This is a genomic window from Pseudomonas sp. NBRC 111133, from assembly GCF_001320605.1.
Lineage (GTDB): Bacteria > Pseudomonadota > Gammaproteobacteria > Pseudomonadales > Pseudomonadaceae > Aquipseudomonas > Aquipseudomonas monteilii.
The window spans coordinates 55,456-103,127 of record NZ_BCBJ01000086.1 but is presented as its reverse complement, the minus strand read 5'-3'; the positions used below and the strand labels follow the sequence as shown (position 1 = coordinate 103,127).

The 47,672-nt window shown below is 61.2% G+C and carries 42 protein-coding genes and 7 pseudogenes (1 of these 49 running past the window's edge); 30 read left to right on the top strand and 19 right to left on the bottom strand.

What is annotated here, in order from left to right; translation table 11 throughout:
* Nucleotides 1-229: 229 nt before the first annotated feature.
* Nucleotides 230-409, bottom strand: a pseudogene (locus APH36_RS31075) (substrate-binding domain-containing protein); the annotation flags it as partial.
* 299 nt (nt 410-708) lie between these two features.
* Here APH36_RS31075 and APH36_RS20805 point away from each other — a divergent pair.
* Together APH36_RS20805 and APH36_RS20800 are read left to right on the top strand one after the other, a co-directional pair.
* A complete protein-coding gene (locus APH36_RS20805) occupies nt 709-1,953 on the top strand; it encodes an MFS transporter (RefSeq protein ID WP_177337119.1) in 1,245 nt (414 codons plus the stop codon).
* Nucleotides 1,954-1,960: 7 nt separating this feature from the next.
* Nucleotides 1,961-3,214 (top strand): arsenic transporter, encoded by a 1,254-nt coding sequence (locus APH36_RS20800; protein ID WP_060500104.1) that lies wholly within the window; start codon nt 1,961-1,963, stop codon nt 3,212-3,214.
* A gap of 297 nt (nt 3,215-3,511) precedes the next feature.
* Here the strand turns inward: APH36_RS20800 and APH36_RS20795 are convergent, their stop codons facing one another.
* The gene (locus APH36_RS20795; protein ID WP_060500103.1) at nt 3,512-3,898 is read right to left on the bottom strand and encodes a MerR family transcriptional regulator; all 387 of its coding nucleotides are present in this window, start codon (nt 3,896-3,898) and stop codon (nt 3,512-3,514) included.
* A 124-nt stretch (nt 3,899-4,022) separates the two neighbouring features.
* Between APH36_RS20795 and APH36_RS20790 the strand changes: the two are divergent.
* From APH36_RS20790 to APH36_RS20780, 3 genes and pseudogenes are all read left to right on the top strand, one after another.
* Nucleotides 4,023-4,571 (top strand): annotated as a pseudogene (locus tag APH36_RS20790) (NAD-dependent dehydratase); the annotation flags it as partial.
* 160 nt (nt 4,572-4,731) lie between these two features.
* Nucleotides 4,732-6,243, top strand: a pseudogene (locus APH36_RS20785) (diguanylate cyclase domain-containing protein).
* Nucleotides 6,244-6,266: 23 nt separating this feature from the next.
* Nucleotides 6,267-7,166 carry a DMT family transporter gene (locus APH36_RS20780; protein WP_060500102.1) on the top strand — a complete coding sequence of 300 codons (900 nt, stop codon included), beginning with the start codon at nt 6,267-6,269 and terminating at the stop codon, nt 7,164-7,166.
* Nucleotides 7,167-7,228: 62 nt separating this feature from the next.
* On the opposite strand, the gene APH36_RS20775 is transcribed toward APH36_RS20780, so the two are convergent.
* The 4 genes from APH36_RS20775 to APH36_RS20760 form a co-directional block, all read right to left on the bottom strand.
* Entirely contained in the window at nt 7,229-8,482 is a 1,254-nt protein-coding gene (locus APH36_RS20775; RefSeq protein ID WP_060500101.1) for an OprD family porin, read from the bottom strand.
* A gap of 58 nt (nt 8,483-8,540) precedes the next feature.
* A complete protein-coding gene (locus APH36_RS20770; protein WP_060500100.1) occupies nt 8,541-9,845 on the bottom strand; it encodes a CitMHS family transporter in 1,305 nt (434 codons plus the stop codon).
* Nucleotides 9,846-9,968: 123 nt separating this feature from the next.
* Nucleotides 9,969-11,282 (bottom strand): C4-dicarboxylate transporter DctA, encoded by a 1,314-nt coding sequence (gene dctA / locus APH36_RS20765; protein ID WP_060500099.1) that lies wholly within the window; start codon nt 11,280-11,282, stop codon nt 9,969-9,971.
* Between the two features lie 73 nt (nt 11,283-11,355).
* Nucleotides 11,356-12,435, bottom strand: a complete 1,080-nt coding sequence (locus APH36_RS20760) for a 4-oxalomesaconate tautomerase (RefSeq protein WP_015270082.1) — start codon at nt 12,433-12,435, stop codon at nt 11,356-11,358.
* A 147-nt stretch (nt 12,436-12,582) separates the two neighbouring features.
* Here APH36_RS20760 and APH36_RS20755 point away from each other — a divergent pair, with 147 nt between their 5' ends.
* Nucleotides 12,583-13,476, top strand: coding sequence for a LysR family transcriptional regulator (locus APH36_RS20755; RefSeq protein ID WP_013972231.1), 894 nt, complete (start codon nt 12,583-12,585; stop codon nt 13,474-13,476).
* 60 nt (nt 13,477-13,536) lie between these two features.
* On the opposite strand, the gene tcuB is transcribed toward APH36_RS20755, so the two are convergent.
* From tcuB to APH36_RS20735, 4 genes and pseudogenes are all read right to left on the bottom strand, one after another.
* The gene (gene tcuB / locus APH36_RS20750) at nt 13,537-14,718 is read right to left on the bottom strand and encodes a tricarballylate utilization 4Fe-4S protein TcuB (protein WP_060500098.1); all 1,182 of its coding nucleotides are present in this window, start codon (nt 14,716-14,718) and stop codon (nt 13,537-13,539) included.
* On the bottom strand, nt 14,699-16,153 hold the full coding sequence (gene tcuA / locus APH36_RS20745) for an FAD-dependent tricarballylate dehydrogenase TcuA (protein ID WP_060500097.1): 1,455 nt from the start codon (nt 16,151-16,153) through the stop codon (nt 14,699-14,701). Before tcuA ends, tcuB begins: the two co-directional genes overlap by 20 nt.
* Before the next feature lie 148 nt (nt 16,154-16,301).
* Nucleotides 16,302-17,222 carry a LysR family transcriptional regulator gene (locus tag APH36_RS20740; protein WP_013972228.1) on the bottom strand — a complete coding sequence of 307 codons (921 nt, stop codon included), beginning with the start codon at nt 17,220-17,222 and terminating at the stop codon, nt 16,302-16,304.
* Nucleotides 17,223-17,329: 107 nt separating this feature from the next.
* Nucleotides 17,330-17,533: pseudogene (locus tag APH36_RS20735) on the bottom strand (hypothetical protein); the annotation flags it as partial.
* A gap of 196 nt (nt 17,534-17,729) precedes the next feature.
* On the opposite strand from APH36_RS20735, the gene APH36_RS20730 reads away from it, so the two are divergent.
* Together APH36_RS20730 and APH36_RS32780 are read left to right on the top strand one after the other, a co-directional pair.
* Nucleotides 17,730-18,587 (top strand): glucose 1-dehydrogenase, encoded by an 858-nt coding sequence (locus APH36_RS20730; RefSeq protein WP_060500096.1) that lies wholly within the window; start codon nt 17,730-17,732, stop codon nt 18,585-18,587.
* A 142-nt stretch (nt 18,588-18,729) separates the two neighbouring features.
* Nucleotides 18,730-18,978, top strand: a pseudogene (locus tag APH36_RS32780) (hypothetical protein); the annotation flags it as partial.
* Nucleotides 18,979-19,074: 96 nt separating this feature from the next.
* Here APH36_RS32780 and APH36_RS31070 read toward each other — a convergent pair.
* Both APH36_RS31070 and APH36_RS20715 read right to left on the bottom strand, forming a co-directional pair.
* Nucleotides 19,075-19,224, bottom strand: a pseudogene (locus APH36_RS31070) (aldehyde dehydrogenase); the annotation flags it as partial.
* Between the two features lie 182 nt (nt 19,225-19,406).
* Nucleotides 19,407-21,006, bottom strand: a pseudogene (locus APH36_RS20715) (histidine kinase famiy protein).
* A gap of 186 nt (nt 21,007-21,192) precedes the next feature.
* On the opposite strand from APH36_RS20715, the gene APH36_RS20710 reads away from it, so the two are divergent.
* From APH36_RS20710 to APH36_RS20670, 10 genes are all read left to right on the top strand, one after another.
* On the top strand, nt 21,193-21,981 hold the full coding sequence (locus APH36_RS20710) for an alpha/beta fold hydrolase (protein ID WP_256219299.1): 789 nt from the start codon (nt 21,193-21,195) through the stop codon (nt 21,979-21,981).
* The gene (locus APH36_RS20705) at nt 21,974-23,152 is read left to right on the top strand and encodes a PAS domain-containing sensor histidine kinase (RefSeq protein WP_060500093.1); all 1,179 of its coding nucleotides are present in this window, start codon (nt 21,974-21,976) and stop codon (nt 23,150-23,152) included. Before APH36_RS20710 ends, APH36_RS20705 begins: the two co-directional genes overlap by 8 nt.
* A 159-nt stretch (nt 23,153-23,311) precedes the next feature.
* Nucleotides 23,312-24,253 (top strand): chromate resistance protein ChrB domain-containing protein, encoded by a 942-nt coding sequence (locus tag APH36_RS20700; RefSeq protein WP_156342175.1) that lies wholly within the window; start codon nt 23,312-23,314, stop codon nt 24,251-24,253.
* On the top strand, nt 24,246-25,616 hold the full coding sequence (gene chrA, locus APH36_RS20695; RefSeq protein ID WP_060500092.1) for a chromate efflux transporter: 1,371 nt from the start codon (nt 24,246-24,248) through the stop codon (nt 25,614-25,616). The genes APH36_RS20700 and chrA overlap by 8 nt, the downstream gene beginning before the upstream one ends.
* Nucleotides 25,617-26,463: 847 nt before the next feature.
* Nucleotides 26,464-26,814, top strand: coding sequence for a hypothetical protein (locus tag APH36_RS31060; protein WP_082426429.1), 351 nt, complete (start codon nt 26,464-26,466; stop codon nt 26,812-26,814).
* Nucleotides 26,815-26,897: 83 nt separating this feature from the next.
* Nucleotides 26,898-27,278, top strand: coding sequence for a hypothetical protein (locus tag APH36_RS20690; protein WP_060500091.1), 381 nt, complete (start codon nt 26,898-26,900; stop codon nt 27,276-27,278).
* A gap of 174 nt (nt 27,279-27,452) precedes the next feature.
* Nucleotides 27,453-29,240 (top strand): thiamine pyrophosphate-requiring protein, encoded by a 1,788-nt coding sequence (locus APH36_RS20685; RefSeq protein ID WP_060500090.1) that lies wholly within the window; start codon nt 27,453-27,455, stop codon nt 29,238-29,240.
* 98 nt (nt 29,241-29,338) lie between these two features.
* Complete coding sequence (locus APH36_RS20680; RefSeq protein WP_060500089.1) at nt 29,339-29,866, top strand: (2Fe-2S)-binding protein; 528 nt, start codon at nt 29,339-29,341, stop codon at nt 29,864-29,866.
* On the top strand, nt 29,863-30,864 hold the full coding sequence (locus tag APH36_RS20675) for a xanthine dehydrogenase family protein subunit M (RefSeq protein WP_060500088.1): 1,002 nt from the start codon (nt 29,863-29,865) through the stop codon (nt 30,862-30,864). The genes APH36_RS20680 and APH36_RS20675 overlap by 4 nt, the downstream gene beginning before the upstream one ends.
* A complete protein-coding gene (locus APH36_RS20670; protein ID WP_060500087.1) occupies nt 30,861-33,059 on the top strand; it encodes a xanthine dehydrogenase family protein molybdopterin-binding subunit in 2,199 nt (732 codons plus the stop codon). Before APH36_RS20675 ends, APH36_RS20670 begins: the two co-directional genes overlap by 4 nt.
* A gap of 15 nt (nt 33,060-33,074) precedes the next feature.
* Here APH36_RS20670 and APH36_RS20665 read toward each other — a convergent pair whose 3' ends face one another.
* Nucleotides 33,075-33,464 carry an NUDIX hydrolase gene (locus tag APH36_RS20665; RefSeq protein WP_060500086.1) on the bottom strand — a complete coding sequence of 130 codons (390 nt, stop codon included), beginning with the start codon at nt 33,462-33,464 and terminating at the stop codon, nt 33,075-33,077.
* Between the two features lie 303 nt (nt 33,465-33,767).
* Between APH36_RS20665 and APH36_RS20660 the strand changes: the two genes are divergently transcribed.
* The 4 genes from APH36_RS20660 (at nt 33,768) to APH36_RS20645 (ending at nt 36,342) form a co-directional block, all read left to right on the top strand.
* A complete protein-coding gene (locus APH36_RS20660) occupies nt 33,768-34,970 on the top strand; it encodes a zinc-dependent alcohol dehydrogenase (RefSeq protein WP_060500085.1) in 1,203 nt (400 codons plus the stop codon).
* A 13-nt stretch (nt 34,971-34,983) separates the two neighbouring features.
* Nucleotides 34,984-35,217: a PLDc N-terminal domain-containing protein gene (locus APH36_RS20655; RefSeq protein WP_016486342.1), complete on the top strand. Its 234-nt coding sequence runs from the start codon at nt 34,984-34,986 to the stop codon at nt 35,215-35,217.
* A 333-nt stretch (nt 35,218-35,550) separates the two neighbouring features.
* Nucleotides 35,551-36,015: a hemerythrin domain-containing protein gene (locus APH36_RS20650; protein ID WP_060500084.1), complete on the top strand. Its 465-nt coding sequence runs from the start codon at nt 35,551-35,553 to the stop codon at nt 36,013-36,015.
* 78 nt (nt 36,016-36,093) lie between these two features.
* The gene (locus APH36_RS20645; protein WP_060500083.1) at nt 36,094-36,342 is read left to right on the top strand and encodes a hypothetical protein; all 249 of its coding nucleotides are present in this window, start codon (nt 36,094-36,096) and stop codon (nt 36,340-36,342) included.
* Between the two features lie 46 nt (nt 36,343-36,388).
* Here APH36_RS20645 and xth read toward each other — a convergent pair whose 3' ends face one another.
* Entirely contained in the window at nt 36,389-37,186 is a 798-nt protein-coding gene (xth, locus tag APH36_RS20640) for an exodeoxyribonuclease III (RefSeq protein ID WP_060500082.1), read from the bottom strand.
* The gene (locus APH36_RS20635; RefSeq protein ID WP_016486338.1) at nt 37,183-37,425 is read right to left on the bottom strand and encodes a hypothetical protein; all 243 of its coding nucleotides are present in this window, start codon (nt 37,423-37,425) and stop codon (nt 37,183-37,185) included. Before APH36_RS20635 ends, xth begins: the two co-directional genes overlap by 4 nt.
* A 166-nt stretch (nt 37,426-37,591) precedes the next feature.
* On the opposite strand from APH36_RS20635, the gene APH36_RS20630 reads away from it, so the two are divergent.
* The gene (locus tag APH36_RS20630) at nt 37,592-38,131 is read left to right on the top strand and encodes a type 1 glutamine amidotransferase domain-containing protein (RefSeq protein WP_060500081.1); all 540 of its coding nucleotides are present in this window, start codon (nt 37,592-37,594) and stop codon (nt 38,129-38,131) included.
* 153 nt (nt 38,132-38,284) lie between these two features.
* Here APH36_RS20630 and APH36_RS32775 read toward each other — a convergent pair whose 3' ends face one another.
* Together APH36_RS32775 and APH36_RS20620 are read right to left on the bottom strand one after the other, a co-directional pair.
* On the bottom strand, nt 38,285-38,449 hold the full coding sequence (locus tag APH36_RS32775) for a DUF6021 family protein (RefSeq protein ID WP_220460308.1): 165 nt from the start codon (nt 38,447-38,449) through the stop codon (nt 38,285-38,287).
* A gap of 91 nt (nt 38,450-38,540) precedes the next feature.
* Nucleotides 38,541-38,921, bottom strand: coding sequence for a low affinity iron permease family protein (locus APH36_RS20620; RefSeq protein WP_060500079.1), 381 nt, complete (start codon nt 38,919-38,921; stop codon nt 38,541-38,543).
* 165 nt (nt 38,922-39,086) lie between these two features.
* On the opposite strand from APH36_RS20620, the gene APH36_RS20615 reads away from it, so the two are divergent.
* From APH36_RS20615 to APH36_RS20595, 5 genes are read left to right on the top strand one after another with little or no spacing between them, the layout of a single operon-like run.
* Nucleotides 39,087-40,007 (top strand): DUF72 domain-containing protein, encoded by a 921-nt coding sequence (locus APH36_RS20615; RefSeq protein WP_060500078.1) that lies wholly within the window; start codon nt 39,087-39,089, stop codon nt 40,005-40,007.
* Nucleotides 40,004-40,777, top strand: a complete 774-nt coding sequence (locus tag APH36_RS20610; protein WP_060500077.1) for an endonuclease/exonuclease/phosphatase family protein — start codon at nt 40,004-40,006, stop codon at nt 40,775-40,777. Before APH36_RS20615 ends, APH36_RS20610 begins: the two co-directional genes overlap by 4 nt.
* Entirely contained in the window at nt 40,774-41,976 is a 1,203-nt protein-coding gene (gene clsB / locus APH36_RS20605) for a cardiolipin synthase ClsB (protein WP_060500076.1), read from the top strand. The genes APH36_RS20610 and clsB overlap by 4 nt, the downstream gene beginning before the upstream one ends.
* Nucleotides 41,976-42,935: a lysylphosphatidylglycerol synthase domain-containing protein gene (locus APH36_RS20600; protein WP_060500107.1), complete on the top strand. Its 960-nt coding sequence runs from the start codon at nt 41,976-41,978 to the stop codon at nt 42,933-42,935. Before clsB ends, APH36_RS20600 begins: the two co-directional genes overlap by 1 nt.
* A 27-nt stretch (nt 42,936-42,962) precedes the next feature.
* Entirely contained in the window at nt 42,963-43,391 is a 429-nt protein-coding gene (locus tag APH36_RS20595; RefSeq protein WP_060500075.1) for a hypothetical protein, read from the top strand.
* A 97-nt stretch (nt 43,392-43,488) separates the two neighbouring features.
* On the opposite strand, the gene APH36_RS31055 is transcribed toward APH36_RS20595, so the two are convergent.
* Entirely contained in the window at nt 43,489-43,719 is a 231-nt protein-coding gene (locus tag APH36_RS31055) for a metallothionein (RefSeq protein WP_082426428.1), read from the bottom strand.
* Nucleotides 43,716-44,177: a hypothetical protein gene (locus APH36_RS20590; RefSeq protein ID WP_060500074.1), complete on the bottom strand. Its 462-nt coding sequence runs from the start codon at nt 44,175-44,177 to the stop codon at nt 43,716-43,718. Before APH36_RS20590 ends, APH36_RS31055 begins: the two co-directional genes overlap by 4 nt.
* 154 nt (nt 44,178-44,331) lie before the next feature.
* Here APH36_RS20590 and ligD point away from each other — a divergent pair, with 154 nt between their 5' ends.
* On the top strand, nt 44,332-46,797 hold the full coding sequence (gene ligD / locus APH36_RS20585) for a DNA ligase D (RefSeq protein WP_060500073.1): 2,466 nt from the start codon (nt 44,332-44,334) through the stop codon (nt 46,795-46,797).
* Nucleotides 46,797-47,672 carry the 5' portion of a hypothetical protein gene (locus APH36_RS20580; protein WP_060500072.1) on the top strand. It continues 147 nt past the right edge of the window, so only the first 876 of its 1,023 coding nucleotides appear in the window; it begins with the start codon at nt 46,797-46,799; the stop codon falls past the right edge of the window. Before ligD ends, APH36_RS20580 begins: the two co-directional genes overlap by 1 nt.

The window sequence follows — 47,672 nt, the reverse complement described above, 5'->3', positions numbered from 1 at the left end:
AAAGGGCAGTTGGACGGAGGGCTATTTCAGCACAGGTCAGATGGCCTGTGCTGACTTGATCGGAGAATCCCTAAGGGCGAATTCTGGCAGTGCTGAATGGCTGCAATGGGTCGGTAGGTGCCCTTCGCAAGCGATCGCTTTGGACCCAAAGCAGACACTCGCAGAGCGAGGGCTGCGCCAAGACCGGCGTGTCGTGCCGCAGCCCCTGTGTCGATGTCGGCGCTCGCAGTCAGCTTGCTGCATGGGGGAGCGGCGTCAAGCCACTGTCTTTGATCGCTGCGTCGGTTTCAGGCGATGCCAGATAGTCTAGGAGCGCCTGGGCTGCGGCATGATGTTGGCTCTTACTGACAACAGCGCCCGAATACATGGTCACTTTCTGCGCTTCAGCTGGGATCAGACCGACGGTGTCGGAGCGGGGCTCATACTTGTGATTAATCAAGATTAAGAACGTTTTACTTTTCTACCCGCAAATGGCATCTACAGTATGATCATTGGGCTCGTCAAAGGCGGGTCGACACCTTGTATCTCTCCACCCCTCCTCGTCTGGATTCCTTTCATTTAGCACTAGCGTCACAGAGGGCGTCGGAGCTGCGCAAATCGAGCGTCCCAGCGAGCTGGTTCGGCGTCAGCCCCCGTAGAGGCCGCAGATGAGCGGCATCATCATTGGCTGCCCATCGCGCTCCCCATTGTTTGTTAGAGACTGCATCCTTGGAACACTCAAGCCGCCCTGCTTCAAACGACCGCGCCCTTGACTGGCTGAACTTCTTCCTGGCTGACGTGCGTGACGGCCTCGGCCCCTACCTCGCCATCTACCTACTTGCCGTGCATCAGTGGCAGCCGGCGAGCATTGGCTTGGTAATGAGCCTGGCAGGCATTGCGGCACTGGTGGCGCAAACGCCGGCTGGAGCCTTGATTGACCGCGCGACGGCTAAGCGTGCGGTGGTGGTGACCGCCGCCGTGCTGGTGACCGGCAGCTGCCTGCTGCTGCCGTGGATTTCGTCGTTCGGCGGAGTGGCCTTAACCCAGACGGTCGGTGCAATAGCCGGTTCACTGTTCGCTCCGGCGATTGCCGCTATCTCGCTGGGCATCGCAGGCCCCAAGGCCTTCACTCGAAGGGTGGGTCGCAACGAGACTTTCAACCATGCGGGCAACGCCTTCTCAGCCTTACTGGCCGGTGGCTCGGCGTACCTGTTCGGCCCGGTGGTCGTGTTCTATCTCATGGCGGTCATGACCGTAGCCAGCATTGTGGCAGTGGGTCGTGTGCCGGCAGCAGCCATCGACCACCAGTTGGCTCGCGGCCTTGCCCATGGTCCGGGCTGTGATGAGAGCGTTGCCAAGCTAAAGGTCCTTTTGCACAACCGCACTCTCTTGGTATTCGCTGTGTGCTGCGGTTTGTTCCACTTGGCCAACGCGGCGATGCTTCCGCTGGTCAGCCAGAAGCTGGCGCAAGTCGACCTGCGCTTGGCCACACCGCTCACATCCGCCTGCATCGTCGCTGCGCAGTTGGTGATGGTGCCAATGGCGCTGCTGGTGGGAGCAAAGGCCGAGATCTGGGGGCGCAGGCCGTTCCTGCTGGCCGGCTTCTTCATTTTAGCGCTTCGTGGAGCCCTGTATGTGGCGTCCGACAACCCATTCTGGCTGATTGGGGTGCAATTGCTCGACGGAATCGGCGCTGGCATCTTCGGTGCGTTGTTCCCGATCGTAGTCAAGGATTTGACCGAAGGCACTGGCCGTTTCAATGTCAGCCTCGGCGCGCTAGCGGCGGTGTGCGGGCTGGGTGCTGCGCTCAGCCCTGGCATTGCTGGGCTAGTTGTTGAAGCAGCCGGCTACGATGCTGCATTCTTGACCTTGGCTGGCATTGCCTCGGTCGCATTCGTACTAGTGCTGATGGCGCTGCCCGAGACTCACCTTCGCGTCACGCCATCGCTCCTGCCGACCCCTGCCGAGAACTAAACGCCTCATGCCTCTCAGCGAAAACGCTTCGATTATCTGGGCGGTCGCCGCTCTGGCCACCTGTGGAGTCATCCTGCGCCCTTGGCGGATCCCGGAATTCGTCTGGGCCATGGGCGGCGCGCTGCTGCTGGTTGGCCTGGGCCTGATCACACCGCGCAACGCTCTATTAGCAGTGGCCGAAGGCGGCGATGTATACCTGTTCCTGGTAGGCATGATGGTGCTGGCCGAGCTTGCTCGCCAGGAAGGGCTTTTCGACTGGCTGGCCCGCTATGCGGTCCGCCACGCACGGGGTTCGGGGCAACGGCTGTTCGACCTCGTTTTTCTGGTAGGCACCCTGGTCACCGTATTCCTGTCCAACGATGCCACCGCGGTTGTGCTGACCCCGGCGGTGTATGCGGCGTGCAAGGCTGCCAAGGCCGAACCTTTACCCTACCTGTTCATCTGCGCCTTCACCGCCAACGCCGCCAGTTTCGTGCTGCCGATTTCCAACCCAGCCAACCTGGTGGTCTTCGGCAGCCAGATGCCCCCGCTACAGGACTGGCTGAGACAGTTCAGCCTGCCGTCGCTTGCGGCGATCGTTTTGACCTATCTGGTGCTGCGACTCGCCCAACGCCGGCAGATCCGCCGACCGCTGACCATGAATGTGGATACCCAACCGTTGTCTCCCGGCGCCCGTCTGTGCGCGCTGGGCATCGGACTCACCGCTACTTTGCTGCTCGGCGCATCAGCGTTGGACTGGGCACTAGGCCCGCCGACGTTCTGTGCCGGCGTGGCGACCACCGCGCTGATCCACTTACGCCAGCGGCGCAGCCCGATGCGGGTACTGCGCCATGTGGCGTGGGGCGTGCTGCCGCTGGTGGCGGGCTTGTTCATACTGGTTGAAGCTGTCACCCAGACCGGCCTGATCGTGCGACTTGCCCAGGCGCTGGCCATCCTGGCCGCAGAGTCACCGATCGGGGCCAGTTGGATGGGCGGCGTGGGCGTGGCCATTGCCAGCAACCTGATGAACAATTTACCGGCTGGGCTGATAGCCGGGTCCATGAATTCTTTAGTGACGCTGCCCCAGCAGGCGACCGCTGCGCTGCTAATTGGTGTCGACCTAGGGCCGAACCTGTCGATTACCGGTTCACTGGCCACTCTTTTGTGGCTGGTGGCGATCCGTCGCGAAGGCGAGCATGTCAGCGCCTGGAGCTTTTTGCGCCTAGGGCTGCTTGTGATGCCCCCAGCACTGGCAGCAGCACTACTGGCACTTTGTGTGTGAAGCTGTGCGTACCCGCTTACAGCGAGGGGTCACTTAATACGCCCCTGCCCTGGCTCCAGCTGGCTCCGAATCCGAACGACCTCGCCATGATTAACGTTGTCCTTACCGGGTAAGATCCCTGTAAGAAATCTCGCACGCCAGCCCCGCTATTCGGCCTCTTTCATATGCTTTCGCCAGTTCTCGATTCGTATCGACGGACCGCTACGGCAGTTCGGAGAGCACATGGCGGCGCGGCGGGCTGCTTCGGCGCTGTCGATAGCGGCAGTATCCACAGACCAGCTACCGCGTTGCGGTATGCTAAATCGCAGGAAGGTGAGCAATGGTCAGCCCGTTGGCAACGGCACTGGCTTCAAGCTTTGCGCGCTCCGCGCCCAGAAGGGCATAGGCGGCTTGCAGCGTGGTGATCTTCGCTTGAATGTCGGCCATCTTGCTGGCCACCAACATCGCGCCTTGCGCACAATCGATCGTATTGCCCCGCTTGGCCGCAAGGATGTCGCCGATCTCGGCGAGCGAAAAACCGCCGCTCTGGGCACTTTGAATAAAGGCCAGATCAACAACGGTCTGATCGCTGTAGCTGCGGTAGTTGTTGGCTTGGCGATGGGCCACGATAAGCCCGAGTTGCTCGTAATAGCGCAATGTATGGCGGCCGACTCCACTCCGGCGCTCCAACTCTCCAACATTCACAGTAAAAACTCCTTGACTGTAGAGTACGCTCTACACCTTAGCCTGCGCCGATCATTCAAACAAGGATTCAGGTATGAGCGTGGAGTGCTTCGTCACAGGCGGCAGTGGGTTTGTGGGTCAAAATCTCGTTCATCCTGCTACGGTGTGTGGTCACAGCGAGAGTGGGCACATCCCTAAAGGACAACCTCTGTTAGATCTCATTCGAAATCTGGCACTGGGCCGGTTCAAGGCTGTCCCGGGTTCCGCCAGGCACTGGTGGCCATTGGTCAGCGTCGATTACCTGGTAAAGATGATGACCTGCGTGGCGTTCGACCCGTCAATGGCCAACCGGCAGGTGTTGGCGCTGTATGAGCACACGCCAAGCCTGCAGGGTATGCTCGAGCAATTGGCACAAACGCTGAATATAAGGGCTCCCCGCCGCCATGTACCTATAGGATTGCTGAAGTGGCTATTGGCGATTCCCGGACTGGCCACCCGATTATCGATCAGCGCCGAGTCACTGAACTTCGTCCAGACGCAGCGCTTCGACATGAGTGACAGCCAGCAACTGAAACACAAGTATCAACTGGCACATCCCGACATGGCGCGAGCGCTGGAAAAGACCGTGCGGTACGTCCAGGATCACTTGTCCAGTCGTCATGTTCACACGTCTGCAAATCCTGCCGGAAGATAACAAACAGATTCTGCTAGAACGCGTAATTCTGGCGAACACTCCGGCAACTACGGTGTTATATTGTTGAAGATGAACCGGCTGGTTACTTCCTGACCGCCTGGTTAGTTAAAGTGTGTCGACGCTCAATTTGCTCTTTAGGGAAAAAGGTGTGTGAATTGACGTGAAGCGTGACATCCACCTCGTTGTGCTACTGCTATCGGTCATCGGTTGCTCTCTCGCCTCGTTAACGCTGTGGAAGGTCATGGCCTCTCGAGAGCGCGCCCTGGAAGACGTCAATATCCACGGCCTTAACCTGACACAGGCACTGTCCACCTATTCGGAAGGTATCGTCCGCCAGAGCTCGATGCAGTTGCTTGGCCTGGTCGAGCGCCTGGAAACCGAGGGCGCCGGACCTGCGCAGATCGAACGTCTGGATCAACTGGTCAAGCGCCAGCAACCATTAATGCCGCCGATGAGCGGCATTATGATCTACTCCAAGGACGGGCGCTGGCTGATGTCGTCCAACCAGCCGCCCCCCGTCGGTGTCAACAGCAGCGACCGAGCCTTTTTCATCCACCACCGTGATGACCCGTCCCGCGACCCCTTCATCGGCTTGCCAATCCGAAGCCGCGTCACCCAGGAATGGGTGATCACCATCAGCCGGCGATTCAACGATGACCGCGGAGCATTCGCCGGTGTTGTTGCCATGACGCTTGGCGTGGAGAACTTCCTGCAGCTTTTCGGCAAGCTGGACGTTGGCCATGACGGTGCCATCGGGCTGGCCTTTACCGATGGCTCCATGCTGGTGCGCTATCCGTTTCGGGAACAGGACATGGGGCGCAACTTTTCGAAGTCGCCAATCTTCGCCGATTACCTCATCGAACAGTCAGCCGGCACCGCCTCCTTCACCTCCAGCCTGGACGGCGTAGAGCGCCTCTATGCGTTTCGCAAGAGTGACAAGCTACCCCTGGTGACAACGGTCGCGCTGGGCAAGCAGGAAGCACTTGCAGCCTGGCGCCTCGAGGCGCTGCTGTCGTCGATGGTGGTCGCTGCGCTGCTCGCACTGACCGGAACCATTGGCTGGCTGCTGATTCGAGCCATGAGCCGGCGAAGCGCGGTCGAAAACGAACTGCGACTGACCCAACAGCAGTTGCTTGAGAGCAACCAACAGCTCGAACGCCAAGCGATGCATGATGCGCTGACGGGGCTTGCCAACAGGCGCTGCTTTGACGAAGCGCTGACCCAGGAGATCCGCATGGCCCATTGAGATGGGACCACGCTGGCTCTGCTGATGATCGACATCGATCATTTCAAGCGCTACAACGACACCTATGGGCATCCGGCTGGCGATGCCTGCCTGCAGCAGATGGCTCACCTGCTCTCCTCCTGCATCCGCCGCCCTCGCGACCTGCTGGCACGCTACGGGGGTGAGGAAATGGCTGTGATCCTGCCCGATACCGACAACGATGGAGCAACCGTCGTTGCCAGGCTGATGCTCGAGCGCCTGGCCTTGCAACATATCCCTCACGAAGGCAGCCCTTTCGGACAAGTAACCGCCAGTATCGGCATCGCCTGCTCCGATGGAGCAGCCCTCGACATCGCGCCGTCACTGATTGAACGCGCCGACCAGGCGCTCTATATCGCCAAGCAAGCGGGCCGCAATCGCCTGCATATCGACGGGGCGAATGTATGAACCCAGTGACAAGGAAAGTATTGATGCAATCTCATTTCGGCAAAGGCGTCCTCTTCGCACTCTGCGCCGCAGCACTGAATGCAACGATCGGCGTACTCAGCAAGGTGTTAATGAACAGTGGATTCAGCTCCAGTAGCATCGCCCTGATAAAAACCGTACTTGGCTGCCTGCTGCTGTCAGCCTTGCTCGTGTTCCTCAAGCGGCCCCTGCATACGGCCAAGTGGCTCCCTGCGGCTGTTTGCGCCTTTCTCGGCATTTTTGTGCTGTTCCACTTTGAAACCTCAGCCTATAGCCATTACGCCGCGGCAGGTGTCGTGGTGATCCTGATGGCGAGCGCCTCCATTTCTTCGATACTGCTGGCACGGATAGTCCTCAAGGACCCAATCACCGCCAACGCCACAGTAGGCGCCGGATTGACGATAGCCGGTATTGCCGTAATCTTTGGAGCCGATCTGGAACAAGGCTTCACGCTGCAGGGCGCAGTGCTCGCTTCGATCGGAGGCTGCGGTTATGGCGCTTTTTCAGTTGCCATGAAGCGCATGGGCGTTTCCGGGGGGCTGCATTTCACTCGCCAACTGTTGTTTTTCGGCAGTCTTTACCTGCTGATGCCGGCTGCGACCGATGGGTTCATCATCGGAGAGCTTTCGTTGGCGGCGGTCATGGCATTGCTGGCTCTGGCTGCGTTGCCGACCATCCTCGGCTTCTTCTGTACCACCAAGGCCATCGAGTATCTGAAGCCATCGCAAGTCCAGGCACTGGAACTGACTGAACCGCTGTTTGCCGCGCTGCTGGCGTTCGTGATCCTCAATGAGGTACCTCGAGACACCTTGTACCTTGGGGCCGGGTTGATTCTCAGCGGACTGTGTTTCTCCAACGAGCTGATCCGGTTAGGCAAGAAAGCGCCACAGCCGTCCGGAGCGTGATTCGTTTTTCTGCCTGCACCTGGCGAGCAAGCGCTCCAAGAGCGCATGCTCGCGCTGCCGCATTACCAAACCGCTATATCGTAGGTCAGATAGATCCGGTTGCTGTCGCGACCTCGGGAAAAGTCAGAACGGTAGACATAGTTGCGAAGTTTCACGCCCAACCCTTTCACCGGTCCGGATTGCACCACGTAGGCAAGCTCCACGTCACGCTCCCACTCGCTTAGCCCGGCATCAGCAGAGCGACCGTTGTCGCCGCTCAGGTAGCGCGCCATGAACGTGAGCCCGGGGACACCGGCCGCGGCAAAGTTGTAGGCATAGCTCGCCATCCAGGTTTTCTCTTCCTCCTCGATGAATTTGCCGATACCCACGTTGCTGAACGAGTAGACCGTCGCACCGCTGATGTACGGCAGCCCGGCCTCGCCGTCGAGCACCTGGTAACCGGCACCGACCGTGTGCCCAGTGTGTGTGTAGGACAGCTGCCCGCTGAACATGTCATTGTCGATCTCGCCACCGTGAGCGGCTCCGCTGTCGCGGCTCTTGAAATAGCGCAAGTCGGTGGTGAACACCCCGCCGGCCAACGGCAGGTCATGGATCAGGCCGACATAGTCCTGGCGGTAGAAGTGTTCGAGCTGGCCGTGGAAGTAACTCAAGCGCAGCTGCTTGCTGACGGCATAGTCGGCACCGGCAAAGTTGAAGTCGCCAGACTCCCCGCCGCTGTAGCCATCCAGGAACAGTCCAGTACTGTCGGAGGAATCTCGCTGTTTGAAGCGGTCCAGGTGGCCGGCAGTCAAGGTCAGACCATCGACATCGGTACTGGTCAGCTGCGTACCTTGGTAGGTCTGCGGCAACAACCGCGCATCGTTGTAGACCAGCACCGGCGTCTTGGGCAGCAAGGTGCCATGCTTGACCACGGTCTGCCCCAGTCGCGCCTTGGCCGTCACCCCGGCACTGGCGAACTCGTCAGCAGCACGGCCATCGTCATGGACCGGCAGCAAGCCGGTACCGCTGCGGCCGCGGCCCGAATCAAGCCGTACGCCTACAAGCCCCAGGGCATCGAGCCCCAGGCCCAGCGGGCCTTGAGTGAACCCCGATTGGTAGTCCAGCAAAAAACCCTGTGCCCACTCCACCCGCTCGCTCTTGGCAGTTGCAGCAGCGCGGGCGCTCATGCCTTGTTCGTCGCGGAAGTTCTCGTTGAAGTAAACGTTGCGCAGCTGCAGCTTGAGCTTGCCGTCGTCGATGAATCCGGCAGCGCCGGCCACAGGCAGCCAGCCGCAGAGCAGGCCACAGGTGGCCCGGCGGAAAACAGTTCGGGACATGTTCGATACTCTGTTGTTGTTCTTGGATGAGGTGGGCGCCAGCGGCGCCCAAAGCAGATCAGACGAAGAAGGACAAGGCACCTGTGACCAAGGCCAGCGCGGTGATGACCAGCGATGTCAGCACCGCCCATTTCACGGTGGCCTTCTGGAAGTCGCCGATGTCACGATCGACCATGCCCACCAGCAGCAAGGTCGAGGCCACCAGCGGGCTCATCAGGTGCACTGGCTGCCCCAGCACCGAGGCGCGGGCGATTTCAACCGGGTCGATGCCGTAGGCGGCCGCAGCGTTGGCAAGGATCGGCACCACGCCAAAGTAGTAAGCGTCGTTGGACAGTACGAAGGTCAGCGGCATGCTGGTCAGCGCCACTACCAGCGGGAACCAGTGGCTCCACGCGTCGGGAATCCAGTCGACCAGGGTCTGAGCCAGCGCATCGACCATCTTGGTACCCGAGAAGATCCCCGCGAAGATGCCTGCGGCGAACACCAGCAGCACCACGGTCATGGCGTTGCCCGAATGGGCAAGGATGCGCTCCTTCTGCAGTTCCAGCTGCGGGTAGTTGATCATCAGGGCCGCGACGAAACCGATCATGAACAACAGTGCCGCGTGCATGACACCCATCACCAGAGCCGTCATCACGGCAATCACCAGCACCAGGTTCACATACGCCAGGCGTGGGCGCTTATGTGGGCTCTCGCCGAGGATTTCCTTGATGTAGCAGTTGCCGCCACCCGACTCCAGGGCGATGTTGCCGATGCGTCGGCGCTCGGCGCGGCCCAGCAGGAACGCGGTGAACACCACCCAGGCCGCACCGCCGATCACGGTGGGCAGCATCGGGATGAAATACTCGGTCGCATCCAGCCCGAGCGCGGCAATGGCCCGGGTGGCCGGCCCACCCCAAGGGCTCATGCCACTCATGATGCTCAGCGACAACATGGATACCGTGGCCAGGATCATCGGGTTCATGCCGATGCGCTTGTACAGCGGCAGCATGGCCGCACAGGTAATCATGTAGGTGGTGGTGCCATCACCGTCGAGCGCCACCAGCAGCGAGAGCAGCGCGGTACCGATGGCGATCTTGACCGGGTCGCCATTGACGCGCTTGAGGATCTTGCGGATCAGCGGGTCGAACAGGCCGGCATCGATCATCAGGCCGAAGAACAGGATGGCAAACAACAACAGGGCCGCCGAGGGCGCCACCATTTTCAAGCCATCGAGCATCATCTTGCCCAGCTCGGGGGCGAAGCCGCCGATCACAGCAAAGACAATGGGTACCACGGTGAGCGCAACGATTGGCGACAGGCGTTTGCTCATGATCAGGTAGGTGAAGGTCACCACCATGATCAGGCCCAGGAGTGCGAGCATGGTCTTTTCTCTTGTTTTTATTCTATTGCGGCCATCGGCAAAGCAGACGGCCCCCTACCCCACTCGGCATCGCAAGGATGCTGAGTGGGATTCTAAGTCAACTATGGAAGGTGAAGAGGCTTTTCAACCGTGATGTCGAGGCTCGGCAGACCAGTCGGCCTGCGCAATATCCGCCTCGTCCGGTGCAGCCGGAATGCCGTTCAGGCGGCGCAGCAAGGTATCCCGCTCACAGGCATTCTCCGACAGCGAGATGACCACCGTGGCCACGGCATTGCTGGCCAGGCTGGTCAGGGCACGCGCCTCGGACATGAAGCGATCGATGCCGATCAGCAAGGCAAGCCCTGCCAGCGGGATGTCGTGAATGACGGTCAAGGTCGAAGCCAGCGCAACGAAACCACTACCGGTCACACCCGCCGCGCCTTTTGACGACAACAGCATGATCGCCAGCATCGTCACCGTCTGGCCAAGGCTCAGATCGATGTTGCAAGCTTGAGCGATGAAGACCGCCGCCAACGACAGGTAGATGGCAGTACCGTCTAGGTTGAAGGAGTAACCGGTTGGCAGTACCAGCCCGACCACACCTTTCTTGCAGCCCAGTTTCTCCAGCTTTTCCAGCATGCGCGGCAGTACAGGCTCGGTGGACGAGGTGCCGAGCACCACCAGAAACTCCTCGCGGAAATAGCGCAGCAGCTTCCACAAGCTGAAGCCATGGGCACGGCAGATGCCGCCAAGCACCACCAGCACGAAAAACGCACAGGCGATGTAGAGCGTACCTACCAGCTTGGCCAGTGCCCCCAGGGACGTCACGCCATACTGCCCGACGGTGAAGGCCAGGGCACCGAAGGCGCCAACCGGTGCGAAACGCATCAGGTAGCCAAAGATGCGAAACACCATGGTCGAGGCAGACTCCAGCACATCGAGTACCGGCTTGCCCTTCTCGCCCATCGAAGACAAGGCGAAGCCGCTGAGCACCGCGATGAACAGCACCGGCAACACTTCACCCTTGTTGAACGCCCCGATGAACGTGTCGGGAATGATGTGCATGAAGAAGTCGACCACGCTGAGCTTCGCCGCAGATGCGGCGTACTGGCCGAGCCCCGCAGTGCTGAGCGTGGCAGGGTCGATGTTCATGCCGACACCAGGGCGGAACAGGTATACCGCTGCCAGGCCGATCATCAGGCTGATGACAGTCAATACCAGGAACAGCAGCAAGGTCTTGCTCATCAAACGCCCGAGGGAGCGCTTGTCGGTCATCCCGGCGATACCGGTGACGATGGTGCAGAAGACCACCGGCGCGATCATCATCTTGATCAGCTTGATGAACGCATCACCCAGAGGCTTGAGCGCAACAGCCTGTTGCGCCCAGAAGTGACCGACCACCACGCCAAGCAGGACGGCGCAGAGGATCTGGAAGTACAGCGATTTGGCGAGTCTCATGAGGCATCACCCATTGTTGAAATTGTGCGGATGCGCTTGTTGCGAATGTACAGGTCTGGACTACCGCCTGGGCCTACCCCGCCAACCTGCGGAATGTAGGCGCGTAAACGAAGCCTGAGAACAACCGCCGGGCAGTTCGCACCACAGAGGCCTGAATCGTCTTGCCATCGGCGCCACTGCGCGACAGAGCGACATCGATACCGCCGCTTGGATGTTCCAGACGCACTTCAGTCAACTGCACGGCGCCCTCGCCCAGCAGATCGCCGATCACCGTACCTGGGCTGACGCAGGCAGTCGCCAGCCCTATCGCTCCGGTGATGGCCAAGGCGCGGTGGCAGTTGTGCGGCATAAAGTAGCGAACCTGCAACGTGCCGTCATAACGGGGCTTGGACACCAGCACAGGCTTGGGGATGACCATGCCGCTGACATCACCCAGGCCCATGGCCTTGCCGGCCTTCAGGCGCAACGCCTCGAGGCGCTCGAGCAGTTCGCCGTTGGCGTCGAGTTCGGCCGGGGATTCCGAGCCGGTGACGCCCAGCTGGCTGGCCTCCACGACCATCATCGGCATGGCCATGTCGATGCAGGTGACCGCAACGCCGTCGATCACATCCTTGGCCTTGCCAGTCGGGAACAGTTTGCCGGTCTTGCTGCCGACCGCATCGAGGAAGGTCAGGTGTACCGGGGCGGCAGTGCCCGGTACGCCATCGATCGCCGTGCGGCCTTCATAGCGCACGATGCCGCCGGGGGTTTCCACCAGCGAATTGACGAAAGTGCCGGTGTTTAGGTTGCGAATACGCACCAGCGTCTTGCCGTCCTGGCCTTTGACAAGACCTTGCTCGATGGCGAACGGGCCAACGGCGCACAGCATGTTGCCGCAGTTGGGCGCGGTATCGACCCGGCGCTGGGCGACCATGACCTGCACGAACAGGTAGTCGACGTCGGCGTCGGCATGCAGCGAGGGGCTGACAATCGCTACCTTGCTGGTCTGCGGGCTACCGCCACCGATGCCGTCGATTTCCAGTTCATGCCCGGAACCCATCAGGTTGATCAGCAATTCGTCGCGTTCGACCACATTGGCAGGAAGGTCCCATGCATGGAAAAAGGGGCCCTTGGAGGTGCCACCGCGCATGAGTACGCAAGGAATTCGTTGCATGATTTCGCACTCTTGTTGATCAATGGACATCATTGATGCTGTGGGCAAAAGATTGACAGGGATGGATAAATCAATCCAATGCAAATATTGTAGTTATTGTTCCGATTTGAGCATCAATACCGAACCCAATGCCAAGAGCGATCCGAGATGGAATATGAGCTGCAAGACATACGATCTTTCGTGAAAATCGCCGAACTCGGCAGCTTCCACGAGGCCGCAGAAGCGCTGCACCTGTCCCAGCCCGCCTTGAGCCGACGGATTAAGAAGCTCGAGGAAGGCTTGGGCACTTCGTTGCTGGAACGCACTACCCGTCGCGTCAGCCTGACCAGTGTCGGCCGTGACTTCCTGCCGAAGGCCAGACGCCTGCTGGATGACTTTGAGGACTCGATTCTGAGCATTCGCGAACTCGCCGAACGACAGACCGGCCAGGTCACCCTCGCCTGCATCCCGACCGCGGCGTTCTATTTCCTGCCGTCGGTGATCCGCGACTACAACGAGCAATACCCCAAGATCCGCATTCGTCTGCTGGACCTCAGCGCCAACGACGGGCTTGAGGCCGTGCTGCGGGGTGAAGCAGATTTCGGCATCAACATGATGAGCGGCCAGCACCCGGACATCGAGTTCGTGTCCCTGGTACAGGAACATTTCGTCCTGGCCTGCCGCAGGGACCACAAGCTGGCGAACCGCGAGGCCGTCACCTGGACAGAACTGGCCGACTACCGCCTGATCGGCGTAGGCCGGCTGAGCGGTAACCGGATGCTGCTGGACCACGCCCTGTCCGGTCTCAACCTGCGGCCCAAGTGGTTCTATGAGGTTCAGCACCTGTCTACCTCGCTGGGCATGGTCGAGGCCGGGCTGGGCGTGTCGGCCATGCCCAGCCTGGCCATGCCCAGCGCCGACCACCCGACGCTGGTCAGCGTGCCGCTGATCGAACCCCAGGTCACCCGCACCCTGGGATTGGTCTATCGCCGAGGGGCATCGCTGTCGCCAGCTGCGGAGAAGTTCGTGTCGATCTTGCTGGATAAGTGGCCCAACCGGTGAGCGAAACGCCTTGCGTTTCGCGCGGAGCGGCACAGGGGAAAAACCGGCTGCGCCCATGGTTCACTCCCCTCCCAGGCCCAGTTCGTTGGGCCGGCGTTTCTCGATCGCGAACTTCAGCAGTGCCGCGCTGCGGAACAGGCCATGAGCGAACTTGCCGTAGGGCAGCGTGACGAATAGCGCCATCACAGTGCCCAAATGGATCGCCAGCAGGATCGCCATCGCTGCGGTATCACGCAGCCCCAGCAACGCAAGGCCAGTGGTGCCGACCAGCAGCAGAAGCAGGATGAACGCCCGATCCATGGGCCGCTGGGCAACATCGCCCTGCTCTGGCGCCCTGCGCAGGTTCAGCGCCAACAGCCCGGCCGGCCCGACGATCAAGCCAATACCGCCGAGTGTTCCGAGCAACACCGGTGCACTCAGCAGCGGGTACGGCGCCTGCTGGCCCAGCAGGTAGTGATAACCGGTGGCGACCACCGTGGCGGCCAAGCACAACATGAAGCCGTAGAAGGTGATGTGATGGAAGCGCCGGCGCCAGAGCGTGTAGCGATCATCGGCATTGTTGCAACCTTGGCCATGTCCGCCGTCTAGGTATTTCAGGGTCAACGCTGCGCTTGATGCCTCGAGCACTGCCCCTTTGGCCGGTTGCCCCAGCGCCTCGGCAGGCGAGACCGAGCGCCAGAAACGTCGTACTGCCACCGCCAGGGCCACACCTGCAGCTGCAAAGACACTGCCGAACATCAGCGCCAGAGCGTTGTGCGGAAAGACCGCATAGAAGTTCCCCGCCAACCGCCCGGGCAGCAGCGTGCCGTTGACGTACAAGGTCAGCAGCAAGAACAGCGACAAGGCGACGGCCAAAGCAGTGGCGATATAGGTGCCGTTGTACCGATACAGCCGCCCGAAGAGGGCCGGCCAGGCGTACTCGGCGTATGTCTGCCCGCGCACCTTGGCCATCGCCTGGGGCACGTTCACCGCGAATTCGTGGGGCTGCGCGTACTGGCAGGCATGCAGGCAGGCGCCGCAGTTGTGGCATAGGTTGGCCAGATAATGGATATCAGCCTTGCCGAACTCCAGCCTGCGGGTCATCGCCGGGAAAACGGCGCAAAAGCCCTCGCAGTAACGGCAGGCATTGCAGATCCGCATTTGCCGGTCCACTTCCTGCTCCTCGACGTTCAACACCGGGATCAGTTCGAGGGCCGGCCCGGCGGTGTCAGGCTGGCGTGGCTCAGGCAGTTGCGCAGTCATGGCTGTTCTCTTTTTCTGGATGTTCGTAACCCGCCGCTGCAGCAGCGCTGGTCCCGGCGATACGGCCGAAGGCGGTGCCGATGGACATGCCGACGCCTGCGGTGTAGCCCTTGCCCAGCACATTGCCCGCCATCATTTCACCGGCAACGAACAGGTTCGGGCTGGGACGCCCGTCGAAATGGACGGCGGCGGTTTCATCGGTGCGCAGCCCCAGGTAGGTGAAAGTCACGCCAGGGCGCAGCGGGTAGCCGTAGTAAGGCGGCGTATCAATCGGGCGCGCCCAGTGGCTCTTCGCCGGCTCCAGGCCTGCGGTGTGGCAGTCGTCCAGCCGGGTGTGGTCGAAAGTGCCCTCCTGGCAGGCTCGGTTGTAGGCATGCACGGTTTCGAGGAAGGTCTGCACAGGCAAACCGAGCAGGCTGGCCAACGCCTCCAGGCTATCGGCAGTGGCGCCTGGAAAAACCGGTGGCATGAACCGCCCGAGGGCTTTCTGGTCGATGATAGAGAACCCCACCTGCCCAGGCTGATGCGCCACCAAGCGCCCCCAAATGGCATAGCGCTTGGGCCAGAAGTCCTCGCCTTCATCGTAGAAGCGCTGGCCATCGCGGTTGACCACCACGCCCAGCGACACACAATCGATGCGCGTGCAAATGCCGCCGTCGTACAACGGCGCACGAGCATCGATCGCCACCATGTGCGCCTGGGTCGGGTCGCCAATCGTGTCGGCGCCCTGTTCGATCATGCGGCGCAACAGCACCCCGTCATTGAAGCGCGTGCCACGGATCAGGAAATTGTCCGAAGGCCACTCGCCTCGCTCGTTCTGCCCCCACGCCTCGCGCAACCACTCACGGTTGGACTCGAAGCCGCCGGCGGCAAGCACACAGGTACGCGCCTCGATGCGCTCGGCAGGCAGGTGTCGCCCCTGAACCTCACGCGCCGGCACATGGGCCGCGACGAAGCGTCCGCCCTGCAGTTCGATGTCGGCTACTGGCGTGTCGTAGCGTATCTGTACGCCAAGGTTTTCGGCGCTGCGAAAGTAGGCATTGACCAGTGCCTTGCCGCCGCCCATGAAGAAGGCGTTGGTCCTTGCTGTGTGCAGCGCACCCGACAATGAGGGCTGAAAATGCACGCCATGGCGGCGCATCCACCCGCGACAACTGGAGGACGCGCGAATCACCAGCCGCGCAAGCTTTTCGTCGGTCTGGCCACCGGTAACCTTCAGCAGGTCCTGCCAGAATTCTTCTTCCGGGTACGCCTCGACCAGCACATCCTGCGGTCCATCATGCATGCACCTCAGGTTGCGCGTGTGTTGTGAGTTGCCACCACGCCAGGCGCGGGGTGCGGCCTCGAGCAGTAGCACGCTGGCTCCGGCCTCTCGCGCCATCAGCGCGGCACAGAGGGCGGCATTGCCCCCTCCGATGACTAGCACATCGATCATTTCGCCTCCAGATCACGAAGAGCCGAATGTTCGGCTGCTCCTCGTGACCGGGGACTTTAATGAGCGCCGGCAGACCGCGAAACGCGATGGTCGAGGGGGGGCATTCAGTTTTTCTAAAGGGTCGGAACAAGCGCACCCGGCGCCTGGGTCAAAGCAGCCGTGCGCCTGGCCATCGGCCCTGCTCCACCAGCTCCCGGGCAACGTCCTGCAGTACGATCCGCGTAGCCAGCGCCGCCGGTGAGAGCTCGTCATCAGTCAGGCTGACAATCACATTGCGACGCTGCGCCAGGGCTTCGTCGACAGCAAACACGCGCAGGCCCGCCTGATGCGCCCGGGCCACTGTCGCGCCAGGTTGGATGGTGGCGGCATGGCCCGCACACACGCAATCCATCAACAGCGACAGGCCATCGACTTCCATGACGATGCTGGCCTCCAGCCCTGCCCGCTCGAAAATCGAGCGCAACGTCGTGCGCAATCCATGCTGGTTACTGGGCATCACCAACGGCAACGTCGCGATCTGTTGCAACGTGAGCGACTCGCCCCAGCCGTCCTTGACCAGCGGTGCGGGAACCAGCACGAACAGCCGTTCCGTCAGCAGCCCCCGCACCTCCAGGCGCGGCCCCGTCTCTGCCTGGAACAGCACCGCCAGGTCAAGGTGCCTGGCATTGAGCTGGTTCATCAGATAACCAGACAGCATCTCCACCAGGTGCAGACGGATATCGGGATAGCGCTCTCGCATCCTGTCGATCAAAGCAAGGCCAAGAATCGAAGCCGTGGTCGGAGCCAGCCCCACGCTGGCATAGCCGCTCATGCGGCCACTTTGAGCTGCCAGCACAGCATGTTCCGCCTGACGAAGCGCAAGACGCGCATGGTATTCGAAGGCCAGTCCGGCCGCGGTCGGCGCTACGCCGGTGCTCGAACGCGTCAAAAGCCGGGTACTCACCTCGCTCTCCAGCTTCGACAGTTGCTGGCTCAGTGCGGAGGCGCCGACCCCGAGCTCGACCGCCGCCCGGCCAAGACTGCCGTACTCCAGAACACTCAGGAAATAGCGAAGCTGACGTAACTCCATGCGAATCTCTTTCAACGATGGGGGGAGCCTTGACCATGTTAGACTTATTTGCACTCAATCGTCCCTGCTACCGCTCTCAGCCTCCAGACGAAGATCGCGCCACTCTTGAGGTTCCCCATGGAGGAGACGAAGGCAATGACCAGAAACGACTGCGTCGCCAGGTAAGCATCCGTGCGGTTGGCCAGGATGCTGGTTTCGTACTGGATTTCACGCCGGTAAAAATCCAGACGCTCCTTGGGAGGGCCGAACATCCTGGCATTGTGTTCGCTGATCTCGTGCTCAGGGGTTGCTGGCGTAATGATTCGAGGCACTCGCTACTCCGGAAATTGGGCTCCGAGCTACGGGATGAGCCTGGAGCTGAGTTCGGTAGCGCAGGCAATGGGGCTTGGAATTCAATTGGACTGATAGCCCGCACCGCTCGTCGTACCAACCGCAGATTGAAACCAACATGCGGAGGCCAGGCCTTTCGAACCGGTATGAACGTTCTCAACTGCAGGAGCCTCTACCATGCTAGACTTCCCTACCCCGCCCTTCCCTTCGCAGCCTCAAAATGTCCCCGGCTCACAGCGCAAGATGGAGCCCTACCCGGATTGTGGTGAGCAGTCGTATACCGGCCACAATCGACTCGAAGGCAAGATTGCACTCATCACCGGAGCAGACAGCGGCATCGGGCGGGCAGTAGCGATTGCCTACGCCCGTGAAGGCGCCGACGTCGCCATCGCTTATCTGAATGAGCATGAAGACGCGCAAGAAACCGCGCGCTGGGTCGAGGCCGCAGACCGTCAATGCCTGCTGTTGCCCGGAGACCTGGCGCAAAAACAGCACTGCTACGACATCGTCGAAAAGACCGTCAGCCAGTTCGGGCGCATCGACATCCTGGTCAACAACGCGGCGTTCCAGATGGCCCACGAAACCCTGGAAGAGATCGACGATGATGAATGGGTGAAGACCTTCGATACCAATATCACCGCCATCTTCCGTATTTGCCAGGCGGCACTGCCTTCCATGACCAAGGGCAGTTCGATCATCAATACCAGCTCGGTCAATTCCGACGATCCATCTCCCAGCCTGCTGGCCTATGCCGCGACCAAAGGGGCCATTGCCAACTTCACCGCTGGTTTGGCTCAGTTGCTAGGCAAGAAAGGCATCAGGGTAAACAGCGTCGCGCCAGGCCCTATCTGGACGCCTTTGATTCCGGCAACCATGCCAGACGAGGCAGTCAAGAACTTTGGTTCCAGCTACCCGATGGGGCGCCCCGGTCAACCGGTGGAGGTCGCGCCGATCTACGTGCTGCTGGGCTCGGACGAGGCCAGTTACATCAGTGGCTCACGTTACGCAGTGACCGGTGGCAAACCGATCCTATAGCCAAAAGAGGCTCGCCGTGCTGGCGAGCCTCCCCTTTTACGTGGCAGTTTCAGCGTTTGTGCTTTTGCCGGCGAACCCGTTGCCGTTTTCACGCGCACTCAACGTTTCTTCGGCGAGCGGTCTGAGGTCATGCGCCAAGGCGCCCTGTCAGCCGGTGGAGCTGCAACTCGAGGGACCATTGCTCCGTGACGCCAGTATCGAGACGTTACAACCGGAGCCGCAACGGGCGATGTCGCATGGCCAGGCCATGCTGTTCCAGCTGGGTACCCAGCACGATGGGGTCGCCACCCTGTACCTGACCCTTCGCAGTGAGCACGTGGGGACGCTGGAGTGCAGCGTCAGGGCTGGCCCTGAAAGCGCCGTTCACTTCTCCACATTCCTTTACCCCTAGGAGTGCGTCATGGACTCGATCCTCCGCGCAGCCGGAATGTACGTCGCCCTCATGCTGCTGTTTCGCATAGCCGGGCGGCGCTCGCTGGCCGATTTGACGACCTTCGACTTCGTGTTGCTGCTGATCATGGTTGTCGATGTTGGTCGTCGTGATGCGTACCAGCACATCCGTAGGCTCTTCGATTTTTGCATCCGGCACATCCTTGACCGCTACGTCACGTGGGCCGTTGTACACAATTGCTTTCATGTTGAACTCCCTGAAAGTGAGGGGCGACAGAAAAGTTGCCCTACCCTGTTCAGGCGTTCACTCAGGTTTGAGTGTTCAATGCGTCACGTCTTGAGCCGGATCAGTGGCGCTAATCAACGTTGCTACGGGCGTTGCAAACACGCCTAGACTGTCAAGCCCAGAGGCAGGACAGCTTCGCAACCTCACCCCACGCCGGTCGGGCCATCGAGGACTTGCCTCACCCTGCGCGCAAGGTCGTGGGGTTGGCAGGGTTTGGAAATGACCTCAAACTCGGAACCGCCGATATCCGTGCGCTCTATCGAGTTTTCCGCGTAGCCGGTTGTCAGCAATACCTTGATCTGCGGTTGCAGGCGGCGCACTTCTCGCGAAAGCATGACCCCATTCATCCCGCCCGGCATGATCAGGTCGGTGAACAATAGATCGTAGCGCTCCCCTGCCTGTATCAGCTTCAAGGCCTCACGCGCGTTAAGCACCATGTCCGCGGCGTAGCCGTAATCCTCAAGCACCATCTTGGCCAGCTCCGCCACATCCGGCCGGTCTTCGACGATGAGGATACGCTCGGTGCCGGCGCTGCGCTCAGCCACCTTCACGGGCTTCTGCTGGACGATACTGGCATCGTCTACCGGGAAGTACAGGCGTAACGTCGTGCCCTCGCCTTCTTCGGTATAGATCCGCGCAGCCCCGCCGGACTGCTTGGCAAAGCCGTACACCATCGACAAGCCCAGCCCGGCGCCCTTGCCCTCCTCTTTGGTGGTGAAGAAAGGGTCCATCACCCGATCGCGGATGCTGGCCGGCATGCCGATACCATTGTCGGTGACCGACAAGCTCACATAGTCTCCTGGCAACAGGCCATCGAAGGACAGGTTGATGTCCGTGACCTGGACGTTGCGCGTCTCAATGAACACATGCGGGCGCTTGCGGCCGATGAGCGCGTCACGCGCATTCATGAAGATATTGAGCAACGCCACTTCCGCCTGTGTTGCATCGATGCGGCAGTTTCGCAGACTGGTCTCCAGGTCGAACTCCACTGCCACCTCAGCACCGAAGGTGCGCTCCATCATCGGCCGCACATCATCGACCAGGTGATTAAGATTAAGCACTCGCCCATGCAGTTTCTGCTTGCGGGCGAAGGCGAGCAACTGCTTGGTCAGGGTACTGGCGCGCTCAACCGCCGTCTGGGCGTGGCCGACACTGCGCCGGACCCGGTTGAGATCGACCTGGGACTTATCGGCTTCATTGGCGATCAAACCCAGGTACCCGCCCATCACCTGCAGCAGATTGTTGAAATCGTGGGCAATGCCCCCCGTCAATTGCCCCAGCGCTTCCATCTTCTGCGCCTGGCGCAGTGCCTCTTCTGCGTCCCGCCGACGGCTGACGTCCAATTGTGAGGCAAAGTAGTAAACAAGGTCGCCGCGCTCGTTGAAAATGGGGGATATGAACAGGGCATTCCAGAATGCTTGAGCCGTCCTTGCGGTAATTGAGAATTTCAGTGGCAATATCGACACGCTGTGCGATGGAATCGCGTAAGGTGTCGACGATCGAAGCATCGGTCTCAGGGCCCTGCAGAAACCGACAATTGCGGCCGATAATTTCTTCCAGGCCATAGCCCGTCATCTCCAGGAATGCCCGATTGGCGAAGATGATAGGGTTGTCGTCACGGTTGGGGTCGGTGACGATCATGGGCATGCGAGTAGTTTCCACGGCTGCGAAGAACATGTCGTGCGGCAGCTGAGTGATGTCGCCTGATGCCTGGTTACTAACGCGCGCCTTTTTGCTGGTCACGCAGACCTCCTTGATCACTGGGGTGCCGACCGGTCGGGACAACGATGAAGGACAAGTTGCTTGTCCATCACCGCTGCGCTTGAAACTATGATCGGTGCAATACTGTCGACTCGCGGTCGCTTCGCTTAGTTTCATCCTCTGGCATTTGCAATCGATCTTTTGCATGGCAGGCTGCTGCGCACCAACGTGAACCTTTCAGGCAGCGGCAGTGCAACCCTGATCTTCTCCCACGGTTTTGGCTGCGACCAATCCATGTGGAATTACCTGCTGCCTCATTTTCAAACGCGTTTCCGGCAGGTTACATACGATCTGGTGGGTGCTGGCCGCTCGGACCTCACCGCTTATGATCGCGAAAAGTACGACACACTCGCAGGTGACGCCGAGGATCTGAACGAGGTCATTAGCGCGTTCGCTGAAGGCCCCGTCATTCTGGTGGGGCACTCGGTCAGCGCGATGATCGGCGTGCTGGCCGACCGTTTGTGCCCTGGGCGCATCGCTGCACATGTGATGATCGGCCCCTCGCCGTGTTATATCGACTCGGGTGACTACCATGGCGGCTTCAACGAGGGAGATATCCAGGCCCTGCTCGACACCCTCGACAGCAACTACCTGGGCTGGTCCAGCAGCATGGCCCCTGTCATCATGGGTGCCCCCGGGCAACCGGCGCTGACAGAGGAGCTGACCAACAGCATCTGCCGCACAGACCCGGAAATTGCCCGGCAATTTGCCCGAGTGACCTTTCTGTCGGACAACCGCCGGGACGTCGAGGGCCTGCAGACGCCGACGTTGATCCTTCAATCGAGTGATGACCTGATTGCGCCCCTGGCGGTGGGTCAATACCTGCACAGTGTGATGACCAACAGCCAGCTCTGCCTGATCGACAACATTGGCCACTGCCCGCACATGAGCGCTCCCAGCGCCTGTGCAACCGCCATGGACGCATTCTTGGCAACTTGGGTTGACGACCATGAGTAGACCGGCGCTGCCCGATACCGACACGTTGTTCGAGCATGCACCCTGCGGGCTGGTGATCACCACCGAAGACGGCACCATCCTGCGCAGCAACCAGACGTTCGGCAACTGGCTCGGCCATGCGCCGACACAATTGCTGCAAAGGCGCTTCCAAGATCTGCTCACCGTTGGCGGTCGGATTGTTCATCAGACGCACTGGGCGCCGTTGATGAAAATGCAGGGTTCGGTCGCGGAAGTTAAGCTCGATCTGCTGCACAGCCAGGGCCATGTCATCACCATGCTGCTCAACGGAGTTCGCCGCGTGTGGCCTGAAGGCGTGTATTACGAGCTGGCATTGTTTGGCACGATCGAGCGAGATCGCTATGAACGCGAGTTGCTCGCCGCGCGTCGCCGTGCCGAAGCGCTGCTGACCCAGAAAACCGCCGCCGAGGCCGCGTTGAAAGAGGCCGAGGGCGAATTGGCAGCCGCTTACAAGGACGCCCAAAGACGCGCGGCTTTTGCCGAACAGATGGTGGCCGTTGCCAGCCATGATCTGAAAAACCCGTTGACCGCGATCAGGATGGCCGCACAGCTGCTGGAGCGCGGTGAGCGCAGCGACAAGGAGCGGCGCTTACTCGGTAGCATCAACAGCTTCTGCGAACGCGCGCAACGCATGATCGCCGACCTGCTCGACTTCGCCTCGATGCGCATCGACCAGGGTATCGCCATTCGTCGGCGCTCAGTGGACCTGTTGAAAACCGTGGACCAGTGCGTGAGTGAACTCAGGGTAGCCTTCGCCCACGCCCCCATCCGTCATCTTTCCCGAAGCGTTGGCTCGGTCGAGCTCGATCCGGACCGTTTGCAACTGATGATTGGCAACCTGGTGGCCAACAGCGTCGCCTACGGCGATCCGCAGCACCCCGTCACCCTGACTACCGAGCTGACAGATGGCGCGGCGCTCATTGGCGTGCATAACCATGGCCGTTGCATTCCCGAGTCGTTGATTCCCAAGCTGTTCGAACCCATGACTCGCGCCAGCGACCGTGATGACCCGGTACGGTCGGTGGGGCTCGGCCTGTTCATCGTCCGTCAAATCACCGCGGCGCATGGGGGCACGATCACCGTCATTTCAAATGCGCCGTGCGGAACCACTTTTACGATACGGCTACCTCATAATCCGGCCGACGACGGATAGTCGCTAACAGCAGCAACGTCTACGTCACCCTCGTAGCATCCACCTTGTTTGTTGCGCAACACACATCATCTGCATGGGCCCCATAAGCTTGTCAGTCATTGCTTTTCCATGGATCTTACCTAATGTAGAAATATAAACATTTTATGTTGAGATCTCTACATGCTTGATTGGTCGCTTTTGATCCTTGGTTTGCCCACGGCGAACGCTACCGAGCGAATGCGCGCCTGGAGAACCCTGAAGGCCTCTGGTGCGGCAGTTTTGCGGGATGGCGTATACCTGCTGCCTGAAAAAAGCGTGGGCCGTGAAGCGTTTCAAGCCGTGCAGCGAGATGTGATGGCCATCAACGGCACGGCATATCTGCTGTCGCTGTCTGAGCGCGAGGAGCGTTTCAGCGGGCTATTCGACAGAAGCGATGAGTACGAAAAGCTGCTGGAGGAAATTGCAGGCTGGCGGGCTGACCTGTCCCTGGATAATGCACTTCAGATAGCCCGGCAGGTGCGCAAGCTCAGGAAGGCTTTCGGCCAGTTGGCGGCGATCGACTTCTTCCCAGGCGTGCTCAAGGCACAAACCGACTCGGCCCTGCAGGCGCTTGAGACCTCGATTAGCAGTGCACTGTCCCCCGATGAGCCGAGGGCACACGATGAGGCCATCACCCAGCTGGAGCGCAGCGAATACCAAGGTCGCCGATGGGCAACGCGAAAGCGCCCATGGGTAGACCGGTTGGCATGTGCCTGGCTGATCCGTCGCTTCATCGATCCCGACGCCCGATTCATTTGGCTGGACAGTCCAGGTGATTGCCCAAGCGATGCGCTCGGCTTCGATTTTGATGGGGCCATGTTCAGCCACGTTGGCCAGCGTGTTTCCTTCGAAACCCTCATTGAAAGCTTTGCCGTTCAGCAGCCAGGATTGGCACGCCTGGCAGGTGTTATCCACTACCTGGATGTTGGGGGGTACCAACCTTCCGAAGCACCCGGTATCGAGCGTGTCCTCGCCGGCCTTAGAGAGCGCATCGGCGATGACGATCAACTGACACTGGTCGCCGGAGGCATCTTTGATGGCCTGCTGACGGCTTTCGCGATTGAGGAAACCCCAAATGGCTGAGACCCCCTCTGCAGTGAGCAAGCAGCCGCCATCGCAAGCGACGCTGCAGCCGATTAGCCTCTATGAAGCCTTCCTGTTCTGGCTCAAGTTGGGCTTCATCAGCTTTGGCGGGCCCGCCGGGCAGATCTCGATCATGCACCAGGAGCTGGTTGAGCGCCGGCGGTGGATCAGCGAAAAGCGGTTTCTGCACGCCCTGAACTACTGCATGTTGTTGCCTGGCCCTGAAGCTCAGCAGCTGGCCACCTACATCGGCTGGCTGATGCACCGCACTTGGGGCGGGGTAATTGCCGGCGCGTTGTTCGTGCTGCCTTCGCTGTTCATCCTGATCGGTTTGTCGTGGGTCTACATCGCCTTTGGCGAGGTACCGGTAGTCGCGGGGATCTTCTATGGGATCAAGCCAGCGGTCACGGCCATTGTCGTCCACGCCGCCCACCGGATAGGTTCACGGGCCCTGAAGAATGGCTGGCTGTGGGCCATGGCCGGCGCCTCGTTCGTAGCCATCTTCGCCTACAATGTGCCGTTCCCACTGATCGTGCTGATGGCCGCCATCATCGGCTATGTGGGTGGTCGCTTCGCTCCACGCACGTTTGTCATCGGCGGCAATCACGCGGCCGCGAAGAACAGCGTTGGCCCGGCTGTGATCGATGACGACACGCCAACCCCCGAGCATGCCCGTTTCAGCTTTGGGCATCTGGTAAGGTTGCTGCTGGTCGGTGCAGGCCTGTGGATACTGCCAATGGGGTTGTTGACGCTGTCATTTGGCTGGGACGGCACCCTGACGCAGATGGGCTGGTTCTTCACCAAGGCCGCACTGTTGACTTTTGGCGGTGCATACGCGGTATTGCCCTATGTCTACCAGGGCGCTGTAGGGCACTACGGGTGGCTGACACCCACCCAGATGATCGATGGTCTCGCCTTGGGGGAAACCACACCGGGGCCACTGATCATGGTGGTTGCCTTCGTCGGCTTTATAGGTGGCTACGTCTATCCGATGTTCGGGAGCGAACACCCATTCCTTGCTGGCGCTGTCACGGCGAGCCTCGTCACCTGGTTCACCTTTTTGCCGTCTTTCCTGTTCATTCTCATCGGCGGCCCGTTGGTAGAGTCGACCCACAACGCGATCAAATTTACCGCACCGCTGACAGGGATCACGGCCGCAGTAGTGGGCGTGATCCTGAACCTTGCCCTGTTCTTCGGCTTCCACGTGCTTTGGCCGAAAGGCTTTGGCGGAACGTTTGACTGGCCTTGCGCGGCTATTGCGGCTGCAGCTGCGATTGCTTTGTTCCGCTTCAAGCGGGGCGTGATCGAAGTGCTGCTCGCTTGCGCCCTGGCCGGCCTGGCAGTTCACCTGTGGCGGGCATGAAACCAGCGGAGGTGCCAAGTAATGCTGCCAGTGTCGGTCGATCAACCACGTCAGACGCCCCATACAAGTCGAGGGGCATAGTGTTCAAGTGGGTGTGAGTCTTGGTGTCGTGATGTCGGCCGAGTATCCCGGTACGCCAACCGTGTAGCGTGGTCCAGGCCATCATCAATCTTGGCAACGCAATGGGTATGACGGTAACTGCCGAAGGTGTCGAGACCGCCGAGCATCCTGGGCACTGGCGACATACACCTCTATGAATATCTGCGTATCACCTTGCGCGAAAGATGTACTGAGATATCCATTGAGGTGCCATCGTTTAAGGCCTCACGCCCCTGATTCAGGGTCGCTAGCCGGTACTCCAGGGGAGCGCTGGTTTTCCTTGTCATTGGCAGGGCCGGGACTGGAACACGGACCATCAGGTATGGGCGGGCCGTCAGGTACCTGAGCCCCTTCGTTCAGTTGAGCATCCCGGGGCATACCCAACCGACTGTTCGCACCGCCAGGATTTGGATGCTCACTAGACACTGAGTTGTTTGTATCCACATCATTCATCTGTTCTTCGATGGGTGACTCTTCATCTGGCGGCAGTGGCACCTCAACCGCTTTGGTCCCGGGACCGTGGGAGGGTTCATCTTCGTTTGCATCAATGTCCATGTCCTTTCTCCGTTCAGAGGCAGATGGTATCTGCAACTAAACGTGAGAAGCGCGCGTGGCCCACGGGTGCCCGCGACCAGACAAGTGGCGTTTGTTCATCCGCTTTGCACCAGAACCTTCCGTCGCGCTGAGGGCACCCTTCGGTAGACGGCAGGCCGAACATTGGGTGAACAACCAGAACCGGAGTTTCACCATGAAGGCAGATAAAACATACGCGCTGCTGCTCGCAATGTACCTGGGTTGCGCGGCGCCACTTGCCCTGGCCGCCACCGACCTGAACGATCAACGCGCCCCGGGCACGCAACCGCACGGCAATGGGCACATGAACGGCCAAGGCGGTGCGACAGGTTCAGGAACACCTGCCGATGGCATGGGCACGGGTAATGGCGGTACCCATGACAATGGAACGGACAACACGGGAGGTGACGGTACCGATACTGACTCAGGCACCGGCGGTAACGGAGGGGACGGTAGCGGTGCAGGTCCGGCGAGTGGTAGCGGTGGCTCAACCGGTAGTGGATCAGGCGCAGGATCGGGCAGCTAGGTGGAATGGCCGTGGATCTCCCATCCATGGCCCGGCGTTTCAGTTTCGCCATTGATCAAGCAACTCACTCAGGAGTCAATGCCATGCCACGCGGTGACAAGGACAAGTATACGGACAAACAGAAACGCAAGGCCGAGCACATCGAGCAATCGTACGAGGACAAGGGCGTGGGCAAGGACGAAGCCGAAGCGCGCGCCTGGGCCACCGTGAACAAACAATCCGGTGGCGGTGAAAAGCCGGGAGGCTCGGGCAGCAAGACGCCGTCGCGCGAGAAGAAGACCGCACGCACGGATTCAGCCAAGCGCGCCGCCGAGTCTCGTCAGGGGCATTCACGCACCTCGCGCGCGTCGCTGGAATCGCAAAGCAAGGAAAGCCTGATGAAGGAGGCGCGCAGCAAAAATCTCAAAGGGCGTTCGACCATGAACAAGGCTCAACTGGTAGAAGCCCTGCATAAACTGGGGTGACGGGAAACTTTTGGCGCAGTGCAAGGCCCACAGCATTTTTGTGGGTTATTGGTTCACCTTCGAGCCTGTCGGCATTTACCAGACTCCAGCTGCCAGACCGCTGCGCATACCGTTGAAACTTTCCCGGCACGTGCCAAGTCCAGACGCCTATCGATAACAGAACGGGAGCAGGCAATGACCGGCACGGTAGGCGACTTTCTGGTAGAGCGTTTGTATCAATGGGGCGTACGGCGCATCTTCGGTTACCCCGGCGACGGCATCAATGGCGTGTTCGGCGCGCTGAGCCGGGCCAACGGCAAGATTGAATTCATTCAGGCCCGCCATGAGGAAATGGCCGCTTTCATGGCCAGCGCCCATGCCAAGTTCACCGGTGAGCTCGGTGTCTGCATGGCGACATCCGGCCCGGGCGCCTCGCACCTGCTCACCGGCCTGTACGATGCACGCATGGACCACCAGCCAGTGCTGGCCATCGTCGGTCAACAGGCCCGGGCGGCATTGGGCGGGCATTACCAGCAAGAGCTGGACTTGCTGTCGATGTTCAAGGACGTCGCCGGTGCGTTCGTTCAGCAGGCATCGACACCGGAGCAGGTGCGCCACCTGCTTGACCGTGCAGTGCGTACGGCTGTCGGCGAACGCCGCGTCACCGCCATCATCCTGCCCAACGACCTGCAGGACCTGCCCTACAACGAACCTCCGAGGGCCCACGGTACGGTGCATTCCGGCATCGGCTACAGCAAGCCCAGGGTGTTGCCGTTCGACGAAGACCTGCAGCGCGCCGCCGAGGTGCTCAATGCCGGGCACAAGGTGGCGATACTGGTGGGTGCCGGCGCACTGCAGGCGACAGAGCAGGTCATTGCAACTGCCGAAAAACTCGGCGCCGGGGTGGCCAAAGCGCTGCTGGGCAAGGCTGTGCTGCCGGACGACCTCCCATGGGTCACCGGGTCGATCGGCCTGCTCGGCACCGAGCCCAGTTATCAGCTGATGACCGAATGCGACACCTTGCTGATGATCGGCTCCGGCTTTCCCTATTCCGAGTTTCTGCCCAAGCAAGGCCAGGCACGAGGCGTGCAGATCGACCTGCAACCCGACATGCTTAGCCTGCGCTACCCGATGGAGGTCAACCTGGTGGGCGACGCCAGCGAAACATTGCGCGCACTGCTGCTGTTGCTTGAGCACAAGACCGACCGGCGCTGGCGCGACAAGGTAGAAACCTGGCGCGCGCAGTGGGACAAGACCGTGGCTAAGCGCGCGCTGGTCAAGGCTGACCCGATCAACCCGCAACGCGTGGTCCATGAGCTGTCCCCTCGCCTGCCGGACCACGCCATCATTACCAGCGACTCCGGCTCCTGTGCCAACTGGTTTGCCCGCGACCTGCAGATTCGCCAGGGTATGCAGTGTTCGCTGTCCGGCGGCCTGGCTTGCATGGGCGCCGCCGTGCCCTATGCGATTGCAGCCAAATTCGCCCACCCGCAACGGGCTGTAGTTGCGTTGGTGGGCGATGGGGCGATGCAGATGAACAACCTCGCAGAACTGATCACCGTGGCCAAGTACTGGCAGCAATGGGACAACCCACAATGGATCTGTGCCGTGTTCAACAATGAGGACCTCAACCAGGTGACGTGGGAGCAGCGGGTCATGGAGGGCGACCCCAAGTTCGAAGCTTCGCAGTCGATCCCTGACGTGCCCTACCATCTGTTTGCCATTTCCATTGGCCTGCAAGGTATCTACGTAGATCGCGAAGAGGACGTTGCCGCTGCGTGGGAGCGTGCGCTGGCTGCTGATCGGCCCGTACTGATCGAGTTCAAGACCGACCCGAACGTGCCACCCCTGCCACCCCACATCAAGCTGGAGCAGGCGAAGAAGTTTGCCAGCACCTTGCTCAAGGGCGACCCCGACCAGGCGGGCATCCTCGTGCAGACAGCCAAACAGGTGCTCGGGTCTGTGCTGCCTGGCAAGAAGTGATCGGCACCCCGGCGAGCCGGCTGAACGTTTGATCTGCACGCCCGGTCGCACAACAGAGACGCAGCAGACTGCGCGAACCCTGACCGTGAGGACCTACCATGACCGCGATCGCTTCAAACGGGGCTGCAGAGCACCCCATCCATCTGACCCTCAATGGTCAACCTCGAACACTGCAGGTGCACTCTTGGGTCACCTTGCTCGACCTGCTCCGAGAGCAATTGGACCTGGTCGGCACCAAGAAAGGCTGCGACCATGGCCAGTGCGGCGCCTGCACGGTGCTGCGCGATGGCAAGCGCGTCAATGCCTGCCTGACCTTGGCCATCATGTGCGACGGGGCCGACCTGGTGACCATCGAAGGGCTGGCCAGCGGCGACGTTTTGCACCCCATGCAGCGCGCCTTCATCACCCACGATGCGTTCCAGTGCGGCTACTGCACCCCGGGGCAGATCTGCTCTGCGGTCGGGCTGGTTCACGAGGGACGTGCCGACACCCGCGAGGCCATTCGCGAGCAGATGAGCGGCAATCTTTGCCGCTGTGGCGCCTATGGCAACATCGTCGCTGCGGTGGAAGAAGCTTTGCCTTTGATGACGGACAGGGCCCAGGCACAACGAGGGCAGAACCCATGACGCCCTTCAGCTACCACAAGCCCGCTTCTGTCAGCGAAGCGGTGAACCTGGCTGACGCCTGCTCGCACTTCATCGCCGGGGGCACCAACCTGGTCGACCTGATGAAGGAAAACGTGGTGCGCCCCGAGCGCCTGATCGACATCTCCGGCCTTGGGCTGGACGGTATTCACGCCACCCCTGGCGGCGGCGTACTGATCGGTGCGCGGGTGAGCAATGCCGACCTGGCCTGGCACCCGATGATCGAGCAGCATTATCCGCTGCTGTCAGACGCGATCCTGGCTGGGGCATCGCCGCAGTTGAGGAACATGGCCAGTACCGGTGGCAACTTGTTGCAACGTACCCGCTGCTACTATTTCTACGACACCGGCACCCCCTGCAACAAGCGCGAACCGGGCAGCGGGTGCCCTGCGCGTACAGGCATGAACCGCATCCATGCCATTCTCGGTGCCAGCGGTGCCTGCGTCGCGACCCACCCCTCGGACATGTGCGTGGCATTGGCAGCGCTCGAAGCCGTGGTGCACGTCCAGGGGCCGTCCGGCGAACGGCAGATACCTTTCGCGGATTTCCATCGCCTGCCCGGGAACACCCCCGAGCGCGACAATCAACTGGCATTCAATGAGCTGGTTACAGGCATCGAGCTGCCGCCCCCAGTGTTCGAACACCATTACCGTTATCTGAAAATACGCGACCGCGCTTCCTACGCGTTCGCGCTGGTGTCAGTCGCTGCAGCCTTGAACTTCGATGGCGACGTGATCCAGCAGGCGCGCCTGGCGCTGGGCGGCGTTGCACACAAGCCCTGGCGGGACCCGGCTGTGGAGCGCCTGCTGGCCGGCCAGATTCCTTCTGAAGCGCTCTTCAACCGCGCCGCGCAAACGTTGCTGCAAGGTGCACAACCCCTGAGCCACAACGGTTTCAAGGTAACGCTCGCCCAGCGAGCAATCGTGCGGGCATTGGATGACGCGGCGCACGGCGCCGCTAATGGGGGGGCACAGCCATGATCACAAGCACACCCGTAGTCGGCACGCCCCTGGACCGCGTGGACGGGGTGGCGAAGGTCACCGGGCAGGCCCGCTATGCGGGCGAATACCCCCAGACGGGCCTGCTGCACGGCAGCGTCGTGTCCAGTACCATCGCCCGCGGTCGGGTTCTGGGCATCGACAGCACGCAGGCCATGCGCGTGCCCGGGGTAATCGCCGTGCTCGACCATGGCCATCGCCCGCCTATCTCCAGTTATGACGACGACTACAGCGATGCCGACTCTGCCGAGGGGGCGCCTTTTCGGCCCTTGTTCAATGATCGAGTGCTGTACAGTGGGCAACCGTTGGCGCTGGTGATCGCCGAAACCCTCGAACTGGCCCGCTATGCAGGCTCGCTGATTAAAATCAAGTATGCCGAGGAGGCCCACCAGACAGACCTGGGCGCATGCCGACAATCGCATGCCGCCCCCGCTGAAACACCGGCGCCGCGTGGCGACTTCGCCGGGCAGTTTGCCGGAGCGCCGGTGCAGGTGGATGCCACCTACCTGACGGCCAACGAGCACCACAACCCGATGGAGCCCCATGCGTCGACCGTGCACTACAAGGCCGACGGCACCCTGGAAATCCACGACAAGACCCAAGGCACGCAGAACTGCCAGGACTACCTGCACAAGGTGTTCGGCCTGCCCAAGGCAAACATCCGTGTGCGCGCGGCATTCGTCGGCGGCGCCTTCGGCTCGGGCTTGCGCCCGCAGTACCAGTTGCCGCTGGCAGTGATGGCGGCGTTGCACCTGAAGCGCTCTGTGCGCGTGACCCTGACCCGCCAGCAGATGTTCACCTTTGGCTACCGGCCCCGCACCGAGCAACGCTTGCGCCTGGGTGCAGACGCAAACGGGCGCTTGCTGGCGATCGCTCACGATGCGCTTGGCCAGACCTCCCGCTTCGAGGACTTCACCGAGCACCTGGTGGAATGGAGCGGCATGCTTTACCGGTGCGACAACGTTGCGCTCAGCTATCGCCTGGCCTCGCTCGATGTGTACACCCCGCTGGACATGCGGGCACCTGGGGCTGCGTCCGGGATGATTGCGCTGGAATGCGCCATGGATGAGCTCGCCTGTGCTGCGCAGATCGACCCGTTAGACCTGCGCCGCCGCAATTTTGCCGCCAACAATGCCAACGAGGGCAAGCCCTACTCCAGCAAGGAACTGCTGGCGTGCTACCAGCAAGGTGCCGAACGTTTTGGCTGGCATAACCGCACTCCCCAACCGCGCAGCATGTGCAATGGCAACCAACTGGTCGGCTGGGGGATGGCCGGCGGCGTCTGGGAAGCCATGCAGATGAAGGCCAGCGCCAAGGCGCGCATCGATGCCCGGGGCCACCTTACCGTCAGCAGTGCCACCACCGATATCGGGACCGGCACCTATACCGTCATGACTCAGATCGCCGCCGACGCAGCTGGCGTCAAGGTGCAGGATGTCACCTTCATGCTGGGTGACTCCTCGCTGCCCACCGCCCCGCTTCAGGGCGGATCGTTCACGGTGTCGTCGGTGGGCTCGGCCGTGCGCCAAGCCTGCCATGTCCTGCTCACCCAGGTGCTGGAACACGCGCGCAACATATACCCCCAGGTGGCCAACACACCCCGGCAGCAGATCGTTTTCACCGAGGGCTACCTGCACGCGGGCAACCATCGCTGGGCTTTGGCGGACATCGTGGCGAGCGCCCCCAACGGTAAGTTCGAAGTGCAGATCGACGCAGAGCCCGGCGCCAGGCGCCAACCGTTCTCCACCGCCACGCATTCGGCGGTATTCGTGGAAGTTCACGTCGACGAGGACCTTGGCACGATCAAGGTAGCCCGGGTGGTCAGCGCTGTGGCGGCAGGCCGTGTGATCAACCCCAAAACCGCACGCAGCCAGATCCTGGGGGGCGTGGTTTGGGGGGTGGGCATGGCACTGCACGAAGCCGCATTGACCGACCATCGGTTGGGCCGCATCGTCAATCACAACCTGGCGGAGTACCACATCCCGGTCAATGCAGACTGCGGGGATATCGAAGTGATCTTCGTTGAAGAGCACGATGACATTGTCAACGAACTGGGGTCCAAGGGCGTGGGCGAAATCGGCGTCGTCGGGGTGGCCGCTGCGGTGGCGAACGCGGTCTACCATGCCACAGGCAAGCGTATAAGGGAGTTTCCGATCACGCTCGATAAAGTGCTGTGATGTGGCGTGAGGTGATCAGGCGCAGCGTTTCAGGAGGGTCTTTATGGGGCGCCTTACTCGGCGCTTGGACACGTCGCTCGCCTTGATCCAACGGCAAGCCTCGATCTCGTTTCGGGGGCGTGGCTTATCGTCGGCCTTTCGGGCTTCGAACAGATAATGGATGACCTTGTCCTCCCGGTACATCGTGAGGTAACGAAGCTCGTCGAACGCGAGGCCGGTTTCCTCGGCCATCTCCCGCATAGCCGCCTCAAGCGGCGTTTCGTCTCGCTCGACACGGCCACCCGGCAGGTTCCACTTGGCCTTGCGCTTGCGAACGAACAAAACCTCACCCTCCTTGCGGTAGATGATGGTAGCGCGCAGCTTGATGCCTTTGCGTTTCGCTGTTGCAGTGTCCATTGCCTTCATGCGCTGCCCTTGAAGTTGGCGGGTCGGGATCCGGCAGGGTCCTTGCCGAGCGTAAATCGTCCGTGTGTCCGTTACATGACCGACATAACGGTGGCAACGTTCAAGTTAAATCCCGATAAACGCCTGCCTGGCCCCGGTTCGGGACAACCCGGTCCGGACTTCTCTAGTGTTCTGTCGTCTCGCGTAGTTTTGGGGTAAGCAGCAAATCAGTACCGCCTGACGTGTTGGTCTGAACTTTACTGCCCGCCATGGCTTCCCCTGCATACCGATAACGGAAATACGCGGCTGCAGGAGCTGACTTTCATGAGAGCACTGACCTACCACGGAGCAAAGGACGTCAGGGTCGACAACGTTCCTGATCCTGTCATCGAGCGAGAAGACGACATCATCCTCAAGGTGACTGCCACCGCCATTTGCGGCTCCGATTTGCACCTCTATCGAGGCAAAATTCCAGAGACCGAAGCGGGCGATATCTTTGGCCATGAGTTCATGGGCATCGTCGAGGACGCCGGGAATGCAGTCACCAATCTCCAGATCGGCGACCGCGTGGTGATCCCTTTTGTGATCGCATGTGGTGGCTGCTTCTTTTGCCAGCGCGACCTGTTTGCGGCCTGCGAAACCACCAACACGGGGCGGGGCTCGATCATCAACAAGAAGGGCATTCCCCCAGGCGCCGCGCTGTTCGGGTACAGCCATCTCTATGGCGGTATTCCTGGTGGCCAGGCTGACTACGTCAGGGTTCCCAAGGGTAACGTCGGCCCGTTCAAAGTGCCCACCGAGCTGGCCGATGACAAGGTACTGTTTCTCTCGGACATCCTGCCGACAGCTTGGCAGGCAGTCATCAACGCCGAGATTGGCCCAGGTTCAACGTTGGCGGTCTACGGCGCCGGTCCAGTAGGCTTGCTGAGTGCCGCCTGTGCGCGAATGCTCGGTGCGCAGACCATTTTCATGGTCGATGACAGCGATTACCGCCTGGCGTATGCCCAGCAAGCTTACGGTGTTGTGCCCATCAACTTCGAGCAGGACGATGATCCCGCAGACAGCATCATCCGTCAGACGCCAGGCATGCGCGGGGTCGATGCGGTGATCGACGCGGTCGGTTTCGAAGCCAAGGGCAGCACTGCCGAAACGGTGATGACGGCCCTGAAGATTGAAGGCAGCAGTGGCAAAGCATTGCGTCAAAGCATTGCTGCCGTGCGTCGCGGCGGCGTCGTGAGTGTGCCAGGTGTGTACGCGGGCTTCATTCACGGGTTCATGTTCGGCGATGCGTTCGACAAGGGCCTTACCTTCAAGATGGGCCAGACCCATGTCCAGAAATACTTGCCTGAACTGCTGGAACACATCGAAGCAGGACGTCTACAACCGGAATTGATCGTCACTCACCGCCTCGCCCTCGAAGAAGCAGCAATGGGCTACGAGATGTTCGATCAGAAGCAGGACAACTGCCGCAAGGTTATCCTCGTGCCAGGCGCTGCACCCGGCACCTTGGGTCCTGACTACGTATAGAGGAGGCGAAGTCATGAACGGTCTCGCCAGCTACTTCTGGATTGCCGTGGCGGCAATCCTCTTGCTCATCGATCTGTGGGCCATCGTCAGCGTCTTCAGAAGCGACAAGTCAGATGCAGTCAAAGCGGCCTGGGCCCTGTTGATCCTCGCGTTGCCGGTGGTTGGCCTGGGAATCTGGGGCGTTGCTGGCCCGCGCGGCATCAAGCGAGGTACAGGGCCCACTTCCGACGAGCACAGCAAAGGCTGACATTTCCGAACTCCACTTACAGGGGTTTTCAACATGATCGATCAAGCGACAGGCATGAAATCAGGCGAACGCTATCGCGTGCAAAACGTGGAGCGCGCTCATCACTTTCCTCATCGGGGAACCTCTTTGAGCCTCCGAACGGCAGGAGGGATATCGACGGTGGGTTTCACACTCACACATTCACGGCGCAGGGATAGCTAGAGGCGGTCTGCGTAACGAGGGCGGCGAGCGCGCCTGAGGGGGATGCCAGCCATCTTAAGCATTGAACCGTTTCTTTCTGCGTGTACTCAATCTCAAACAAGTGCTTGATTTATTCCGTGATGAGGTAACGCCATGAACGCTATCGACTTACTGATCCAAGACCACAAGCTCGTGAAGAAGCTGCTCGAAGAGCTGTCGACCACTACCGAGCGCGCAGTGAAGAAACGGGCCGAGTTACTCCGTAGGATCGAGCAGGAGTTGCAGATCCATACCGCGCTCGAGGAAGAAATACTCTACCCAGCCATCAAGCAAGCGGGTGGCAAGGAAGAAGCGAAGATGTACTACGAGGCCAAGGAAGAACACCGCACGGTCGACGCCCTCGTCCTGCCCGACCTCCTGCATACCGAAACTGGCACCGTCGAATTCTCCGGGCGGGTCAAGGTCATGAAAGAGTTGCTGGAGCATCACATTGAGGAAGAGGAAGGCGAACTGTTCCCCACTGCGAAGAAGCTGCTCGGCAAGGACACCCTCGAGGAGCTTGGGCAAGCCATGGAAATGCAGAAAAAGATGCTCAAGGGCGAGCAGCGAGCGGCTTAGTCAAGCGATCACCTGCCAGCGCCCAGGACGCTGGCAGGTGATCAGCTTCAGATACTCCATCATCAGTCGGAAGGTGGCATGGAATATTGGATCGGGTTACTTGAATGGCCTGCGATGTTGATGACCGTGCTGGCAGCGTGGTGCATCGGTTCGCGCCGTCCGGGGCGGAGGAAAGCAGGTTTCAGTTGTTTTATCGCAAGCAACGTGTTGTGGGCCGTCTGGGGCTGGCAAGCAGAAGCCTGGGCATTGATCATCCTGCAATTCTGCCTCTGTGCCATGAACCTGCGAGGCTGGCGAAAAAACACACAACTGGAAGCGACGGCGTGACCACACTTGTGCTATTGGCAGGGATAAGCGGAAGGTCGTGCCCCGTCTAGCATTGCTGGCGACGCCCGCTCAATTGGATCCAGACCGGCGCATGATCACTGGCCTTGGCTTCGTTTCGCACCCAGGCATCCACGCCCGCCCGCTTCAGGTAAGGGCTGAGACTGGGGTTGAGCAGCAGAAAATCAATGCGCAGCCCGGCATTGCGCGCCCAATGATTGCGAAAATAGTCCCAGAACGTGTAGATGCGCTGCTCGGGATACAGATGACGAACAGCATCCACCCAGCCCTGCGCCAGCAACTGCTGGAAACACGCCCGCGATTCAGGTTGCAGCAGCGCGTCCTTGAGCCATGAGCGCGGGTTGTAGATGTCCAGATCGGTGGGCACAACATTGAAATCGCCCGCCAACACCGCAGGATGGCTACCGCCCTGCAGTGTTTGGGCATGCTTGATCAGGCACTCGAACCAGCGCAGTTTGTAATCGAACTTGGGGCCGGGCTGCGGGTTGCCATTGGGCAGGTAAAGGCAGCTCACCAATACACCGTGCACCGCAGCTTCCAGATATCGGCTCTGCTGATCGTCCTGCATGCCGGGCAGCCCGCGACGTACCTCCAGCGGCTCGCTATCGCGCGCCAGGATCGCCACGCCATTCCAGGAGGGTTGCCCTTGGTAGAGGCAACCATAACCTGCCGCTTCGATGGCCTGACGAGGAAACTGCTGATCGGCCGCCTTCAACTCCTGCAAGCAGGCAATGTCCGGTTGCTCCCGCTCCAGCCAAGCCAACAGCGCGGGCAGGCGACTGCGGATGCCATTGATATTGAAGGTGGCGATCTTCAGCGCTTTCATGCGTCTGGGTCGCTCACGTGAGCCTGTACGGCATCTTCCAGTGCCCGGATATGTGCCTCGTCGGCCAGTGCCTTCAGCGCCAACCAGTCATCCCAGTCAATCGCGCCGTCGTCTCGCAGCGCCTCGGCGGTGCGAACCAGTTCGTGGTGGTAGGCATCCGGCGATTCGCGCCGGTAGCTGATATCGTCGTACTGCGCGTACCAGGCTTCAAGTTCAGGAATGCTGCGTTCGATGCTCATGACGGCCGCCTCGTTCTTTCCCTGCTAATGAGAGCCCAGGCCCCGCGCAATGTTCAACTGCAACGGTCAGCCGGTCAGCCTCCCTACCGCTGAAGCAGTGCATTGGAACTTCTCACCCCTTCCGAGACGTCCCACATGCACACTTGGCGAAAACGGAGATAGAACGATGAGTGCAAAACTGAGTGGCAAGCGCGTAGCCTTTTTGGTCACCGATGGCTTCGAACAAGTGGAGTTGACCGCACCCCGTGAAGCCTTGCAGAAAAACGGGGCCGTGATCGACATCCTGAGTGACAAGGAGGGCACTGTCCGCGGCTGGAACCATGACAAGCCGGCCGACGAGTTTGCGGTGGACGCGACGTTCGACAGTGCCCACCTCGACCTTTACGATGCCATCGTGCTACCGGGTGGGGTACAGAATTCCGACACCATCCGCCTGATACCTGGCGCCCAGAAACTGGTGAAAAGCCACAACTCGGCCAGCAAGCCGCTGGCGGTGATCTGCCACGGCGCCTGGCTGCTGGTGTCGAGTGGACTGGCCAAGGGCAAACGGATGACCAGTTACAAGACATTGCAGGATGATATCCTCAATGCAGGTGGTGACTGGGTCGATGAAGAGGTAGTAGTGGACGGCAACCTGATCACCAGCCGCAAGCCGGATGATATCCCCGCCTTCAGCGAGCAATTGATCAAAGCCCTTGCTGGCTAGCTGCCTGGCCCATGAACTGGCAAACAACGGGTTTGCCAGTTCAACAAGCCCACGCCGTTTGACCCGGCATGGCAAGCATGTCGAACTGTGGAAGACGAGCCGCGGCAACAGATGGATGCAGGTGCGGCAGTCATTCGTCCACGGTAGTCAGGCTTACGCTTTCTTTTCCACGTCCCTGGGTGGTTTCGCGGGGCCCTGCGGGTCCACTTGAGGGTCATCCAGGTCCGGAGAGTCCGGATCGAACCCCAGGTCCTGATCAGTCGTTGCATGATCGGAAGAATGGGGGCCTTTCTGCCGCTGATCGTCGGGGTTGTTCATCATCTGCTCTCCGAAGTGTGAGAAGTGTGGTTTGTTCACCGTCACGGCCTTGCCCCTGTCTGAACAACGCCATGGTTTGATCTTGAACACGTCAATGAGAGTCCTCCCTGTCTGGCTCCGCTTCGTCATGCTCCCCCAGTTGCTGGTATCGCTTTCGAAGCGCATGGAGTTCAGCTGGCCCCATATCTTCAAGGTCGAGCAACGCCTTGTGCGCCCGCTGCGTAGTGCGCAACAGTTCGTCAAGTTTGATGTGCAACTCGTCGCTATCACGGTTTTGGGTATTCTGGATCAGGAAGACCATCAGGAACGTGATGATCGTGGTCGACGTATTGATGACCAACTGCCAGGTGTCGTTGAAATGAAACAAGGGCCCGCTTACGCCCCAGGCAATGATCAGCATCAAGGCAATAACGAAGGTCAACGGCCGCCCGGTATGGTTGGCTAGCCATTGTGCAAACCGATCGAACTTCATGGCTGAGCCTCCTTCATGGTGTACCTCAGTGGAACCCAGGCATCCGGTGGAGGATTGCAACACCGGTAAAGTTCCCTTTTTGCATGGCCATCCGCTCGTCAATCGCACTGAACAATCCTGTCCCGGCACCTGTCGCTACTGTTACATACGGGAGCGCAGGGACTTATGGTGAGCGAAATTCGCATCGGAATTTTCGGTTGGCGCTATGGCCCATGGCGCAAGGACTTCTACCCCGAGGGGCTGCGCCAGGACGACGAACTGGCGTTTGCCTCGCGGGCAGTCAACAGCATCGAAATCAACGGTTCGTTCTACGCACTGCAAACGCCCGAGCGCTATGGCAAGTGGCGTGACCAGACACCGGCGGGGTTCGTGTTCTCGGTCAAGGCGCCGCGCTACATCACCCACGTACGCAGGCTGCGCGAAATCGACGAGGCGCTTGCCAATTTCTTCGCATCAGGCCCCTTGCTGCTGGGTGACAAGCTGGGCCCCTTCCTGTGGCAGTTTCCCCCGAACCTGAAATTCGACGCGCAGCGCTTCAGCGACTTTCTGGCCAAGCTGCCACGCGACCGCAAAGCCGCCCGCAGCCTTGCGCGCCACGCCGCCGAACGCCTGCAAGGCAACGGCGGCACGGCCGTGCGGGGTAATGCGCGCCTGCGCCACGCCGTGGAAATCCGCCACCCCAGCTTCCTCTGCGACACCTTCATCAACCTGCTACGCAAACACAAGGTTGCCCTGGTGGTCGCCGACAGCGCCGGCAAATGGCCCTATGTCGAAGAGGTCACGGCCGATTTCGTGTACCTGCGCCTGCATGGCGATGTCGAACTGTACAGCAGCGGCTACACGGCCAGGGCGCTGCGCCGCTGGCGCCTGCGCATCCAGGCCTGGGCTGCGGGTAGCCAGCCTGAGGATGCTCAGCGTGTGGTGAGCCGCGCCCCCGCAATACGCACCTCCCGTGACGTCTACTGCTACTTCGACAACGACCAGAAAGTCCACGCCCCCTACGATGCCCGCCGCCTGCTGGACAAGCTAGGCCTTGACGGCGAGCTGGTGACCGAACCAGGCGTCGAGCCGCAGGAGCCGCTATGAACCCGACACTGCCCGCCCCCCGCTGCATCATCGACAAGGTCACCGCCGTACATCGCCTGACGGTACTGACCCTCAACGTGCATAAAGGCTTCACCCTGTTCAACCGCCGCTTCATTTTGCCGGAGCTGCGCGATGCGGTACGCTCGACCGGCGCTGACCTGGTGTTTCTTCAGGAGGTGCATGGCAGTCATCAACACCATGCCGAGCGCCATCCCAAGTGGCCACAGACACCCCAGTACGAATTCCTCGCCGACAGCATGTGGCCGCAGTTCGCCTATGGCCGCAATGCGGTGTACCCCCATGGCGACCATGGCAACGCACTGCTGTCCAAGTTCCCCATCCGTGCCCATGACAACCTGGATGTTTCGGTCCATGGCAACGAAGAACGGGGCCTGCTGCATTGCCAGCTGCAAGTGCCGGGCCATGAACAGGTGCACACCGTCTGCGTACACCTGGGCCTGCGTGAGGAGCATCGTCAGCGTCAGGTCAACCTGCTGCTGGCATTGCTGGACAGCCTGCCGCCGGATGAGCCGGTCATCGTCGCCGGCGACTTCAACGATTGGCGCCTGAAAGCAGATGCGAGGCTGTCGGGCCACTTGGTGGAGGCTTTCGGCAAGCCGGCACGCAGCTTTCCCGCGCGCTTGCCGATACTGCGGCTGGACCGCATCTACCTGCGTAACGCTCAAGCTTGCGAAGCACGGGTGTTGTCCAGATACCCCTGGTCCCACCTCTCCGACCATGCCCCGCTGGTGGCGCAGGTGACGCTATGAAGCTGTCTTGGTGCGACGGCAACCGGGTCGAGTTGCTGATAAACGGCGAGCAGTATTACCCCCGCGTATTCGAGGCCATGGCTCAGGCACGCGAGGAAATCCTCCTGGAAACCTTCATCATCTACGACGACAAAGTCGGCCAGCCACTGCGCCAGGCCCTGATCGATGCCGCGCGGCGCGGGGTGCGGGTCGAGGTGGCGGTGGACGGCTACGGCACCGCCGACCTGCCTGGCGAGTTCATCTCGTCGATGACCGAGGCCGGGGTGCGTTTCCATTCGTTCGATCCGCAACCCCGGCTGGTGGGCATGCGCATCAACCTGTTTCGCCGCTTGCACCGCAAGATCCTGGTGATCGACGGGCAACGCGCCTTCATCGGCGGCATCAATTACAGTGCCGACCACCTGGGCGACTTCGGCCCCCAGGCCAAGCAGGACTACGCCGTGGAGGTCGTCGGCCCGGTAGTGGCCCAGGTGCATGCTTCTTCCTGCCGCATGCTCGCACCGGTGCTGGATGCCGCCAGCAGGGTTCAGCCGGGCGGCATCGCTTCAGGCCCGACGAGCGCCGTGCTGGTGGAGCGCGACAACCAGCACCATCGCAACGATATCGAAGCCTGCTACCTGCAGGTTTTCCGTGAAGCAAGGCATCGTATCGTCGTGGCCAACGCCTACTTCTTCCCGGGCTACCGCTTGCTGCGCGAACTGCGCAACGCCGCCCGGCGCGGGGTCGAGGTGACGCTGATCCTCCAGGGGCAACCGGACATGCGCTGGGTACGCGCGCTCTCGCGGCTGCTCTACAACTACCTGTTGCGCGACAACGTGCGCATCCATGAGTACTGCCAGCGGCCGCTTCATGGCAAGGTTGCGTTGGTGGACAACGACTGGTCCACCGTAGGCTCAAGCAACCTCGACCCACTGAGTCTGTCGTTCAACCTTGAGGCCAACCTGCTGATTCGCGACCCCGCCTTCAATGAACAACTGTACCAGCACTTGACCGAACTGAGCCGGGAGCACTGCAAGACCGTTACGCTGGAGCGCATGGTCCGCGGCTATTGGTGGCGTGCCCCGCTGATCTTTCTGGGCTTTCACATCACGCGCTATTTCCCGCGGATCGCCGGCTGGTTTCCGGCGCACCGGCAGCGCCTGCAGTCGCTGCAAGCCGGCGGCGAGGCCCCGGCCGACTACCAAGGGGGCAAGACATGATGGCCACTTCACGCTGGAAGACCTGGGGCAAACGCTTGCTGACCGTGCTGTTCCTGGTGTTGATACCGGTACTGCTGTTCACCCTGGCGCGTAACCTGGACTGGAACGAAGTCCGCCAGTCGCTGCTGGCATACCGGCCCTCGACCCTGGCCTTGGGGTTGCTGCTGGCCCTGTGCAGCTACCTGGTATTCGCCAGCTACGACCTGCTCGCCCGCGCCTACACTGGCCACCGCCTGCCGGCTCGCCAGGTATTGCCGGTAGCATTCGTCTGCTATGCGTTCAACCTCAACTTCACCACCTGGGTCGGTGGCGTGGCCCTGCGTTATCGCCTGTACAGCCGGCTGGGTCTGGATACCCCGACCATCACCCGCATCCTCACCTTGGGGCTGCTGACCAACTGGATGGGCTACCTGCTGCTGGCCGGCACGGTATTCGCCCTGGGCTTTGTGAAACTGCCGGAAAGCTGGGCGGTGGGTGCCACCGGCCTGCGCCTGATCGGCGTATTGATGGTGGCGATAGCGTTGGCTTACCTGTGCGCCTGTGCCTTCGCCACGCGGCGCACGTGGGCGCTGCGCGGGCACGAAGTCACCCTGCCGAGCCTGCGTATGGCGCTCTGCCAGGTGGCGCTGGGCGCAAGCAACTGGGCGTTGATGGCAGCGCTGATTCACCTGCTGTTGCCCCCTGAGCTGTTCTATCCCTCGGTGCTGGGTGTGTTGCTGATCAGTTGCGTTGCCGGGGTGGTCGCTCACATCCCTGCCGGGCTCGGCGTCCTGGAAGCCGTATTCCTGGCGCTGCTCCACGGCCAGCTAGGCCAAGGCCCCCTGGTGGCCGCACTGCTCGGCTATCGGACGTTGTACTACCTGATCCCGCTGCTATTGGCGGTGGTGACCTACCTGATCCTCGAAAAGCGTGCCAAGGCCCTGCGCAGACAGGCCGGGGCAGCCCTCGACAAGCGCTGACAGGGCCTGGTGCACGGGAGGTATATCATGCGATTCGCTCTGTACATGGCAATGCTGGGCACCCTGAGCAGCGGGCAGGTGTTGGCCGAAGGTTGCGACGTGGTCACCCGCTCATCCAGCAAGGCGGTCAAACCGGTGCAGCAACACACCTGTTACAGCTACGGCAACATGCCCGCTGAGGCGATTGCCTGGTCGTGCAGCAACGAAAGCAAGGAGATGTTGAACAGCCAGAAGCGTCGAGTGGAGCGTTGCCCCAACGGCAGCGTTGGCAGCTGTATCGCGCCACTGACGCAAGAGACACTGGCCAACCCCGATGCCGCTGGGCGTGATGAGCCTGCCACCCGCCCTGCACTACCCAAGGATGCGCGGATCATCACTTACTACTACGACACCCCTGGCCTGGGCCAGGCACGTAGCGATTGCGACCGCAATAACGGTGTCTGGCAGACCCATTGAGGGCGTAACTCAAACCAGATGCGTGACGGGTGAGTTTCCGCATGATCTGAACGTCGTCCTGTCGCTCTCCCGTCTCACATCTGTCAGCCACTGGGCGTTATGGCGAAATCGGATCGCTCGCCGGGAATGTTTCCTCCAGCGCATTATCGACATTGGACTCTTTCGACTCCGCCAACTCACCACACTTGCAGTCGCTCATACGACAGGGCTCGCCGTTACGATGGCCCGTCGCGCAGGCTTCGCAGCAATAGACTTTACCATCCTGAACCACAGCATTGGCCTCCACGGTGCAAGAACAATGGGTGCAGGAACAGCGTTGCTCGTTCATCTCGGCTCTCTCCCTTCGTCATCGGGTACCACGTCATCGGTCCACGGCTCGCCGTCCAGCGGCGCGGAGCGGGCCAGTTCGGCCTCGTCCAGGCCGAAACCACCACCGATCTCGTGGGCCTCCACCTGGCGCAAAGTCTTGTCCGCCGGGCCGCCGCTGCCAGGCTCATCCGGATCGCGGGCACCGGTCTCATCGAGCAGCGTATCGGGGCTCAGGTCATCGAGGGTGACATTGTCCTCGTGCAGGCTGTCACTCAGCGCCTCGCCGCCGGTCATCCCGCTTTCGGCGACACGCCGGGGCGGATAGTCCTCGGCGACCTCCCGCGCCGGACGCTCGTCGCCAATTCGTCCCTGGCGTTCATCGCGGCGTTCGCTGAAATCCAGCTCGTGGACGCTGCCCATGCGGTCCTCGGTGTCATCGATCTCAATGGGCGCTCTTCGTTCATCGGGTGTGGACATGAACGTTCTCCGTTAGTGGGCTTCACTCGGTCGACTCTCGCCGACGGCAAATGATTCAGAGTTTCTGTCAGCCCCGGACCCTCGCTTTTTTTGAACTCCTCGCTGCGCCGCCACCTCCCAATCCTGAGACCCGCAAACCCTTCCGGAGCCCGTCATGGCCAAGCCCCTGCAGGAGTACCAGCGCAAGCGCGACTTCAATGCCACGCCCGAGCCGGCTGGTAAACGCGCCCATCCCCGCTCGGCCCATGCGCTGCAGTACTGCATCCAGAAGCACAATGCCAGCCACCTGCATTACGATTTTCGCCTGGAGCTCGACGGCACCCTCAAGAGCTGGGCCATCCCCAAGGGCCCCTCACTGGATCCCAAGGTCCGGCGCCTGGCAGTGCACGTGGAGGATCATCCGCTGGACTACGCCAACTTCGAAGGAAGCATTCCTGAAGGCCACTACGGCGCCGGCGATGTCATTGTCTGGGACCGGGGTGTGTGGGAGCCCGAAGGCGACCCGCGCGAAGCCTACGCAAAGGGCAAGCTGCGCTTTCGCCTGCTGGGCGAGAAACTGTCAGGGGTCTGGAATCTGTTCCGCACTCACCTGGCAGGCAAGAAAGAGCAGTGGATGCTGGTCAAGTCCCATGACGGGCAGGCGCGCAGTGAAACGGACTACAGCATTGTCGAGGCCCTGCCGGACAGCGTGCTGAGCGAGCGCACCCTGCCCCCGCGCAGCCCGGCTAAGGCGACCACTGCCAGGCACAAGCGAGCCAGCCGCAAAGCCTTGCCGGATACGCTCCAGCCGCAACTGGCCACGTTGGTCGATTCCCCGCCAAGCGGCGATTGGCGCTACGAAGTCAAGTTCGACGGCTACCGCATCCTGGCGCGTATCGACGGTGACGACATACGCCTGTTTACCCGTAATGGCCACGATTGGAGTGCGAAGATGCCCCGGCAGGTCGAGGCGCTCAAGGCCCTGGGCCTCGACTCGGCATGGCTGGACGGCGAGATGGTAGTGGTCGACGACAACGGCGTGGCCGACTTCCAGGCCTTGCAGAACGCCTTCGACACCGAGCATGACGAGCGCATCACCTACTACCTGTTCGACCTGCCCTGGCTGGGCGGTGAGGACCTGCGAGCACTGGCGCTGCAACAGCGCCGTGCAACCCTCGCCCGGTTGCTGGAAGGCCATGCATCGCAGGTACTCAGGTATTCCGCCGATTTTGAGGCGCCCGTCGAGTCACTGCTCGACAGCGCCTGCCGACTGGAACTCGAAGGCTTGATCGGTAAACGTGCCGACAGCCCTTACGTTGGCCGGCGCAGTAGCGAATGGGTCAAGCTCAAGTGCAAGCAGCGCCAGGAATTCGTGATCGTCGGCTACACCGACCCCAAAGGCAGCCGCAACGGCTTCGGCGCCCTGCTGCTGGCCCTGCACGACCACGGCAGCGGCCAACTGCGTTACGCCGGCAAGGTCGGCACGGGTTTCAGCGCGGCCACCCTGGATAGCATTCACGCCCGCCTCAAGCCGTTGCAAACCGACCGATCGCCCCTGCCGAAACCACCTACCGGTGCCGAAGCGCGCGGCGTGCATTGGCTCAAGCCACAGCTGCTGGCAGAGGTCGCCTATGCCCAGATGACCCGCGAAGGCATCGTGCGTCATTCGGTGTTCCACGGCCTGCGTGACGATAAACCTGCCACCGCCATCGACCTGGAGCGAGCAATGCCCACCAAGCGCGCAGCACAGACAGAACCCGAGAACCTGGGCACTCTGCGCCTGACCCACCCCGACCGCGTGGTCGACGCAACCACCGGTACCACCAAGCGTGAGGTCGCCCAGTACTACGCTCAGGTCGCCGACTGGCTGCTGCCACAGCTCAAGGACCGGCCTGTAGCCCTTGTGCGGGCACCGGACGGTCTGGACGGCGAACTGTTCTTCCAGAAAAACGCCGGCCAGCTGCATATCCCCAAGGTGCTCAGCTACAACAAGGCCCAGGCCGGCCAAGCGGCGATGGTGCTCAACCGCGCCGACAGCCTGCTGGGCGCGGTGCAGATGAACACGCTTGAACTGCACACCTGGAATGCCACTACCAAGGATTTCGATAAACCCGACCGCTTTGTCCTCGACCTAGACCCTGACCCGGCGCTGCCCTGGAAAGCCATGCTCGAGGCCACCCAGCTGACCCTTACCCTGCTCGACGAACTGGGCCTGAAGGTGTTTCTCAAGACCAGCGGCGGCAAGGGCATGCACCTCGTCGTACCCCTGACCCGACGCGCCGGCTGGGACGAGGTGAAAGACTTCAGCCGTGCGTTGGTCAACCACATGGCCGGGCTGTTCCCTGACCGTCTCAGCGCCGTGTCCGGGCCGAAGAACCGGGTCAGGCGGATCTTTATCGACTATCTGCGTAACGGCAAGGGTGCCACCACCGTCGCCGCCTACTCGCTGCGGGCCCGCGAGGGCCTGCCGGTGTCGGTGCCGATCTGGCGGGAGGAACTGAGCCAGCTCAAGGGTGCCAACCAGTGGAACATCGGCAACCTTCACACGCGGCTTGCACAGGTCGAAGACCCGTGGGCCGAAATGGGCAAGACACGCCAGTCGATCACGTTGCGTATGCGCAAGCAGTTGGGTATTGCATAATGGAACTGACCCACTTCGATTCGTTGTTACACCGTTTTGCTCACCGTTTGCAGGCCATCGAGCGCGACGCTTCGCTAATAGAACTGATGCAGGCCTTGCACGGCGAACGGCTCGACGTACTCCCGTTGCCCGGCCAGGGCTGCACGCTCGAACGCTGGCGCGTCCTGGCGCGGGTCGCCGGTTGCGATCTAAGCCTGGCCAAACTCTATGAAGGCCATACCGACGCCTTGGCGATCCTCGCCGAATGCGGTGCCGCCCAGCATGCCTGCAACGGCATTTGGGGCGTGTGGGCCGCCGAGCCGCCGGATGCCCGGGCCTACATCGTCGAGCGGAACGGTGAACGCGTACGCCTGCAAGGCCGCAAGGCTTGGTGTTCGGGCGCGTTGCAGATCGACCGTGCCCTGCTGACTGCCTGGGAGGACGACCAGCCTCAGTTGGTGGCTATCGAACTGCCTCATCCCAGCCAGCGCATCCAGGCCGAGCATTGGCAGGCCGTAGGCATGGCCGCCACCCGCAGCGTTGTGATCGAATTCGACGACTCGCCAGGGCTGGCCATCGGTTCGCCCGGCCAGTACCTGTCCCGGCCTGGCTTCTGGCAAGGCGGCGCGGGTATCGCCGCTTGCTGGTATGGCGCCGCCGAGGCCCTGGCCGGCTACCTTCACGAACAGTGCCGCAAACCCCGCCGCGACCCGCATGCCGATGCGCATCTGGGCGCAATCGATGCAGCCTTGTACGGTGCCCGTGCCGCCCTTCGCGAATGCGCCACCTGGATCGACCTCCACCCGCAGGACGACGCCAGCTTCGAGGTGCGGCGCACCCGCGCCCAGGTCGAGCAGGCGGTCGAGCAGGTCACTCAGCATGCTGGCCGGGCGCTC

What these genes read in the sequence shown, in the direction of transcription:
- APH36_RS20800 (WP_060500104.1), top strand. Translation starts at nt 1,961, where the DNA reads ATGCCTCTCAGCGAAAACGCTTCGATTATCTGGGCGGTCGCCGCTCTG.
- APH36_RS20780 (WP_060500102.1), top strand. Translation starts at nt 6,267, where the DNA reads ATGCAATCTCATTTCGGCAAAGGCGTCCTCTTCGCACTCTGCGCCGCA.
- APH36_RS20775 (WP_060500101.1), bottom strand. Translation starts at nt 8,482, where the DNA reads ATGTCCCGAACTGTTTTCCGCCGGGCCACCTGTGGCCTGCTCTGCGGC.
- APH36_RS20770 (WP_060500100.1), bottom strand. Translation starts at nt 9,845, where the DNA reads ATGCTCGCACTCCTGGGCCTGATCATGGTGGTGACCTTCACCTACCTG.
- dctA (WP_060500099.1), bottom strand. Translation starts at nt 11,282, where the DNA reads ATGAGACTCGCCAAATCGCTGTACTTCCAGATCCTCTGCGCCGTCCTG.
- APH36_RS20760 (WP_015270082.1), bottom strand. Translation starts at nt 12,435, where the DNA reads ATGCAACGAATTCCTTGCGTACTCATGCGCGGTGGCACCTCCAAGGGC.
- APH36_RS20755 (WP_013972231.1), top strand. Translation starts at nt 12,583, where the DNA reads ATGGAATATGAGCTGCAAGACATACGATCTTTCGTGAAAATCGCCGAA.
- tcuB (WP_060500098.1), bottom strand. Translation starts at nt 14,718, where the DNA reads ATGACTGCGCAACTGCCTGAGCCACGCCAGCCTGACACCGCCGGGCCG.
- tcuA (WP_060500097.1), bottom strand. Translation starts at nt 16,153, where the DNA reads ATGATCGATGTGCTAGTCATCGGAGGGGGCAATGCCGCCCTCTGTGCC.
- APH36_RS20740 (WP_013972228.1), bottom strand. Translation starts at nt 17,222, where the DNA reads ATGGAGTTACGTCAGCTTCGCTATTTCCTGAGTGTTCTGGAGTACGGC.
- APH36_RS20730 (WP_060500096.1), top strand. Translation starts at nt 17,730, where the DNA reads ATGCTAGACTTCCCTACCCCGCCCTTCCCTTCGCAGCCTCAAAATGTC.
- APH36_RS20705 (WP_060500093.1), top strand. Translation starts at nt 21,974, where the DNA reads ATGAGTAGACCGGCGCTGCCCGATACCGACACGTTGTTCGAGCATGCA.
- APH36_RS20700 (WP_156342175.1), top strand. Translation starts at nt 23,312, where the DNA reads ATGCTTGATTGGTCGCTTTTGATCCTTGGTTTGCCCACGGCGAACGCT.
- chrA (WP_060500092.1), top strand. Translation starts at nt 24,246, where the DNA reads ATGGCTGAGACCCCCTCTGCAGTGAGCAAGCAGCCGCCATCGCAAGCG.
- APH36_RS31060 (WP_082426429.1), top strand. Translation starts at nt 26,464, where the DNA reads ATGAAGGCAGATAAAACATACGCGCTGCTGCTCGCAATGTACCTGGGT.
- APH36_RS20690 (WP_060500091.1), top strand. Translation starts at nt 26,898, where the DNA reads ATGCCACGCGGTGACAAGGACAAGTATACGGACAAACAGAAACGCAAG.
- APH36_RS20685 (WP_060500090.1), top strand. Translation starts at nt 27,453, where the DNA reads ATGACCGGCACGGTAGGCGACTTTCTGGTAGAGCGTTTGTATCAATGG.
- APH36_RS20680 (WP_060500089.1), top strand. Translation starts at nt 29,339, where the DNA reads ATGACCGCGATCGCTTCAAACGGGGCTGCAGAGCACCCCATCCATCTG.
- APH36_RS20675 (WP_060500088.1), top strand. Translation starts at nt 29,863, where the DNA reads ATGACGCCCTTCAGCTACCACAAGCCCGCTTCTGTCAGCGAAGCGGTG.
- APH36_RS20670 (WP_060500087.1), top strand. Translation starts at nt 30,861, where the DNA reads ATGATCACAAGCACACCCGTAGTCGGCACGCCCCTGGACCGCGTGGAC.
- APH36_RS20665 (WP_060500086.1), bottom strand. Translation starts at nt 33,464, where the DNA reads ATGAAGGCAATGGACACTGCAACAGCGAAACGCAAAGGCATCAAGCTG.
- APH36_RS20660 (WP_060500085.1), top strand. Translation starts at nt 33,768, where the DNA reads ATGAGAGCACTGACCTACCACGGAGCAAAGGACGTCAGGGTCGACAAC.
- APH36_RS20655 (WP_016486342.1), top strand. Translation starts at nt 34,984, where the DNA reads ATGAACGGTCTCGCCAGCTACTTCTGGATTGCCGTGGCGGCAATCCTC.
- APH36_RS20650 (WP_060500084.1), top strand. Translation starts at nt 35,551, where the DNA reads ATGAACGCTATCGACTTACTGATCCAAGACCACAAGCTCGTGAAGAAG.
- APH36_RS20645 (WP_060500083.1), top strand. Translation starts at nt 36,094, where the DNA reads ATGGAATATTGGATCGGGTTACTTGAATGGCCTGCGATGTTGATGACC.
- xth (WP_060500082.1), bottom strand. Translation starts at nt 37,186, where the DNA reads ATGAAAGCGCTGAAGATCGCCACCTTCAATATCAATGGCATCCGCAGT.
- APH36_RS20635 (WP_016486338.1), bottom strand. Translation starts at nt 37,425, where the DNA reads ATGAGCATCGAACGCAGCATTCCTGAACTTGAAGCCTGGTACGCGCAG.
- APH36_RS20630 (WP_060500081.1), top strand. Translation starts at nt 37,592, where the DNA reads ATGAGTGCAAAACTGAGTGGCAAGCGCGTAGCCTTTTTGGTCACCGAT.
- APH36_RS32775 (WP_220460308.1), bottom strand. Translation starts at nt 38,449, where the DNA reads ATGAACAACCCCGACGATCAGCGGCAGAAAGGCCCCCATTCTTCCGAT.
- APH36_RS20620 (WP_060500079.1), bottom strand. Translation starts at nt 38,921, where the DNA reads ATGAAGTTCGATCGGTTTGCACAATGGCTAGCCAACCATACCGGGCGG.
- APH36_RS20615 (WP_060500078.1), top strand. Translation starts at nt 39,087, where the DNA reads ATGGTGAGCGAAATTCGCATCGGAATTTTCGGTTGGCGCTATGGCCCA.
- APH36_RS20610 (WP_060500077.1), top strand. Translation starts at nt 40,004, where the DNA reads ATGAACCCGACACTGCCCGCCCCCCGCTGCATCATCGACAAGGTCACC.
- clsB (WP_060500076.1), top strand. Translation starts at nt 40,774, where the DNA reads ATGAAGCTGTCTTGGTGCGACGGCAACCGGGTCGAGTTGCTGATAAAC.
- APH36_RS20600 (WP_060500107.1), top strand. Translation starts at nt 41,976, where the DNA reads ATGGCCACTTCACGCTGGAAGACCTGGGGCAAACGCTTGCTGACCGTG.
- APH36_RS20595 (WP_060500075.1), top strand. Translation starts at nt 42,963, where the DNA reads ATGCGATTCGCTCTGTACATGGCAATGCTGGGCACCCTGAGCAGCGGG.
- APH36_RS31055 (WP_082426428.1), bottom strand. Translation starts at nt 43,719, where the DNA reads ATGAACGAGCAACGCTGTTCCTGCACCCATTGTTCTTGCACCGTGGAG.
- APH36_RS20590 (WP_060500074.1), bottom strand. Translation starts at nt 44,177, where the DNA reads ATGTCCACACCCGATGAACGAAGAGCGCCCATTGAGATCGATGACACC.
- ligD (WP_060500073.1), top strand. Translation starts at nt 44,332, where the DNA reads ATGGCCAAGCCCCTGCAGGAGTACCAGCGCAAGCGCGACTTCAATGCC.